This window comes from Streptomyces sp. NPDC041784 (assembly GCF_055591025.1).
The window spans coordinates 1-54,151 of record NZ_JBVJAB010000020.1; the positions used below are offsets into that span (position 1 = coordinate 1).

At 72.9% G+C, this 54,151-nt stretch carries 42 protein-coding genes; 17 read left to right on the top strand and 25 right to left on the bottom strand.

Annotated features, from left to right (window positions below):
- Positions 1-77 precede the first annotated feature (77 nt).
- Complete coding sequence (locus ACZ6D7_RS33395) at positions 78-2,600, bottom strand: sensor histidine kinase (RefSeq protein WP_469499082.1); 2,523 nt, start codon at positions 2,598-2,600, stop codon at positions 78-80.
- Between the two features lie 47 nt (positions 2,601-2,647).
- On the bottom strand, positions 2,648-3,442 hold the full coding sequence (locus ACZ6D7_RS33400; protein WP_469499085.1) for an MHYT domain-containing protein: 795 nt from the start codon (positions 3,440-3,442) through the stop codon (positions 2,648-2,650).
- Positions 3,443-3,594: 152 nt separating this feature from the next.
- Between ACZ6D7_RS33400 and ACZ6D7_RS33405 the strand changes: the two genes are divergently transcribed.
- Positions 3,595-4,194, top strand: coding sequence for a class I SAM-dependent methyltransferase (locus ACZ6D7_RS33405; protein ID WP_469499088.1), 600 nt, complete (start codon positions 3,595-3,597; stop codon positions 4,192-4,194).
- A 4-nt stretch (positions 4,195-4,198) separates the two neighbouring features.
- Here ACZ6D7_RS33405 and ACZ6D7_RS33410 read toward each other — a convergent pair whose 3' ends face one another.
- Positions 4,199-4,954 carry an alpha/beta fold hydrolase gene (locus ACZ6D7_RS33410; protein WP_469499091.1) on the bottom strand — a complete coding sequence of 252 codons (756 nt, stop codon included), beginning with the start codon at positions 4,952-4,954 and terminating at the stop codon, positions 4,199-4,201.
- A 166-nt stretch (positions 4,955-5,120) separates the two neighbouring features.
- Here ACZ6D7_RS33410 and ACZ6D7_RS33415 point away from each other — a divergent pair, with 166 nt between their 5' ends.
- Entirely contained in the window at positions 5,121-5,645 is a 525-nt protein-coding gene (locus tag ACZ6D7_RS33415; RefSeq protein WP_469499094.1) for a PadR family transcriptional regulator, read from the top strand.
- On the opposite strand, the gene ACZ6D7_RS33420 is transcribed toward ACZ6D7_RS33415, so the two are convergent.
- Positions 5,631-6,527, bottom strand: coding sequence for an oxygenase MpaB family protein (locus tag ACZ6D7_RS33420; RefSeq protein WP_469499098.1), 897 nt, complete (start codon positions 6,525-6,527; stop codon positions 5,631-5,633). The genes ACZ6D7_RS33415 and ACZ6D7_RS33420 overlap by 15 nt on opposite strands.
- A gap of 103 nt (positions 6,528-6,630) precedes the next feature.
- Here ACZ6D7_RS33420 and ACZ6D7_RS33425 point away from each other — a divergent pair, with 103 nt between their 5' ends.
- On the top strand, positions 6,631-6,942 hold the full coding sequence (locus ACZ6D7_RS33425) for a hypothetical protein (protein ID WP_469499101.1): 312 nt from the start codon (positions 6,631-6,633) through the stop codon (positions 6,940-6,942).
- A 138-nt stretch (positions 6,943-7,080) separates the two neighbouring features.
- Positions 7,081-7,938, top strand: coding sequence for a hypothetical protein (locus ACZ6D7_RS33430; RefSeq protein ID WP_469499104.1), 858 nt, complete (start codon positions 7,081-7,083; stop codon positions 7,936-7,938).
- 117 nt (positions 7,939-8,055) lie between these two features.
- Here the strand turns inward: ACZ6D7_RS33430 and ACZ6D7_RS33435 are convergent, their stop codons facing one another.
- Positions 8,056-8,238 carry a hypothetical protein gene (locus ACZ6D7_RS33435; protein ID WP_469499107.1) on the bottom strand — a complete coding sequence of 61 codons (183 nt, stop codon included), beginning with the start codon at positions 8,236-8,238 and terminating at the stop codon, positions 8,056-8,058.
- Positions 8,239-8,430: 192 nt separating this feature from the next.
- Between ACZ6D7_RS33435 and ACZ6D7_RS33440 the strand changes: the two genes are divergently transcribed.
- The 3 genes from ACZ6D7_RS33440 to ACZ6D7_RS33450 all read left to right on the top strand — a co-directional run bounded on the left by ACZ6D7_RS33440 (position 8,431) and on the right by ACZ6D7_RS33450 (position 14,470).
- The gene (locus ACZ6D7_RS33440) at positions 8,431-11,538 is read left to right on the top strand and encodes a DEAD/DEAH box helicase (protein ID WP_469499110.1); all 3,108 of its coding nucleotides are present in this window, start codon (positions 8,431-8,433) and stop codon (positions 11,536-11,538) included.
- Complete coding sequence (locus tag ACZ6D7_RS33445; RefSeq protein WP_469499112.1) at positions 11,535-12,857, top strand: SWIM zinc finger family protein; 1,323 nt, start codon at positions 11,535-11,537, stop codon at positions 12,855-12,857. The genes ACZ6D7_RS33440 and ACZ6D7_RS33445 overlap by 4 nt, the downstream gene beginning before the upstream one ends.
- Positions 12,858-13,126: 269 nt before the next feature.
- The gene (locus ACZ6D7_RS33450) at positions 13,127-14,470 is read left to right on the top strand and encodes an esterase-like activity of phytase family protein (RefSeq protein WP_469499115.1); all 1,344 of its coding nucleotides are present in this window, start codon (positions 13,127-13,129) and stop codon (positions 14,468-14,470) included.
- Positions 14,471-14,587: 117 nt separating this feature from the next.
- Here the strand turns inward: ACZ6D7_RS33450 and ACZ6D7_RS33455 are convergent, their stop codons facing one another.
- Both ACZ6D7_RS33455 and xylA read right to left on the bottom strand, forming a co-directional pair.
- Complete coding sequence (locus tag ACZ6D7_RS33455; protein WP_469499117.1) at positions 14,588-14,866, bottom strand: hypothetical protein; 279 nt, start codon at positions 14,864-14,866, stop codon at positions 14,588-14,590.
- 568 nt (positions 14,867-15,434) lie between these two features.
- A complete protein-coding gene (xylA, locus tag ACZ6D7_RS33460) occupies positions 15,435-16,601 on the bottom strand; it encodes a xylose isomerase (protein ID WP_469499119.1) in 1,167 nt (388 codons plus the stop codon).
- A gap of 128 nt (positions 16,602-16,729) precedes the next feature.
- Between xylA and xylB the strand changes: the two genes are divergently transcribed.
- Both xylB and ACZ6D7_RS33470 read left to right on the top strand, forming a co-directional pair.
- Positions 16,730-18,181, top strand: coding sequence for a xylulokinase (gene xylB, locus ACZ6D7_RS33465; RefSeq protein WP_469499122.1), 1,452 nt, complete (start codon positions 16,730-16,732; stop codon positions 18,179-18,181).
- A 22-nt stretch (positions 18,182-18,203) separates the two neighbouring features.
- The gene (locus ACZ6D7_RS33470; protein WP_469499124.1) at positions 18,204-19,412 is read left to right on the top strand and encodes an ROK family protein; all 1,209 of its coding nucleotides are present in this window, start codon (positions 18,204-18,206) and stop codon (positions 19,410-19,412) included.
- A gap of 110 nt (positions 19,413-19,522) precedes the next feature.
- Here ACZ6D7_RS33470 and ACZ6D7_RS33475 read toward each other — a convergent pair whose 3' ends face one another.
- Positions 19,523-20,443 (bottom strand): zinc-binding dehydrogenase, encoded by a 921-nt coding sequence (locus ACZ6D7_RS33475; RefSeq protein WP_469499126.1) that lies wholly within the window; start codon positions 20,441-20,443, stop codon positions 19,523-19,525.
- A 77-nt stretch (positions 20,444-20,520) separates the two neighbouring features.
- On the opposite strand from ACZ6D7_RS33475, the gene ACZ6D7_RS33480 reads away from it, so the two are divergent.
- The 5 genes from ACZ6D7_RS33480 to ACZ6D7_RS33500 all read left to right on the top strand — a co-directional run bounded on the left by ACZ6D7_RS33480 (position 20,521) and on the right by ACZ6D7_RS33500 (position 27,703).
- The gene (locus ACZ6D7_RS33480) at positions 20,521-20,919 is read left to right on the top strand and encodes a winged helix-turn-helix transcriptional regulator (RefSeq protein WP_469499129.1); all 399 of its coding nucleotides are present in this window, start codon (positions 20,521-20,523) and stop codon (positions 20,917-20,919) included.
- 154 nt (positions 20,920-21,073) lie between these two features.
- Positions 21,074-21,673, top strand: a complete 600-nt coding sequence (locus tag ACZ6D7_RS33485; RefSeq protein ID WP_469499132.1) for an N-acetylmuramoyl-L-alanine amidase — start codon at positions 21,074-21,076, stop codon at positions 21,671-21,673.
- A gap of 106 nt (positions 21,674-21,779) precedes the next feature.
- Complete coding sequence (locus tag ACZ6D7_RS33490) at positions 21,780-23,030, top strand: GAF domain-containing protein (RefSeq protein ID WP_469499135.1); 1,251 nt, start codon at positions 21,780-21,782, stop codon at positions 23,028-23,030.
- A gap of 141 nt (positions 23,031-23,171) precedes the next feature.
- Positions 23,172-24,695, top strand: a complete 1,524-nt coding sequence (exaC, locus tag ACZ6D7_RS33495; protein ID WP_469499138.1) for an acetaldehyde dehydrogenase ExaC — start codon at positions 23,172-23,174, stop codon at positions 24,693-24,695.
- 350 nt (positions 24,696-25,045) lie between these two features.
- A complete protein-coding gene (locus tag ACZ6D7_RS33500; protein WP_469499142.1) occupies positions 25,046-27,703 on the top strand; it encodes a winged helix-turn-helix domain-containing protein in 2,658 nt (885 codons plus the stop codon).
- A 158-nt stretch (positions 27,704-27,861) separates the two neighbouring features.
- Here the strand turns inward: ACZ6D7_RS33500 and ACZ6D7_RS33505 are convergent, their stop codons facing one another.
- The 13 genes from ACZ6D7_RS33505 to ACZ6D7_RS33565 all read right to left on the bottom strand — a co-directional run bounded on the left by ACZ6D7_RS33505 (position 27,862) and on the right by ACZ6D7_RS33565 (position 41,405).
- Complete coding sequence (locus ACZ6D7_RS33505) at positions 27,862-29,148, bottom strand: NADase-type glycan-binding domain-containing protein (protein WP_469499145.1); 1,287 nt, start codon at positions 29,146-29,148, stop codon at positions 27,862-27,864.
- Positions 29,145-29,705 carry a phage tail protein gene (locus ACZ6D7_RS33510; protein ID WP_469499148.1) on the bottom strand — a complete coding sequence of 187 codons (561 nt, stop codon included), beginning with the start codon at positions 29,703-29,705 and terminating at the stop codon, positions 29,145-29,147. Before ACZ6D7_RS33510 ends, ACZ6D7_RS33505 begins: the two co-directional genes overlap by 4 nt.
- Positions 29,706-31,652, bottom strand: a complete 1,947-nt coding sequence (locus ACZ6D7_RS33515) for a putative baseplate assembly protein (protein ID WP_469499151.1) — start codon at positions 31,650-31,652, stop codon at positions 29,706-29,708.
- Positions 31,649-32,062, bottom strand: a complete 414-nt coding sequence (locus tag ACZ6D7_RS33520; RefSeq protein ID WP_079658064.1) for a GPW/gp25 family protein — start codon at positions 32,060-32,062, stop codon at positions 31,649-31,651. Before ACZ6D7_RS33520 ends, ACZ6D7_RS33515 begins: the two co-directional genes overlap by 4 nt.
- A 7-nt stretch (positions 32,063-32,069) precedes the next feature.
- Positions 32,070-32,351, bottom strand: coding sequence for a PAAR domain-containing protein (locus ACZ6D7_RS33525; protein ID WP_469499156.1), 282 nt, complete (start codon positions 32,349-32,351; stop codon positions 32,070-32,072).
- A gap of 64 nt (positions 32,352-32,415) precedes the next feature.
- Positions 32,416-34,287 carry a VgrG-related protein gene (locus ACZ6D7_RS33530; RefSeq protein ID WP_469499159.1) on the bottom strand — a complete coding sequence of 624 codons (1,872 nt, stop codon included), beginning with the start codon at positions 34,285-34,287 and terminating at the stop codon, positions 32,416-32,418.
- Positions 34,287-35,111, bottom strand: coding sequence for a CIS tube protein (locus ACZ6D7_RS33535; protein ID WP_469499165.1), 825 nt, complete (start codon positions 35,109-35,111; stop codon positions 34,287-34,289). Before ACZ6D7_RS33535 ends, ACZ6D7_RS33530 begins: the two co-directional genes overlap by 1 nt.
- Positions 35,108-35,545: a phage tail protein gene (locus tag ACZ6D7_RS33540; protein WP_469499167.1), complete on the bottom strand. Its 438-nt coding sequence runs from the start codon at positions 35,543-35,545 to the stop codon at positions 35,108-35,110. The genes ACZ6D7_RS33535 and ACZ6D7_RS33540 overlap by 4 nt, the downstream gene beginning before the upstream one ends.
- A gap of 36 nt (positions 35,546-35,581) precedes the next feature.
- Positions 35,582-38,641 carry a hypothetical protein gene (locus tag ACZ6D7_RS33545; protein ID WP_469499170.1) on the bottom strand — a complete coding sequence of 1,020 codons (3,060 nt, stop codon included), beginning with the start codon at positions 38,639-38,641 and terminating at the stop codon, positions 35,582-35,584.
- 12 nt (positions 38,642-38,653) lie between these two features.
- Positions 38,654-38,797, bottom strand: coding sequence for a DUF6760 family protein (locus tag ACZ6D7_RS33550; protein ID WP_264933507.1), 144 nt, complete (start codon positions 38,795-38,797; stop codon positions 38,654-38,656).
- Positions 38,794-39,279: a hypothetical protein gene (locus ACZ6D7_RS33555; RefSeq protein ID WP_469499175.1), complete on the bottom strand. Its 486-nt coding sequence runs from the start codon at positions 39,277-39,279 to the stop codon at positions 38,794-38,796. The genes ACZ6D7_RS33550 and ACZ6D7_RS33555 overlap by 4 nt, the downstream gene beginning before the upstream one ends.
- Positions 39,279-39,722 (bottom strand): phage tail protein, encoded by a 444-nt coding sequence (locus ACZ6D7_RS33560; RefSeq protein ID WP_469499177.1) that lies wholly within the window; start codon positions 39,720-39,722, stop codon positions 39,279-39,281. Before ACZ6D7_RS33560 ends, ACZ6D7_RS33555 begins: the two co-directional genes overlap by 1 nt.
- 108 nt (positions 39,723-39,830) lie before the next feature.
- Positions 39,831-41,405, bottom strand: a complete 1,575-nt coding sequence (locus ACZ6D7_RS33565; RefSeq protein ID WP_469499181.1) for a phage tail sheath family protein — start codon at positions 41,403-41,405, stop codon at positions 39,831-39,833.
- 180 nt (positions 41,406-41,585) lie between these two features.
- On the opposite strand from ACZ6D7_RS33565, the gene ACZ6D7_RS33570 reads away from it, so the two are divergent.
- Both ACZ6D7_RS33570 and ACZ6D7_RS33575 read left to right on the top strand, forming a co-directional pair.
- The gene (locus ACZ6D7_RS33570; protein ID WP_469499185.1) at positions 41,586-45,149 is read left to right on the top strand and encodes a phage tail protein; all 3,564 of its coding nucleotides are present in this window, start codon (positions 41,586-41,588) and stop codon (positions 45,147-45,149) included.
- 14 nt (positions 45,150-45,163) lie between these two features.
- The gene (locus ACZ6D7_RS33575; protein WP_469499191.1) at positions 45,164-45,565 is read left to right on the top strand and encodes a hypothetical protein; all 402 of its coding nucleotides are present in this window, start codon (positions 45,164-45,166) and stop codon (positions 45,563-45,565) included.
- A 16-nt stretch (positions 45,566-45,581) separates the two neighbouring features.
- Here ACZ6D7_RS33575 and ACZ6D7_RS33580 read toward each other — a convergent pair whose 3' ends face one another.
- From ACZ6D7_RS33580 to ACZ6D7_RS33595, 4 genes are all read right to left on the bottom strand, one after another.
- The gene (locus ACZ6D7_RS33580) at positions 45,582-47,642 is read right to left on the bottom strand and encodes an ATP-binding protein (RefSeq protein ID WP_469499405.1); all 2,061 of its coding nucleotides are present in this window, start codon (positions 47,640-47,642) and stop codon (positions 45,582-45,584) included.
- Positions 47,643-47,793: 151 nt separating this feature from the next.
- Positions 47,794-48,474: a Pvc16 family protein gene (locus ACZ6D7_RS33585; RefSeq protein WP_469499194.1), complete on the bottom strand. Its 681-nt coding sequence runs from the start codon at positions 48,472-48,474 to the stop codon at positions 47,794-47,796.
- Positions 48,475-48,493: 19 nt separating this feature from the next.
- The gene (locus ACZ6D7_RS33590) at positions 48,494-51,457 is read right to left on the bottom strand and encodes an HYR domain-containing protein (protein ID WP_469499196.1); all 2,964 of its coding nucleotides are present in this window, start codon (positions 51,455-51,457) and stop codon (positions 48,494-48,496) included.
- A 354-nt stretch (positions 51,458-51,811) separates the two neighbouring features.
- Positions 51,812-52,435 carry a response regulator transcription factor gene (locus tag ACZ6D7_RS33595; protein WP_469499198.1) on the bottom strand — a complete coding sequence of 208 codons (624 nt, stop codon included), beginning with the start codon at positions 52,433-52,435 and terminating at the stop codon, positions 51,812-51,814.
- A gap of 160 nt (positions 52,436-52,595) precedes the next feature.
- On the opposite strand from ACZ6D7_RS33595, the gene ACZ6D7_RS33600 reads away from it, so the two are divergent.
- Positions 52,596-53,987: a COG1470 family protein gene (locus ACZ6D7_RS33600; protein WP_469499201.1), complete on the top strand. Its 1,392-nt coding sequence runs from the start codon at positions 52,596-52,598 to the stop codon at positions 53,985-53,987.
- Positions 53,988-54,151 lie beyond the last annotated feature (164 nt).

A 54,151-nucleotide genomic window follows, 5' to 3' on the forward strand; every position in this document is an offset into this window, starting at 1 on the left:
GACGTTCTGTGGGCAATGCTGCGTGACAAAAGGCTCTTCACCTCCGCCCCACCCGTCACGCAGGCGGCTTGACACGGTCATTGAGATTCTCCTTCGCTGCTGTCTCTGCCCGGTGCGGGATCCGTTGTGCCGCCGCGGCCGGGTCGCCTGCCGCCGCCGCGTGTCCAGCCGTCGCGGAAAGCGGCCATGCGGTCCCGTACGAGTTCGGGGGTGCGCTGTTCGTCGTCGCGCGGGGCGGACGCCCGGGCCGGTTCCTCGGGGAGCCGGCTGCGCAGTTGGGGAGCGAGGCTCGCCTGCCGTACCCGGCGCGGGAGGTCGTCCGATCCGTCGGAGTCGTCCGGGGGGCGGTGCAGGCGCAAGGTCGTGACTCCGGGAGGTGGTGGGGTGTCGGCGGCCGTCCGCTCGGCGGCGGCCCGGACGGGGGGTACGAGCGCGGGGCGGTCGGCGGAGGCGGGGACGGCCTCCTGGCGCCGGTCGGGGGCGGCCACGCGCGCGTAGGCGCGTTCGGTGGCCTGCGCCGGTTCGGCCGGCTCCCGGGCGGAACGTTCCGGCTGACCGCTGTGGAGAAGGGCCGTCGGCAGCAGGACGACCGCCGTGGTGCCGCCGTAGGGAGAGGTCCGCAGGTGCACCTTGACGCCGTGCCGGGCGGCGAGCCTGCTGACCACGAACAGGCCGAGCCGGTCGCTGTCGAACAGGTCGAGGGCCTCGGACTGGGCGATGCGCCGGTTGGCCTCGGCGAGGGTGTCCTTGCCCATGCCCAGGCCGCGGTCCTCGACCTCGACGGCGTATCCGTTGCCCACGGGTTCGCCGGTGATGCGCACGCGCGTGTGCGGGGGCGAGAACTGGGCGGCGTTCTCGACGAGTTCGGCGAGCAGGTGGGTGAGGTCGGCGATGGCGGCGCCGACGACGGACGCCTCGGGAAGCTGTCGTACCTCCACGCGCGCGTAGTCCTCGACCTCGGAGACCGCGGCGCGGACCACGTTGGTCAGGGACACCGGCATGCGCCAGGCCCGGCCGGGGGCGGCTCCGGAGAGGATGATCAGGCTCTCCGCGTGGCGCCGCATCCGGGTGGTGAGGTGGTCGAGCCGGAAGAGGTCGCTCAGTTCGTTCGGGTCGTCGGAGCGGCGTTCCATGCTGTCGAGGAGCGTCAGCTGGCGGTGGACGAGGATCTGGCTGCGCCGGGCAAGGTTGACGAACACCCCGGAGATGCCGCTGGCGAGTTCCGCGCGCTCCACGGCGGCCCGCAGGGCGGCGCGGTGCACGGTGGTGAGGGCTTCGGCGACCTGGCCGGTCTCGTCCTCGGCGGGCGGCCCCGGCGGGGCCTCGGCGCGGATGTCGATCTCGTCCCCGGCACGCAGCTTCCGCATGGCCTCCGGGAGTTTGCGGCGCGCGATCTCCAGGGCGCCGTTGCGCAGGCTGACCAGCTCGACGACGAGTGCGCGGCCGATGCGCACCGAAATGACGAGCGAGGCGACCACGGCGGCGAGGCCGAAGAGGACCGCGGCGCCCGCCGGGGTGAGCAGACCGCGGGTGAACGGGTCGACGCGGTCGGCGACTCCGCGGGCGGCGTCGGCCTCGATGGTCCGCATGCCGTCCTGCACGCGCGCGTGGGCGGGGTCCCAGGTCGCCGCCGGGGCCGCGTCGACCGCCCGTGCCCCGGAGCCGCGGGCGAGCACCTTGTCCTCGGCGGCGGCCAGGGCGGTGTAGGCGCTGCCCTCGGCGAGGCGTTGCCAGGCGGTGCGTTCAGGGCCGCGCAGGTCCGCGACCGCCGACTCCGTCACGGCGCGGCGCGTCTCGACGGCGCCGGTGAACAGCCGCAGGCGCTCCCCGTTGAGACGGCCGGCCAGGCGCGCGCCGTCGAGGACGACGTCCTCCTGGGCGAGCGCCTCTCCCGCGCGGGAGAACTCGAGGAGCACGCGCGCGTCGGACCCGAGTTCGGCGTCCTGGATGCCGGAGAGCGCGCCGCCGACCGAGAAGGCCGCCATGATCGTCCGCGTGTACCGGCCGTAGGTCTCCTGCCAGCCGGCGCCACCGTCGAGGACCGCGGTCCGCAGGGAGCGCAGGCCCTCGGCCCCGGAGACGAACGCCTCGAGCCGCTGGGCGACTCCGACGGGCAGTTCCTGGCCGTCGGCGACGGTGCCGTGGTCGCCGAGCCGGAGCGCGGCCACGGCGGTGTCCGTGCGCTCGGCGAGGGCCTTCAGGTCACCGTCCTGGCCGGCGGCCGGGTCGGTGGCGTACCGCACGGCGGCCGCCCGTTCGGTCTGCAGGGCGGCCACCGCGGCCGCGACCGGGGTGCGGACCTCTGAGTCCACGCGTTGCAGCTGACGCAGCCGGGAGACGTCCTGGGCGGTGCTGACGGTGGCGTACGCCCACAGGGCCAGCAGGGAGACGACCGGCACCATCAGCAGACAGACGATCTTGGCGCGCACGGTGCGCGGGCGGATCCGCCGGCGTCCCGCGCGCGCGGGTGCCTCGTCGGCGGATCCGTCCGTACGCTCGTACGGTTCCTCGTCGGCGGGTGGTCCGGCGTGGGCGCGACGCCCGCGCACAGGGGGCGGCGGCTCGGCGCCGGCCGTGGGGGTCCTCCGGGGTGTACGCATGGCCTCCTCGCTCGGAAGGGGTTCGGGGGCGGGCCCGTCCGGACCGGTCACGCGGTCCGGGCCTGCGGGCGGCCGGTGGGGCCCTCCGCCGGCTGCTGGGCCGTGGCGGACGCCTCGCGCTCCCCCGTCGTGGGCGACAGGGCGACGAAGGCCGAGGTCAGGAAGAGATAGGACCCGAGGCCGACGGCGAGGGGGAAGATGAACTGCATCGCCGTGGCCCCGGGCAGTGCCGCGCCGGAGGGCGTGACCCGCACGCCCACCGCGAGCATTCCGGTGTAGTGCATGCTGCTGACCGCGGCTCCCATGACGAGGGAGGCGACGGTGACCGCGACCGGGGACTTGATGTTGAGCGCCGCCCACAGGGCGGCGGTCGCGGCGACCACCGCGATCAGGACGGACAGCGCGACGAGCGTGGGGTCGTAGGTCACGTCACCGTGCAGCCGGACCGCGGCCATGCCCAGGTAGTGCATGCTCGCCACGCCCAGGCCGGTGGTGAGCCCGCCGACGAGCAGGGCGCGGGTGCGGTCGCGGCCGTAGCCGACGGCGAAGACGCCGGCGCAGACGACGGCCATGGCGACGAGCAGGCTGAGCACGGTCAGCGGTACGTCGTAGCGGATGTCGGTGCCGCCGACGGCGAAGCCGAGCATGGCCACGAAGTGCATGGTCCAGATGCCGGTCCCGATCGCCGAGGCCGCGGTGATCAGCCAGTTGCGGCGGGAGCGCCCGGTGGCGCCCAGGGCGCGCACGGTGCAGCGCAGCCCGAGGGCGGCGCCTATGCAGGCCATCGCGTACGACAGCACGGGGGTCAGCCAGCCGAAGGCGGCGTGGTCCAGGTGTCCCATGGCCAAGGGACGCTAGTGGGGGCACAGAAGCACAAAGGGGGCGCATTTCGAAAGGTGATGGAATCTGACACAGAAGTGCACCGGTCCGATCGCCTCACGCTCGAACATGTGCGCAGCGACGTCATCCGTGTCGGTGAGGGATCATGCGGAACATGAGCGACCATCACACACACGTCCAGGACTTCTTCACCGCCCGGGCGGCGGACTGGGACAGCCGCTTCCCCGACGACGGTCCGGCCTACGCGGCCGCGGTCGCCGACCTCGGCCTGCGCGCGGGAGACCGGGTGCTGGACGCGGGCTGCGGCACCGGGCGGGCCCTGACGCCGCTGCGTGCCGCCGTGGGGCCCTCGGGAGTGGTCCTGGGGGTGGATCTGACCCCGGCCATGCTGGAGGCCGCCGTACGGGCGGGACGGGCCCGGGACGGGCGGCTGTTGCTCGCCGACGTGGCCGCGCTCCCGCTGCGCTCCGGGTCGCTCGACGCCGTGTTCGGCGCGGGGCTCGTCTCGCATCTGGCCGATCCGGCCGAGAATCTGCGGGAGCTGGCGCGGGTGGTGCGCCCCGGCGGCACGCTGGCGCTGTTCCACCCGATCGGCAGGGCGGCGCTCGCGGCCCGCCACGGCCGGCAGATCACTCCGGAGGACCTGCGCGCGGAGCCGAACCTCCGGCCGCTGCTGGCCGGTTCCGGCTGGCGCATGACGTCGTACGTCGACGAGGACACGCGCTTCCTGGCCCTCGCCGTACGCGAGAGCTGAGGTTTCACACCGCTCCGGCGACCGCCCTCACGAACGCGTCGGGGTTGTCGAACATGACGTTGTGACCGGCGTCCGGCACCGTCACCACCCGCACACCCGCCGCCTCCAGGGCGTCCGCGCCCTCGAGTTCACCGCTGTGGGCGCCCTGGAGATAGACGCGCTCGACGGGCAACCCGGTCAGGATCTCGCGCATGACCGGGTCGGATCCGCGCCGGAGCCCGACCGCGCTGCGGTGCAGGGCGCGCGGGTCGGCGAGCCGCATGGTCGCGGCCCACAGCGGGCCGACCCGGTCGAGCACGCGCGCGTACTCACCGTCGAGGAACTCCTCCTCCGTGAAGGAGGCGATGCCACTGCTGCCGGCGGCGGGCGGCGGGAACGCGTCCAGGTTGGCCTCGGTGAGGACGAGCCGGGACACCAGGTCGGGCCGGCGGTGGGCGAGGACGACGGCCACCGAGCCGCCCATGCTGTGGCCGACCAGTTCGGCGCCGCTCACCCCCGCGGCGTCCAGCGCGACCGCCAGGGCGTCGGCGTGCTCCTCCAGCGTGTAGCCGAAGCCCTCGGGCCGGTCGCTGATGCCGTGCCCGGGAAGGTCGACGAACAGGCTGCGCCGACCGGCGAGTTCGGGACGGGCCGCCACATGCGCGTGGTAGACCGCCGAGGCCGCCCCCAGCCCGTGCACGTACACGCGCGCGGGTTCCGCACCCGGCGTCTCCGTCCAGCGAACGCGGCTTCCCCCGGCGTCGAACTCGGCCTGCTGCATCGTTTCCTCCTCCGGACGCCCGTGCGCTCCGGGCACCGCACACCGCGCACATCGCGCACATCGCTCACCGAGAATACCTCGGTACCGATGTATGACGTCAACGGGGTATGGGCAATCCGGTGTACGACCGCGACGGTGTATGTCCGCGCTGAGGCAGAATGCGGGCATGCTGGAGCTCGCCATCCTCGGCTTCCTGTACGACGCCCCGCTGCACGGCTACGAGCTGCGTAAACGCATCACGGCTCTGACCGGGCACGTACGCCCGGTGGCCGAGAGCACCCTGTATCCGGCGATCAAGCGCCTGGAGAAGGCGGGCTTCCTGGTGCGCGCCACCGAGCCCGGTGCCGTGGCGGCGCCCCGGCACGTCCTGACGCTCACCGACGACGGCCGCAGCGAACTGCGCCGACGGCTCGCCGACCCCGCCGAACGCGACATCACCGACGAGAACCGCTGGTTCGTGGTGCTCGCCTTCCTCCGGCACCTGGACGATCCAGCCGCCCAGGCAGCCGTGCTCCGCCGCCGCCTGGCCTTCCTCCAGGAGCCGACGAGCTTCTTCTACGACGGTGACCGGCCCCTGCGCGCCGAGGAGCCGGACGACCCGTTCCGGCGCGGTGTGCTGACCATCGCGCGGGCCACGTCCCGGGCTGAACTCGGCTGGCTGCGCGACACGCTGGACTCACTGGGTGGCTGACCCGTCCCCGAGCCGGGCGGGGCAGCCCCTCGCGCCGGGCACCGGGCGAGTGCCCAGCTCCTCCAGGCGGTAGCCGTTCGGGTAGCCCCTGATCTCCCGGTTCTGCCGCGCGTAGTGCGGTGCCCGGCGCGGCGGCAGCAGCCGTACCGCGCGACCACGCGCGCGTACCGCCCCGCGGACCAGCGCGCGGGTGACGGGGCCCGGAGGGGTGTAGCGGAAGGCCTCCAGGAGCGGTTCGTCGAGCAGGGCGAGCGTGGCGTTGCGCAGGACGGGGGCGAGCGGGCGGGGGTACCAGGAGGCCATCAGGTCGAGCGTGGCGTCGGAGACCCGGCGCGCCTCTTCGTCCCAGCCGAAGTGGGCCGCCTCGTACGCGTCGAGGCAGGCCTCGAACTCCTCGTAGGACTCGGGGATGCCCTCGATCCCCATGCGCTCCCCCAGCGTGCGGTAGTGCACCGTGGAGGCGATGATCTCGTGCCGCGACATCCTGCGCCATCCGTAGGCGTCGGTCCACCGCTTGGGCATCACGACGAAGGTGCAGAGCACGTACCGCATGTCGTCGTTGCCGATGTCGTAGCTTCCGTGCATCTGGTTGATCCGGCGGACGGCCGTGCGGCCCCGGTCGCTGTCGAAGCCGTGCTCGACGACGGCGTCGAGGAGCAGCGAGGTGTCGTCGTAGCGCTTCTGGGCGCGGTCCGTGAGCTCCGCCGTCTCCGCGAGCAGCCGGCCGATGCCCGGGACCGCGTAGGTGCGGTAGAGGGCCAGTTCGAGGGCTCGGGTGAAGTCCCAGGGGAACTCGTACGCGGCGGTGAGCCGGTAGATCTCGTACGCGTCCTCGTGCGGGTCCATGCGCAGGATCTGTTCCAGCCGCTCGAAGCGCTTCACGGCTTCGCCCCCTTCTGCCGCCTCGACCGCATCTCTACGTTGAGTAGCAGCAGATGTGCGTTCGGTTCAACTCGGAAAACCACACAGGTGGAAGGTGGCCGGCATGTTCGACACGGTCCGCAAGGCATGGGCAGGACTTCTCGGCTCCCCGCGCGCGCAGGCCCGTCCGGACGGACAGGCACGTGGTGGCGGAAAACGTGCACACAACCTTTTCGAGGCGGCCGCCGCGTATGTCTCGGCCTGCGTCGAGGACGACCAGGACGCGATGGAGGAGGCGGCGGGCTGGGTGTCGCCGGAGGCGCTGTCCTTCGGGGTCAACGAACTGGCCTGCCGCGCCGTCATCGCGCTCGCGCGGGAACGTGACGAGTCGCCGCAGACCGTGGCCCGCGGGCTCCTCGGGCTGCCCGCCGCGTGACGACCACGACGTGAAGGGAGGTCGATTCGCCCCGTCCGGTCGGAAAACAGCAGCTCCGAGTATGTCGGGGAGTCGTGACAAGCGGCTTCCCGCCGCACTAGGGTGCGCGCCGTTGGACGAACCGATGGGGAGGCTGGGATGGCAGGGACGGACGAGGACGCCGTCGCCGCCGCGGACGATGCGCTCTACGTGCTCACGGCGGTGCTGCTGACGCCGGCGAAGTTCCCGAGTGTGCTGGGCGACGACTACCCGGAGGCCTGTGCGGCGCTGGGTCTCGCACCGCTCGCCGACGGCTATGGCCTGGTGCTGGGCCAGGACGGCGAGGGCGCCCGCTGGACGGTCGTCATCGACGACGTGTCGCTGGTGGCCGTCGCCATCGCGTCATGGGACTGCGGCATGGAGTACGACTTGTCGCCCGACGAGCGGACGGTCGTGGCCGCTCTGCCCGGCTGGCCCCTGGCGGTCGCCGTCGCGGCACCCGGGGTGCCCGCGCCGCACGACCCGGCGCCGGATGTCGTGGACATCCCCGCGCTGGCACCGCCGGACACGACCACCTGGGGTCCGGCCCAGCGGCGGCTGGGGGCGGACGAGATCGCGCTCCAGTGGGCGGTGTGGCGCGAGCAGATCGACGACGCCGAGTTCGCGCCGCCGCAGGAGAAGGCCGAGGGCGGCGGCGACGCGGACGGGAACGAGGGGGCCGGTGGGTCCGAGAAGGGCGCGCCGAAGGGCCACACCGGCGTGCGGCGCGTCCTCGCCGAGGTGCGCGCCTACGTGGACGCCCCGCCTCCGCTGGGTCGCGTACGGTCCTCCTTCGCACCCGGTGACGCGCGCACCCTGCGTGCCGACGGTCCGGGCTGGTCGCTGGTGGCCCGGACCGACGACATCGCGTTCGTCCTGCTCGACGAGGAACCCGGCGAGGTGCTGCCGGTCGGGCGGGGGCCCGAGCTGCCCGGCCTCCTGGAGGCACTCGACAAGATGGCCGTACGGCCTCTCTGAGCTGGTTCGGGAGCCCTCGCGGAGACTCGTGGGGGCTCCCGCGCGGGCGCCGCGTCGCCCGGGCCGCCGTCCGCCCCCTGCCTCAGGGGGCGGACGCCTCGCCGCGCCGCCGGCTCCTCAGCGGCCCAGCTCCTTGCGGCCGGCACGGCGCAGCCGGCGCCGCTGCGAGGGATCCAGCGCCAGATAGGCCGCCGCCGGGACTCCCAGCACGATCAACAGAGCCGCCCACCAGGGCAGCCAGATCAGCAGGAGGAGCCCGGCCGCCACCCCTCCTGCGGCGATCTTCGCGTTCTTCGACATGTACGTCGCCTCCTTCACGGCCACTGCCGCTCTCTGTCATGAAAACGGGTCCGCGCCACGCACGGTTCCGGACGCGACCCTGAGACGTCCCTGAGGTACACCCCCGAAGCACCCCTGAGAACACTTCGGTCCGCCGTGCTGTACCCTCGACCACTCGCCCGGTAGTCAAATTTGAGGAGTAGGCTCATCTCTGTGGAGAGAGTTCCCGTGGAAGCACCGTCCGAGATCTCCGACCGAGCCCGCTGCCGTGCCGTGTTCGTGCCCGGCGACCCGGCCCGCACCGGCCGCGTCGCCTTCTGGCGGCCCGACGGTGACATTCCTCCCGTCGTGCCTCCCGCCGTCGGGCCTGCCTCGGGGACGGGATCGGTCGAGGACCTGACCGTCGCCCTGCCCGCCGGCACCGGGGTGACGCTCGCGCGCGTGTCGGCGCTGCTGCTGCCGGTGAAGCAGGCCCTGCCCGTCCTCGCACACGCGCGTGTCGCCCGGGACGGACACCGGACCGCCGCGTTCTGGGGCGCGGCGGCCCTGCTGGCGTTGCGGTGCGTGGCGCGCGGCCTGCTGCTGCCCGGTCTGTCGCCGCACGACCACGACGCCTGGCGGGTGGGCCCGCTGGGCCCGGAGGATCTCGAGCGGGTACGCCGGTTGGCCGCCGCGATGCCGCCCGAGGCACGCGCCGTCCCGGTGGACGACCGGCCGCCGCTGCGGCTGCCCGACCCCGAGCGCCTGCTGCGCGCCTTCCTGGACGCTGTCGCGGACGCGCTGCCCCGCTCCCCCGCCGCGCCCTACGCGGCGGGCGGGACGGCCTACGCGGCGGCGGAGCCGCAGCACGTGCCGGACCTGCGCGCCTGGGCGGGCGACGTGGCCGCGGGTCATGACGCGGGCGTGCGGGTCTCGCTGCGGATCGAGGTGTCCGGGATCGAGAGCGACGGGTCCGGGATCGCCGTGATCGAGACTGCCGGGTCCGGGGCCCGCGGGTCCGGGATCGGCGAAGCCGAGACCACCGGGTCCGGGACCGGCGAGACCGAGACCGGCGGAACCGAGACCACCGGGTCCGAGACCGTCGTGTCCGAAACCGGCCAACCCGATCCCGGCGGGACCGGGGCGTCCTGGTCGTCCGGCGGAGCGGCGGCCCCGGTGTTCCGGGCCGTGCCTCAGGTGCACAGCGTGAGCGATCCCGGGCTGGTGGCGGACGCCGCCGAGGTCTGGTCGGACTCCGGTGTCACGCGTGGGGCGTTCGGCCCACGCGCGCGCATGGACGCCCTGCTGGCGCTGCGCCGCGCGGCCCGTGCCTGGCCGGCGCTGACGCCCCTGCTGTCGGCCACCGTGCCGGACGCCGTCGTGCTCCTCGACGAGGAGGTCGCCGAGCTGCTCGGGGAGGGTTCGCGGGCGCTGGCGGGCGCCGGCGTCGAGGTGCACTGGCCGAGGGAGCTGGCCCGCACCCTGACCGCCCGCGCGGTGGTGGGCCCGCCGGACGACGGGACGCGACCGGACGGCGGCCCCGGCACGGACCGGCCCGGCGCGGACCGCTCCGCCTCGGACACGCCGTCGTTCCTGTCGGCGGACGCGCTGCTGTCGTTCACGTGGTCGTTCGCGCTGGGCGACCAGCGGCTCACGCGGGAGGAGCTGGACCGGCTCGCCGAGGCCAACCGCCCCCTGGTGCGGCTGCGCGACCAGTGGGTGCTGATCGACCCGCGGGAACTGCGTCGGGCCCGTGCCCAGCAGGATCGCAAGGTGACGCCCGTCGAGGCGCTGGGCGCGGCTCTGACGGGCTCGACCGAGGTCGACGGCCGCCGGGTCGAGGTGCGGCCCACGGGGTGGCTGGCGGCCCTGCGGGAGCGCCTGACGGCCCCCGAGACACAGGAGCCGCCGACGCAGCCCGCCGGGCTCGACGCCACACTGCGCGACTACCAGCTGCGCGGCCTGGACTGGCTGGCCCGGAACACCTCCCTGGGGCTGGGCTGCTGCCTGGCCGACGACATGGGCCTCGGCAAGACCATCACGCTGATCAGTCTGCATCTGCACCGCCAGACGGACCCCTCGGCCGCCGGGCCGACCCTCGTGGTCTGCCCGACCTCGCTGATGGGCAACTGGCAGCGGGAGATCGAGCGGTTCGCGCCCGGTACGCCGGTACGCCGTTTCCACGGGCCGCGACGCGATCTGGACGCCCTGGCCGCCGGGGAGTTCGTGCTCACGACGTACGGCACCCTGCGGCTGGACGCGGGCCGGCTGGGCGAGGTGCCGTGGGGCCTGGTCGTGGCGGACGAGGCACAGCACGTGAAGAACCCGTACTCGGCGACCGCGCGGGCGTTGCGCACCGTCGGCGCACGCGCGCGTGTGGCGCTCACGGGAACGCCCGTGGAGAACAACCTGTCGGAGCTGTGGGCGATCCTGGACTGGACGACTCCGGGGCTGCTCGGCCGGCTGGGCACCTTCCGTGCGCGGTACGCGCGTGTCGTCGAGAGCGGCGGGGACCCGGCCGCCGCGGAGCGGCTGGGCCGGCTCATCGGGCCGTTCCTGCTGCGCCGCCGCAAGTCGGATCCGGGGATCGCCCCGGAGCTGCCGCCCAAGACCGAGACCGATCGCCCGGTGTTCCTCACCCGGGAGCAGACGGGCCTGTACGAGGCCGTGGTGCGCGAGACCCTCGCGGCGATCGCCGAGGCCGACGACATGGCGCGGCGCGGGCTGATCGTGAAGCTTCTGACCGGCCTCAAGCAGATCTGCAACCATCCGGCGCAGTACCTCAAGGAGGACCGGCCGAGGACCGCCGATCGCTCCGGGAAGCTGGAGCTGCTGGACGAGCTGCTCGGCACGATCCTCTCCGAGGGGGCGAGCGTGCTCGTCTTCACGCAGTACGTGCGCATGGCGCGGCTGCTGGAGCGCCACCTGGCGGCACGCGGCGTGCCGACGCAACTCCTGCACGGCGGAACGCCGGTCGCCGAGCGCGAGGCGATGGTGGGGCGTTTCCAGGACGGCGCGGTCCCCGTGTTCCTGTTGTCCCTGAAGGCGGCCGGTACCGGGCTCAACCTCACGCGCGCGGAGCACGTGGTGCACTACGACCGCTGGTGGAACCCGGCCGTCGAGGCGCAGGCCACCGACCGGGCGTACCGCATCGGCCAGACCCGGCCCGTGCAGGTGCACAGGCTGATCGCCGAGGGCACGATCGAGGACCGTATCGCCGACATGCTGCGCCGCAAGCGGGACCTCGCCGACGCCGTGCTCGGCTCCGGCGAGGCCGCTCTCACGGAACTGACGGACGCCGAACTGGCCGAACTGGTCGAGCTGCGAGGGGGCGCACGATGAGCGGACACGACGACAACCTGGAGCGCACGTTCGCCGCCTTGCCGCCCGCGCACGGGCGGGGGTTCGCTCAGACCTGGTGGGGCCGGGCGTGGCTGGCGGCGCTGGAGGACGGCGCGCTGGACGGGGAACAGGTGCGGACGGGGCGCAGGTTCGCACGCGCGGGTGCCGTGGGCGCGGTGTCGGTCCGCCCAGGGCGCATCACGGCCGTCGTCCAGGACCGCGACGGCACGCCGTACCGGGCCGACGTCCTGCTCGACGTGCTCTCGGACACGGAATGGAACCGTTTCCTGGACCTGACGGTGGAGCGGTCCGGACACATCGCGGCGCTGCTCGACCGGGAGATGCCGCCGCATCTGGTCGAGGACGCGGAGGCGGCCGGTGTCGGCCTTCTGCCGGGGCTGGGAGAGCTGGAGGCCGAGTGCGGCTGCGGCGCCTGGGACCACTGCGGCCACACGGCTGCGCTCTGCTACCAAGTGGCCCGGCTGCTCGACCAGGACCCGTTCGTGCTCCTGCTGCTCAGAGGGCGGGCCGAACAGGCCCTGCTGGACGACCTCCAGGCCCGTGGCACGGCCGCGCCCGCCGACGCGGAGCCGTCGCGGCCGGAGGGGGAGGACGCGATGGAGGCGTACGCGGCAGGGGACGTCCTGCCGCCGCTGCCCGCGCTGCCCGAACTTCCGGAGGGACCGGGCGTGCCGCCCTCGTTGGACACGGACGCCCCGCCTCCGCCCGGTGTGGATCCGGCGGCGCTGGAGGTCCTGGCGGCGCGCACGGCCGCCGCCGCGCACCTGCTGCTGGCGGAGTTGCTGCACGACGGGGTGGAACGGCGGGAGCCGGCCGAGGAGTTGACGGTCGCCCAGGACGCGGTGCGGCTCGCCGCGGGCGCTCCCGGGGCCCCGGAGACGGACGGGGCGGCGGCCGGCCGGCTCGCGGCCGGATCGGGGCGCGGCCGGGAGCAACTGGCATCGGCGGTACGGGCTTGGCGGTACGGGGGCGCCGCCGCCCTGTCGGTGCTCGAGGAGGAGTGGACCGTCGAGGGTGAGGCACTCGCACGCGCGCGTGCCGCTGTGGACGCGGCCTGGGAGGACGACGAACGGCCGGTGCTGCGGGCGCGCGGGAACCGGTGGACGGCGGTCGGGTCACCCTGCCAGGTGCGTCTGGGGCGCGACGGCCGCTGGTGGCCGTACCGCAAGGAGGGCAGCCGCTGGATGCCGGCCGGTGAGGCGGCCCAGGACCCGGCCACGGCACTCGCGACGATCCGTCAGGAAGACCGCCAGGAAGCCCTCCAGGACCTCCAGGACCGCGAGGGCCGGAACCTCTAGGGACCTCGAGGACCTCCAGGACCTCCAGGAAGAACCCGGGAGGACCGCCCTCAGGACGGCCTGTAGGACCGCCCGTAGGACACCAGGACGTCTCCTCGGGCGACGGAGCAGGTCGAGGAGACAGGGGAAGCGCTTACCCAGGCCCGGCACGAGCCGGGGCGTCGGTCCGACGGACGGCCGACGCCCCACGTTCACCGGGGCGTCGCGCAACGTTCGAGGGGCGACCCAACTCTGGCCGCTGTCAATGAACTTGCCCCTCAGGAGGCCAGATGTCCCCGCACGCCACCGGCCGGCGCCGCGTCCACCGTTCCGTCGCGGCCGGCGTCCCGCTCGCCGTGCTGGCCGCCCTCGTCACCACCGGACCGGCCGCCGCGGACACTCCGTCCGGGCAGGCGCAGGTCATCCGGACGGCGACGCTCGGCGACATCCCGCTCGGGGCGTTCAGCAACGCGCTGCTGCCCGGCACGGTGGACAACGACCGGGGTGTGGACCTCGGTGGCATCGGCAGCGACATCTACCCGGCGGGCCGCAAGGGCGAGTTCTGGACGGTCACCGACCGCGGGCCCAACGGCCAGATCAAGGTGGACGGCACCAAGCGCCGTACGTTCCCCGTGCCCGGGTTCGATCCGGCGATCGTGCGGATCCGGGTCTGCGGCGACACGGTCCGGGTGCTGGAGTCGATCCCCGTCACCACCAGGTCCGGGAAGCCCGTCACCGGGCTGTCGAACCAGCAGGGACGCGACGAGGCACCGTACTCCTACGACGCGAGGACGCCGCTCGCCTTCAACCCGAACGGGCTGGACACCGAGGGCATCGTGCGGGCGGCGGACGGGAGCTTCTGGCTCATCGACGAGTACGGGCCCTCGCTGGTGCACGTGTCCGCGCGCGGGAAGGTGCTCACGCGGTACGTGCCCGAGGGGCTGAACCTCACCGGCACGGACTACCCGGTGGTCGAGGCGCTGCCCTCGGTCCTGCTGCACCGGAAGATCAACCGCGGCTTCGAGGGCCTGGCCCTGCTGCCCGGCGGTGACCTCGTGCTGGCCGTGCAGAGCCCGCTGTCCCTGCCGGACGCGGACGCCGGGGAGGCCTCGCGCACCGCGCGGCTGCTGCGCTTCTCGCCCAGGAAGAAGGCCGTCACCGCCGAGTACGCGTACCGCTTCGACCCGGTGAACGTGGTCGACCCGAGCGAGGACGACACCTCCGAGCTGAAGATCTCCTCGGTGGTCGCGTTGGGCGGGGACCGGCTGCTGGTCGAGGAGCGCACGGACAAGGCCGCCCGGCTCCAGGTGGTCCGGATCGGGCGGTCCGCGAACATCCTGGGCAGCCGCTGGGACGACGAGACGACGTCGCCGTCCCTGGAGCAGTTGGACGACCCCTCGGCCGCCGGCGTCCCGGTGCTGGCCAAGCGGCTGGTGGTCGACCTGGGCGAGGTCGCCGGGGTGCCCGGGAAGATCGAGGGCGTCGCGCGCGTGGACCACGACACGCTCGCCCTGATCAACGACAACGACTTCGGGATGACGGACGGCGCAGGGGCGTTCGACGCGCAGGGCCGGCTGGTCGACAGCGGCATCGAGACGACGGTGACGTACGTACGACTGCCGCGGGGCATCTGACGGCGGCACGGGGCGACGGGACCGGGCCACGGTCCCGTCGACGCCACGCGCGTGATCGGCCTCACGCGCGGGTGACCGGCTCCGGCGGATGACATGACGCGCTACGCACGCGTGGCGCTACGGCAGCAGTTCGTCCAGGGACGGCAGCAGGGACTCCAGATCGCTGGGGATCTCGGTCGGCAGCGTGGTCGGGAACTGCGAGGGCAGATCGCTCGGGAACCCGCTCGGCAGTTCGCTCGGGAAGCCGCTGGGCAGCTCGACCGGAAGGCTGACGGACGGCGCGGGAGTCGTGCCGCTGCTCCCCGCACCCGGCTCGTCGTCCGGATCGTCGCCGCCCGACGAGGCCATCAGCACGACGGTGAGCACGACACCGGCGGCGACGAGCAGCGCGAGCACGACGAAGAAGGGGGTTCGACGCCGTCCGGACCCACCTCCCGACGGACCCGGGGGCGGCGTCGACGGCCCGTAACCGGAGTCGGGTGACCCGTAACCGGAGTCGGGTGACCCGTAACCGGGATCCGGCGGCCCGTAACCGGAGGCGGGTAGTCCGTAACCGGGATCCGGCGGCCCGTAACCGGAGGCGGGTGGTCCGTGACCGGGATCGGACGGTCCATAGCCGTAGGGCGGTGTTCCGTGGCCGTCCGGGGGCGGCGTGTCACCCGGCGGTCCGGGCGGCTGGGGCGGTACGGGTGGCATGGCCATACCGTCCAGCGTCGCGGCGGAGCCGCCCGGAGCGCGACCCCCGTACGGAAGTTGATACGGGGTCATGTCATGGAGGGCATGATTCCGGCGTATTGCGCCGCAGGCCTGCCCGGTGACGGCGGAAGTCGTCCGCGCCATCGGAGACGGAAGTCGTCCGCCCCGGCGGAGGCGGAAGTCGTTCCGCCCCCGCCGGACGGGCGGCGGCACGCGCGTGTGCCCGCCCCTGACAGCGGGCACACGCGCGTACGCCGGGTCCGCCGCGTCAGCCCCGGGCGCCGAGCAGGTGGTCCATGGCGAGCTGGTCGAGCTGTTCGAAGGCCATGCCACGGGCGGCGGCCGCCTCGACGTCGAAGTCCTCGAAGGCGGTGCGGTCGGCGAGCAGGCTCTCCAGGCCGTCGGCGGCGGTGGCCTGGGCCAGCTGGTCCAGACGGGCGGCGCGCAGAGCCTCCTGGACCTCCGGGTCGCCCCGGAAGGCGGCCGCGCGCTCCTTGAGGATCAGGTAGTTGCGCATGCAGCCCGCGGCCGACGCCCAGACGCCGTCGAAGTCCTCGGTGCGCGGCGGCTTGAAGTCGAAGTGCTTCGGGCCCGCGTAGCCGGCGCTCTCCAGCAGGTCGACCAGCCAGAACGCGGAGCGCAGGTCACCGGCGCCGAAGCGCAGGTCCTGGTCGTACTTGATGCCGGACTGGCCGTTGAGGTCGATGTGGAAGAGCTTGCCCGCCCACAGGGCCTGCGCGATGCCGTGCGGGAAGTTCAGCCCGGCCATCTGCTCGTGGCCGACCTCGGGGTTGACGCCGTACAGCTCCGGGCGCTCCAGGCGCTCGATGAACGCCAGGGCGTGGCCGACGGTGGGCAGCAGGATGTCGCCGCGCGGCTCGTTCGGCTTGGGCTCGATGGCGAAGCGCAGGTCGTAGCCCTGGGCGGTGACGTACTCACCCAGCAGGTCGAAGGCCTCCTTCATCCGGTCGAGGGCCACGCGTACGTCCTTGGCGGCACCGGACTCCGCGCCCTCACGGCCGCCCCAGGCGACGTAGGTCTTGGCGCCCAGCTCGACGGCCAGGTCGATGTTGCGGATCGTCTTGCGCAGGGCGTAGCGGCGCACGTCGCGGTCGTTCGCGGTGAACGCGCCGTCCTTGAAGACGGGGTGCGTGAAGAGGTTGGTGGTGGCCATCGGCACGGTCATACCGGTGGTGTCCAGGGCCTGGCGGAAGCGCTTGATGTGCTCCTCGCGCTCGCTGTCCGAGGACCCGAACGGGATCAGGTCGTCGTCGTGGAAGGTCACACCGTAGGCACCCAGCTCGGCCAGGCGCTGCACGGTCTCGACCGGATCGAGCGCACGCCGCGTGGCGTCGCCGAACGGGTCCCTTCCCTGCCAGCCGACGGTCCAGAGGCCGAAGGTGAACCTGTCGTCGGGGGTGGGCTGGTAGCTCATGCCGCGGCTCCTTGCTTGAAGACTGTGGTGCTGACTATTTCGTCATGGCCGTTTACAAATTAGTATGCGGAAGCATCTCTGGGAAGACAGATCCCGCAGAGCCGCGGAAAAACTTGAGGGAGAGCCCGATGTCAGCAGCCGAGGGTCCGCTCGTCGTCGGCGTGGACTCGTCCACCCAGTCCACCAAGGCGCTGGTCGTCGACGCGGCCACCGGCGAGGTCGTCGCCAGCGGCCAGGCCCCGCACACGGTGTCCTCCGGGGCCGGGGCCGGCCGGGAGAGCGACCCGCGGCAGTGGTGGGACGCCCTGTGCGAGGCGCTGCGCCAGTGCGGTGACGTGGCGCACGAGGCCGCCGCGGTGTCGATCGGCGGGCAGCAGCACGGGCTCGTGACGCTGGACGAGCGCGGCGCACCGGTGCGCCCGGCGCTGCTGTGGAACGACGTGCGCTCGGCCCCGCAGGCGCGCCGGCTGACCGAGGAGCTGGGCGGGGCGAAGTTCTGGGCGGAGCGCACGGGGTCCGTGCCGGCCGCCTCCTTCACGGTGACGAAGTGGGCCTGGCTCGCCGAGCACGAGCCGGAGGCCCTGCGCGCCACGAAGGCGGTGCGCCTCCCCCACGACTACCTGACCGAGCGCCTCACGGGCGAGGGCACCACCGACCGCGGCGACGCCTCCGGAACCGGTTGGTGGGCGTCCGGGACCGAGGCGTACGACGAGGAGATCCTCGCCCACGTGGGGCTCGACCCGGCGCTGCTGCCCCGCGTGGTGCGGCCCGGCGAGGTGGCGGGGACCGTGCGCGACAGCCACGGCCTGCCGTTCGCGAAGGGCACCCTGGTCGCCCCGGGCACCGGGGACAACGCCGCGGCGGCACTGGGCCTCGGGCTGCGCCCGGGCACTCCGGTGCTGAGCCTCGGCACCTCGGGCACGGTGTACGCGGTGGCCAGGACACGTCCGGCCGACCCGACCGGCACGGTGGCCGGATTCGCGGACGCGCACGGCGACTGGCTGCCCCTGGCCTGCACCCTGAACTGCACACTCGCCGTGGACAAGGTCGCCGCGCTGCTGGGCCTGGACCGCGAGGCGGTGGAGCCCACCGCGGAGCTGACGCTGCTGCCGTACCTGGACGGCGAGCGCACACCGAACCTGCCGAACGCCTCGGGACTGCTGCACGGCCTGCGCCACGACACCACGGCCGGCCAGCTCCTCCAGGCCGCCTACGACGGTGCCGTGCACTCGCTGCTCGGCGCGCTCGACCTCGTGCTCGACGCGGACGCGGACCGCTCGGCGCCCCTGCTGCTGATCGGCGGCGGCGCCCGGGGCACGGCCTGGCAGCAGACCGTGCGACGGCTGTCCGGACGGCCGGTGCAGATCCCCGAGGCCAGGGAACTGGTCGCGCTGGGCGCCGCGGCACAGGCTGCCGGGCTGCTGACCGGCGAGGACCCGGCCGCCGTGGCCCGGCGCTGGAACACCACGCGGGGCCCGGTGCTGGATGCCGTGGAGCGGGACGAGGCGACGCTGGCCAGGATCGCCGGGGTACTCTCCGACGCGGCCCCGCTGCTGGAGCGGGGCACACACACCCGCTGAGCATCGACGAATCGACACAGGCATGACCGCACCGCTGCACGAGGCCCGCGCCACCGGCCCGGGGCGCGCGCTGCCCGACACCCAGCAGGGCATGCGCCGCCGCAACCTGGCCCGGGTGATGCACGCCGTGAGCGCCGAGGGATCGCTGTCACGCGCGGCGGTCGCCTCGCGCATCGGCCTGACCCGTGCGGCGGTGTCGACCCTCGTCGACGAGCTGATACGCACCGGTCTGCTCGAGGAGCTGGGCCCGGAGCGGCCCGGCCGGGTGGGCCGGCCCGGGTCGGCGCTGGCGGTCAGCGGACGGGGCCCCGCGGGTGTGGGCGCCGAGGTCGGCGTCGACCACCTCGCGGTCTGTGTCGTCGACCTGCGCGGTGAGGTGCGGGCGCGGATCGAGCGCCAGGGCACGAACCGGGGCCGCTCGCCCGAGCCGGTGATCGAGGAACTGACCGGCCTGGTGCGCCAGGTCGTGACCGAGGCCGAGCGCGAGGGGCTGTGGCCCGCGGGGCTCGCCGTGGCCGTGCCCGGCCTGGTCGCCCGCGACGCGCGGACCGTCGTGCGTGCCCCCAACCTGGACTGGCACGACATCGACCTGGGCGCGCTGCTGCCCGGGGAGTTCCCCCTGACGGTGGACAACGAGGCCAACTTCGGGGGACTGGCCGAACTCTGGCTCGGCCGGGACACCCCCCACGACTTCCTGCACGTGTCGGCCGAGATCGGTATCGGCGCCGCGCTGGTCGTGAACGGCAGCCTGCTGCGCGGCACCCGGGGCTTCGCGGGCGAACTGGGCCATGTGCCGGTCCACCCCGACGGGCCGGAGTGCGTGTGCGGGGGGCGTGGCTGTCTGGAGCAGTACGCCGGCGAGGAGGCGGTCCTGCGCGCGGCCGGGCTGGAGCCCGGCGGGGACCGTGTCGGGCTGCTGGCCGGCCGCGCGGCGGACGGCGATCCGGACGTACGGCGGGCCCTGCGCGAGGCGGGAACGGCATTCGGGATCGCCCTGACCGGGGCGCTCAATCTGCTGGACCCGGAGGGAGTCGTGCTCGGCGGCGCCCTGGCCGGGCTGGCGCCCTGGCTGCTGCCGTCGCTGGAGAGCGAGCTGGCGCGGCGTACGGCGGGTCCGCCCTGCCCGGTGTCCGTGTCGCGGCTGGGCCCCGAGGGGCCGCTGCTCGGGGCGGCGCACTCCGTGGTGCGGGCGGTGCTGGACGATCCGGCGGCGGTGGCCGGGCGGGGCTGAGGCCTGCCGCCGCGGTGCCTTCTTCAGGCGGTGTCTTCGTCAGTAGAGTCCTGTGGGTCCTGTGGGTCCTGTGGGTCCTGTGGGTCCTGGAGAAAGCCCCCCGGGGGTATTCACCGCGGTGAGACTTCCAGGACCGCCTTTCCGAAGACCCGACGTCCGCGCAGTGCCGCGGCGGCCTCGTCGAACCGTTCCCAGGAGCCCTGCCAGCCGATCTCGACGGCGAGAGCTCCCTCGGCGGCCAGCTCGGCGAGCACGGCCAGGTCCGCGCCGACGTCGCCCTCGATGACGAACGAGGTCAGCGACTTGGCCGGGCCGACCGTCGCGTACGGCGGAAAGACAGCCGGTTCCCCGGACGTCCAGCCGACGCTCTGCACACTGCCGCCCGCGGCGAGCAGGTTCCATGCCTCGACCAGTTGGGGGCCGCCGACGCTGTCGACGACCACGTCGACCGGTCGCTCGAGTCCGTCCAGACCGATCAGCACCTCGTCGGCGCCCAGCTCGGCCAGGCCCTGCCGGCGGGCCGCCGAGCCCACGGACGCGATCACATGGGCGCCGGCCCGCGCCGCCAGCTGGACGGCGAACCGGCCGACCCCACCGGAGGCGCCGGTGATCAGCACCCGCTTGTCCGGCCCGATCCCGGCGGCCCGCAACGAGCGCAGCGCGGCCACACCTGCCACGGGCAGCGTGACCGCCCGCGCGGGGTCCAAGGACTTCGGCACCTCGGCAAGCGCGCCCGCGTCGATCGCGACACGCTCGGCGAACGCCCCCGCGGTCAGGGCCACCACCCGGGTGCCCACCGCCGGACCGGTGCCGTCGACGGCGGCCCGCACCACCACTCCGGTGGCGTCCGAACCGAGTACCGCACCCTCGGGGACCCGACCGGAGCGGGCGTCGTTGAGGTCGCCGTAGTTCAACGAGGCGTGGGACACGTCCACCAGGGCCTGAGCCGGCCCGGCCACGGGGTCGGCGACCTCGGCGAGGCGGACGGCGGCGGGTGCGGACGGATCGACGACGAGTGCCCGAACAGGCATGTCTTCCCCCTTGGTTCACGACTTGGTACAGCAGTCATCATCGGTAACGTGGCTGCTCGCCGGAAGGAGGCACATTCATGTCACACAGTCACACCCGCGTTGCCGAAGCGGTGAGGGACGAAGCCTGCCCGGTCACCGAGGTACTGGACCGCGTCGCGGGCAAGTGGAGCATCGGGATCCTGATCGCCGCCGCCCACGGCCCCGTTCGCTTCACCGAACTCGAACGTGCCGTCAACGGGATCAGCCGGCGCATGCTCACCCTCAACCTGCGCAGGCTGGAGCGGGACGGGCTGCTGGTGCGCACCGTGTATCCCACCGTGCCGCCCAAGGTCGAGTACAGCCTGACGCCCATGGCTCGGGAACTCCACGCCTCACTGACCGGCCTGGTCGACTGGGCCGAACGGCACCGCTCCGCCGTCGCCGAGGCCCGCGCCGCCTATGACGCCACGGCGGAGCGCCGCCCCGACCCCGTCTGACCCGGGCCCGGATCGGACGACCCCGCACACGCGCGTGGCCAGTTGAAGCTGAAGCACCACTCACCACTTGAAGCACCCCTCACCACTTGAAGCACCGCTCACCACTTGAAACACCACTCCCCCGCCACGCACCACCCCCGAAAGGCGGCACCTCGTGGAACGAGCACGACCCCTCCTCGACCGGCGGCGGCTTCTGAAGGGCGCGGGCCTCGCGGCCGTCCCCTACGCGCTGCTTCCCGACGCGCGGGCCGGGGCGCGGTCCCAGCCCGTCGACTACCGGCGGGCCAAGTGGCAGCCCGCGTCCGGCGCCAACTACACGGTGTCGGAACGACCCACGGCCCACCCGGTCGAATTGGTCGTCGTCCACGTCACGCAGACGACCTTCGACAAGACCCTGACGATCTTCCAGAACCCGAGAAGGAAGGTGTCCGCGCACTATGTGGTGCGGTCGGCCGACGGTCAGGTGGCGCAGTGCGTGCGCGAGTCCGACATCGCCTGGCACGCGGGGAACTGGGACTACAACACCCGCAGTGTCGGCATCGAGCACGAGGGCTGGGTGGACCGGCCCGCCTACTTCACCGGCGCCCTGTACGAGCGGTCGGCCCGGCTGACGGCCTCGGTCTGCGAGCGGTACGGCATCCCCAAGGACCGCGCGCACATCATCGGCCACCACGAGGTGCCGGGCACCGATCACACCGATCCCGGTCCGAACTGGGACTGGGTCCGCTATCTGAAGCTCGTCAACTCCGCCTGACCCGAAGCGGATGTCCGTCTTTCCGACGACCTCCGTCCAAACGGTTGTCGGCCCGTACACCCGGAGTGACGATGTCCCCAGCCGTATCTCCTTCCGGGAGGACGAATTGACCGATCCCTGGGTGGCCCTGGAACCGGGGGCCGACCCTGCCGAACGGCTGCGGGTCCTGCGCCGGGCGCACGAGACGTTCACCCTCGCGGGCACCGTGCCCCGGCCGGTGCGGGCCGTGGTCGCGGACTCATGGCGGCGGTCGGCGCGGGCCGGTGTCGGTCCGGACGGCACCGCGAGCGTGGAGCTGACGGACGGCGATCTCGGCGCCTACCGCTCCGAGCATCCCCTGGCCCGGGTGATGCCGCTGTTCCGGGAGCTGATGGGCACGTTCGCCGCCGACGGCGAGCATCTCCTCGCGGTGTGCGACGCGCACGGCAGGCTCCTGTGGGTCGAGGGCCACCCGGCGAGCCGGCGGCGGGCGGGGCGGATGAACTTCGTGCCGGGCGCGCGATGGGCGGAGAACGCGGTCGGGACGAACGCCCCGGGCACGGCGGTCGCAGTCGACCGGCCGGTGCAGGTGTTCGCGGCCGAGCACTTCATCCGGCGGGTGCAGCCGTGGACGTGCGCGGCGGCCCCCGTGCACGATCCGCGGACCGGACGCGTGCTGGGGGCGGTGGACATCACGGGCGGCGACGGGCTGGCGCATCCGCACAGTCTGGGCTTCGTGCAGGCGGTGGCGCGGGCCGCCGAGTCCCAGCTGGCGCTGCTCGGCTCCGGCCGGCCGGCCGTGGGGAGGGCCGAGCTGACCGCGCTGGGCCGGGACGAGGCACTGCTGCTGGCCGACGGCCGCAAGGTCCGGCTCAGCCGCAGACACAGCGAGATCCTGCTCCTGCTGGCCCGCCACCCGGAGGGGCTGACCGGCGACGAACTGCTGTGCGCGCTGTACGAGGACGAGTCGGTGACGCCGGTGACACTGCGCGCCGAACTGGCCCGGCTGCGCGGGGTCCTCGGCCCCGGTCTGCTCCTCTCGCGCCCCTACCGGGTGGCGCTGCCGGTGGAGTCCGACGTCGACGTCGTGGAGCGGCGGCTGCGCGCCGGCGCGGTGACGGCGGCCATGGCGGCGTACGCCGGTCCGCTGCTGCCGGCCTCCCAGGCCCCGGCCGTCGTACGGCTCGGACGGCATCTGTCCGACGGGCTGCGGGCCGCGCTGGTCGCCCACGGCGACCCCGATCTGCTGGCGGACTGGGCGCACGCGCCCTGGGGCGAGGACGACCTCGGCGTCTGGCGGGCGCTCGCCGCGATCCGGCCCACGGCGGCGGTACGGTCCCGGCTGGCCGCGCTGGAGGCGGAACTGGCCGCGCCCTGACGGACCGACGGGACGCGACGCTCCGCCGGAACCGTGGCGTGGCACGGGACGCCGTGCAACGTCCTCGCAACGTCCTCTTCCCTAGCCTCCGGCGCAGAGCTGTCCAACGGCGGGCAGCCCTGCTGAGGGAGGCTGACCAGGATGACCCGTTACGCGGCGCCCGGAACCGAGGGCGCGATCGTCTCCTACCAGGCGCGCTACGACCACTTCATCGGCGGCGAGTACGTGCCGCCGGTCCGTGGCCAGTACTTCGAGAACCCGTCTCCCGTGAACGGGCAGCCGTTCGCCGAGGTGGCGCGCGGCACGGCGGAGGACGTGGAGCGGGCGCTCGACGCGGCGCACGCGGCCGCGCCGGGCTGGGGCCGTACCTCGGCGACGGAACGCTCGGACATCCTGCTGAAGATCGCCGACCGCATGGAGGCGTATCTGGAGCCCCTCGCGGTCGCGGAGAGCTGGGAGAACGGCAAGCCGGTCCGCGAGACGCTGGCGGCGGACATCCCGCTGGCCATCGACCACTTCCGCTACTTCGCGGGCGCGGTCCGGGCGCAGGAGGGCGCGCTCAGCGAGGTCGACGACGACACGGTGGCGTACCACTTCCACGAGCCGCTCGGTGTCGTGGCGCAGATCATCCCGTGGAACTTCCCGATCCTGATGGCCGCGTGGAAGCTGGCCCCGGCGCTCGCGGCCGGCAACGCGGTGGTCATCAAGCCCGCCGAGCAGACCCCGGTCTCGCTGCACTACTGGATGAGCCTGGTCGCCGACCTGCTGCCGCCGGGCGTGCTGAACATCGTCAACGGGTTCGGCGAGGAGGCGGGCAAGCCGCTCGCGTCCAGTCCGCGGGTGGCGAAGGTCGCCTTCACGGGCGAGACGTCCACCGGCCGGCTGATCATGCGGTACGCCGCCGAGAACCTGAAGCCCGTCACGCTGGAACTCGGCGGCAAGTCGCCGAACATCTTCTTCGACGACGTGTGGGACAAGGACGACGATCTGCGCGACAAGGCCCTCGAAGGGTTCACGATGTTCGCGCTGAACCAGGGCGAGGTGTGCACCTGCCCGTCGCGCGGTCTGATCCAGCGCGGCAACTACGGCGACTTCCTTCGGGCGGCCGTGGCCCGCACCGAGCTGATCAAGCCCGGCCACCCGCTCGACACCGACACGATGATCGGCGCGCAGGCCTCCGGCGAGCAGCTCTCGAAGATCCTCTCCTACATCGACATCGGCCGGCAGGAGGGGGCCAAGGTCCTCACCGGCGGTGAACGCGCCGAGTACGACGGCGAGTTGAAGGGCGGGTACTACGTCCAGCCGACCATCTTCGAGGGCGACAACAGCATGCGCGTCTTCCAGGAGGAGATCTTCGGCCCGGTCGTCTCCGTGGCCTCCTTCGACGACTTCGACGACGCCGTCAAGACCGCCAACGACACGCTGTACGGCCTCGGCGCCGGCGTCTGGACCCGGGACATCAACACGGCGTACCGCGCGGGGCGGGCGATCCAGGCGGGCCGCGTCTGGACGAACTGCTACCACGCGTACCCGGCGCACGCGGCCTTCGGCGGCTACAAGCAGTCGGGGATCGGGCGAGAGACGCACAAGATGATGCTGGAGCACTACCAGCAGACGAAGAACCTCCTCGTGTCGTACTCGCCGAAGAAGCTGGGCTTCTTCTAGAGGCACGGAAAGAAGAGCGCCCGACCAGGCAAAGTGCCTGGTCGGGCGCTCTTCGCGTTGTCCCTCGCGTCGCACGGCTGTCCCGAAACAACACTCTCTTTGCCATCGGCCGTTTCCGAGCGCGCCCGGCGAGGGAAAAGCACGAAAATGACACTTCACGACCACGTAACCTCCACGCCCCATAACCTGCCTGGCTTCTCAGTACCAAAAAACAGCACAAAAGAAGAAACAGCTGAAATGGGACACCCCCGCCGAAGCGTCCGGGAACCACGGAGATGAGGCATATGACGAGTCTTTTACCGGCTCAGGCTCAGCAGTGGACCGCATTCCGGATACCGGCCTCCGAGGCCATGTCCCGAGGCCGTCTGACCGAACAGTTCACCCACTGCTCGTGGGGCTTGGTGGTGGCCCCGCCCGGCTTCGGCAAGACCGCGCTGCTGGCTCAGGCGGCGAGGGCGCATGCGGGCCCGGTGACGTGGTATCAGGCCCGGCCCGGCGCCGACCAGCGGGAGTTGCTGTCCGCGCTCGGGTACCCGGCGGACGCGCTGGCGGGCTCCGCCGGGCCGCCCGGCGCGGCCCAGCCGGTGCCGCGGCGCCACGATGCCGGGGGCGGCGGAGCCGTCGGGCGACTGGTCGTCATTGATGACATGCACCTGCTCTCAACGGCCGCGCGGTCGCTTGTGGTCCGGCTCGGCCAGCTGGCACCGCCACACCCGCGGGTGCTGATCGGAACACGCCCCACCGCCGGGTTGTCGGTGGCCGCGCTGGAGGCGTCGGGCGCGACGGTGATGAACGCCGACGCGCTGCGTTTCCGCTCCTGGGAGGTCGAGCACCTGTTCCCGCATCTGTACGACACGGCGCTGCGCCCCGGGATCGCGCTGCCCCTGGTCCGGGCCACCGGCGGCAGGGCAGCGACGCTGAGGCTGTTCGCCAGAGCCGTGGCGGCCCGTCCCGACACGGGCCAGGAGCGGATCCTGGCCGACGGGATGTTCGGCCGCGAGTACCTGGAGCGGGAGGTGCTCCTCCCGCTCCCCGACCGTCTCAGACGGTTCCTGACGGACACCAGCCTGCTGAGCCGGCTCACCGCCGACGCCTGCCACGCGCTGACCGGCCGGGCCGACAGCGCCGAGACGCTGTGGTCCCTGGCGCACGAGCACGGGGTCCTGCGCGCCGCCCCGGACGGACGGACGTACGTCGCGGAGCCCCTGCTCCGCGAGTGTCTACGCGCGCGGCTCACCGGCACGCTGACCGACGTCGAACTGGCGCGGCTGCGCGGCCGGGCCGCCGCCTGCGCCGCCGCAGGCGATCATCAGGACCCGCCGCCTTCGGCGGTGCGCCGCCCCCTCGGGTCCGCCGACTGGCCCGACGCGCTGCGCGCCGTCGTCGCCGGCACCCCGGACATGAGCCTCGGCCGCTTGGTCGGACGCGGCACCGAGGGCGGTTCCGGCGGCTCCGCCGCCCTCCTCGTCCAGGGCATCGCCGCCGCCCTGACCGGCGACAGGACGGCCGGCACCACCCTGCGCCGGGCCCTGGCGGAGGCGACGGACGACGCCCCGGTCGCGCTGTCCGGGCAGCTGGTCCGGGTGGCGTTGGCCGTACTGGCCGGGGGCCCGGCCGGGCCCGTCCCCTACCCGGAACTCCAGCGGATCGCCTACGACGCCGAACGGCTGGACCTGCCGTGGCTGAGCCGGGCCGCGCGGTGTCTGCTGGGCCTGGGGCCGCACCCGGAGGACGCCGGGCAGCCGGTCGTCGTGCTGGACGAGTGCACCCGGCTCGGCGACCCCGAAGGCGCGGCGCTCGCCGCGTCGGCCGTGTGCCTGCGCTCGGTGCGGTCGGGGCGCCCCGGCATCGGCGAGCTGGAGGAGGTCGTGCGGCGGTTCCGGGCGCTGGGCTGGGGCACGCCGGAGGCGTGGGGCCGGGCCGCCCTCGCGGTCGTGGAGGTCGCGCACGACCTGCCGGACGCGGGGCAGCGTGCCGCCCAGGCGGAGGCGTTCGCCCGGTCGGCGGGTGTACCGGGCGCACGGGCGCTGGCCATGGGCGCGATGGCTCTGGCGGCGCCCGACGCGGTGAGCCGGGCCGAGTTACAGGAGGCCGCCTGGTCGACGGCCGGGTCCGCGGGGCTGCCGGTGGCCGGGCTGCGCTCCTGGCTCACCGCGCTCGCGGCGCCCGCCGGCCCAGCCGGGGACGGCGCGGCGGCAGCAGGCAGGACCAAGGCCGGCGGGCACCACACCACCGTGCCCGCACGCGCCCTCGGCGCACGGCCGGCGCCGGCCCTGACGGTGCGCTGTCTCGGTGGCTTCGAGTTCACCCTGGCCGGGCGCGAGCACGACTGGGCGAAGCTGCGTCCCAGGGCACAGGCCGTGCTGCGGCTCCTCGCGGTACGCGCCGGCCAGGCGGTCCACCGTGACCATCTGCTGCTCGCGTTCTGGGACGGCGTGACGACACCGTCCACACTGCACAACCTCCAAGTAACAGTCTCCAGTCTGCGTTCCTTCCTCGAACCGGAACGTCCCAGGGGCGGTTCGCGACTCATCGCGCGGCAGGGCGATTCGTACCGGCTCGTGCTGGCGCCCGGTGACGTGAGCGACGTCGCGGCGTTCGAGCGTGCCGTGCGCGACGGCCGGCGCACCCGGGCGCAGAAGCGGCCGGAGGAGGCGGCGGACGCGTTCCGCATCGCTCTGGACCATTACGCGGGTGAGCTGCTTCCCGAGGACGGGCTGGCCGAGTGGGTGGCCGCCGACCGGGAACGGCTGCGCCGGGAAGCGGCCAACTCGGCCGTGGCTCTGGCCGAGATACGTCTCGCCCAGGGCCGGCCCGTGGAGGCGGTGGAGGCGGCCGAACGCTGCCTCGAGGTCGACGGGCACCGCGACGCCGCATGGCGGGTCCTGATCCGGGCGTGCGACGCCGCGGGGCTCGCGGCCGACGGCGCGCGGGCCCGGCGTGGCTACTCGGCGATGCTGGCCTCCCTGGGGATCCCGCCGTCCGGCGGGCTCTCCCACCCGATGTAGCGGCGGGCGCCGGGGCGCGCGGCCGCCGGGCCGCCTGCTCCGGAGCACGTCGCGGGACGGACTCCACCACCGGGGAGGGACACCCTGGCGCCGGGCGTCCCGGGCGGACGTCATGACGCATGTCATGGCGGACGGCGTAACGGACGTCGTAACGGACGTCATCGCAGACCGAAGAACTCGATCTCCACGACGGCCGTGTGCCGGCCCTTCCCCTCGACTCCGTAACTGGACCGAACGATGAACCGCACCGAGCTGACGTTCTTCCCTTCGAGGTCCAGCGTCTGCGGCCCCGGCTTGTCCTCCAGCTTGAGCCGCTTCTTCTCGACCTCACCGCCCGGTCCGCCCAGCTCCACATCGAGGACGGACGGCCTGGCCTGTTTGAGGAACTCGTCCTTGTTGACCGAGACCCCGGTCTGGATGATGAGTGTCTTGAGCGTGACGGGCTGTTCGAAGCGCGCCTCCAGATCCTCGCCCGCACCCGCGCCGGCCGGCGCGGGTGCCCAGTAGGTGTTGTTCGCCCCGTCGAAGGCCAGGTTCGGCCCGTGGCCCTCGAGTCGGCTGGACGCCTCCGCCTCCTTCGGGTTGACGGGGGTGGGCTTGGCCGTCCGGTCCCGAAGGCTGTCGATGAGGCTGCCCAGATGGGGCCGGGCGAGGTAGCCACCGCCCAGCAGGACGACCAGCGTGATCGGGATCGCCAGGCTCGGCCGTCGCCAGGCGCGGACCGGAGGACGCTGCCCGGCCGCGAGCCGGCGCGGCGGACGGCGGCGCAACCGCCGCAACAGTCGCGCCCACCACGAGAGCCGCTCCTGCTCCGCCACGGCCGCGGTGAGCACGGCGCCGCAGCGCAGACACAGGGTGCGGGTACGGGGGTTGGCCTGCGCGCATGCCGGACAGACCAGGTCGTGGACCGGGCTCCGGGGGTGGGGCACGGTCGCGGGGGTGTCCTGTGCGCCCGGCGACGCGGGCAGGTCGTCCGGGTCCGCGGACCGCTCACCGGGCCGCCGTACGGTGCCGGAGTTCGCGGGTTCCGCCGGTGTCCGGGGCCGGACCGGTCCGGCCGGTGCGGCGGGGAGGGACGGGCCCGCCGGATGGGGGACGGCCTGCTCCGGCGTGACAGAGGACGGCTGTGTCGGAGCGGGTGCCGAGGTCTGCGGCCGGGGCGGGACGGGGTCGGTGCGGGTAGCCGCCGGCTCCGGCGCGGGACCGGGGGCCGCGGCTCCCTGGGCGGACGTCCCGGGCCCGGACGCGTCCGGTGTCACCGCACTCGGCACCGCCGGGCCGGAGACGGCCGCGCGGGGCTCCGATCCCGTGCCCCGGCCGGCGTTCGCGGAGCCGGCGCCGCTCTGCTCCCAGTCCAGGAAAGCGTTGCAGGACGCGCAGAACGCCGCGCCCGGCGCGTTGTGGTGGCCGCAGTCGGGGCAGGCCGGCCCGCCGGGGCCGCTCATGACGCGTCCGCGAGGGGCAGCAGTTCCGTGGCGTACCCGACGTGCGCCGGCACCTCACCGGCCACGAGCCGCCGCAGCCGCTCCGCGCCCGCCGCGTCCGGGTCGGCCACCCGCACCCGTACGGTGACCCGGGGCGGAACACCGGCCGGCCCGGGCAGGGGGCTGCGTGCCGTCTCGGACCACGACGTTCCGCCCGTCTCCTCGATCTCGGCCTCCGTGCCGAACTCCAGCCGTACGGCTTCGGCGAGTCCGCCTCCTGTTCCCCGTCTGCGGTGCCGTTCCACCGCCCCGAGGACCGCGGCCCGGCGCTGCCCGGCCGGCTGACCGTCGGCCGCCGGGCCCGTGGCCACCCACTCGCCCAGCCACGCCAGGAAGTCCTCCGGGGCGGTGCGCGGGTCGAGATGGGCGGGGAGGTTGTCGATGGTCAGCAGCACCGGCGCCAGTACGTCGTCCAGCGCCGCGAGGAACCGCTGGATGAAGTCCTCTCCCAGATACACGGCGGGGAGCTGGTAGATGAGTGGGTGAGGCGTCGGCAGTCCCTCGACTGTTCCGCGCATTCAGGCCTCCCGCATTCGGATTTGGTGCTCGTAGGAAAAGACGAGGGCGTGCGTGTCGAGCACGATCCTGGTGGCCGGTTCGGCGCGCTGCCCGGTCAGCGGGTCGGCCGGGAAGAGCCTGACGTCCTCGACGAGGTCGACGCCCGGCACCCGTTGGAGGACGGCGTACACCTCTCCGGCGTGGATCGGCCGCCCGAACGGCCATCCCTGCCCGCTCGGTCCTCCGGTGATCGGGTTGAAGTACCCGTACAGGGCGGCCAGCGCCGCGGTGCGGACCGGGTCGACGGCCGCGCCGCGGGCGGCCAGGACGGACGCCACGACGGTGACTCCCTGGTAGTAGGGCGGCTCGACCACCAGCCGGGTGCCGATGGTGCGGCGCTCGTCCAGGTAGTCGGCGAGGCTCCGCAGCGTCTCCCGGGGCGGCACCAGGTCGTCGAAGCGCAGCCGCCCCTGTTCGTCGCTCCGCACGGCCGGCACCAGAAGCAGCCGGACGCCGCCCTCCTCGCCCTCCCCCGCGGGCACGCAGGCGACCCGTGCCGCGTCCGGGGCCACCTCCCGCGCCAGCACCTCGTAGTCGCGCGGGACGACCGCCCGGTACAGGGTGCTCAGCGTCATGGGGCCGCGGACCTTGGCGCTCTCCACGCTCTCCCCGTCGACACCGCCGACGGCGGCCCGCCGGTTCTCGGCCCGCGCGACGAACGGCAGCGAGGTGCGCAGCACCCGCAGCGTCCCCTTGGCGACGTTGCCCTGGCTGCCGCCGCCGGACCGGTAGGCGCGGATCCGCACCGGGGCTCCCTTGGCCGGAACCGCGCCGTAGTAGCGGATCGCTCCGTCCGGCTCGCGGACGGCCGGGCCGAAGTCGATCCGGCCGGAGTTCGGGTCCAGGGTCAGATGCCGGTCGCCGGGGCCCGAGTGCGCGAAGTCGTCGACGCGGTGCCACCGCGACCAGTCCGAGCCGTCCGCCACCTCCACGACGAACGGCTCGTCGCCCGGGACGACCGGAGGCCGGGCGACATGGAAGGACTGGCCCGGCACACCCTCGGAGAGCCCCAGGACCTCGTCCGTCACCGTCTCGGCGTGCACGGCCTCGACGGTGGCGCCGATGGTGAAGGCCTCGGCCTCACGGATGGTCGGCGACTGGAGATAGGTGGGCTGGTCCGGCTCGGCGGGGAGCAGCCGGCAGCGGACCCAGCCCGCGGTCCGGCGCGCGATGGTGGACTCCGCGTGGTTGCCCGGCAGATGCAGCACCACCTGGCCGGGCCGGTTGAAACCGCCGGTCGTGTCCTCCTCGACGTCACAGCGCGCCCAGGCCGTGCCGTCCCATGCCTCCCAGCGCAGCGGCGGGCGCCGCGGGTCGACACCGACGCCGTCCACCCGGCAGTCCAGCCGCAGCACGACGACCCCGGCCGGGACGGGGTTGCTGAGGCCGACGTAGAGGGCGTCGCCGGGCGCGGGCTCGGTGTCGAAGCAGGGCACGTCACGGCCGAGGGCGAGTTGCTGCGTACGGTCGTCGGCTCCGCCTCCGGCGGGGCAGGTGGCCAGCCGGGTCAGCCCGCACGGCACGATCGGCAGATCGCGGACGGTGGTGAACACGACCGCTTCCTCGGTCTCGGTGCGCACGGTGGCGACCTCGGTGCCGGCCCTGACCCGGACGGTCTCGGGCTGCGGCGCGGAGAGCCAGAACGCGACGTCCGTGCGGGCGGCGGTGGGCGGGTGCAGCCGGACGCCGATCAGGTCGAGGAAGGCCAGGTAGTTCTTCTCCGGCACGCGGTTGACGCGATAGAGGAGCTGGTCGACCATCGTGGCGAACGCCTCGATCAGGGTCACGCCCGGATCGGAGACGTTGTGGTCGCTCCACTCGGGGCAGCGCTGCTGGACGAACCTCTTGGCGTCGTCGACGAGTCCCTGGAACTTCCGGTCGTCGAGATTGGGGCTGGGCAGCGTCACGGACCCGTTCCTTCCTCGTGCGCGGGGATCACATAGAACGGGAACACGAGGTTGCGGGGGTCGTTCGTGCCGCGCACGGTGTAGCTGATGTCGATGTACAGCACACCGTCCTCCACCGCGTCGAACCGGACGTCGATGCCCACGACCTCGATCCGCGGCTCCCAGCGGTCGAGGGCGAGCCGGATCTCGTAGGCGACCTGGCCCGCGGTGCTCGCGTCGGCGGGGGCGAACACGTAGTCGTGGATGGCGCAGCCGAACTCCGGCCGCATGGGGCGCTCCCCCGGGGAGGTGGCGAGCACGAGCCGGATCGATTCCTCGATCTCCCGCTCGCCGCGCACCAGGGCGATGCTCCCGGTGGCGTCGGTGCGCGGCGGGAACGCCCAGCCCGCGCCGACGAACTGCTGTCCCATCAGCCGGTCACCCGCCGATCAGGACGGTCGGGCAGCCCGCGACGATCGGCGCCCCGCAGGCGGCGGTGTCACCGATGCGGGCGGCGGGCCTGCCGTTGATCAGGACCGTGGGGCACCCCGGCGGAATGATCACCGACGGCGGGTGCACGGCGGGCGGCGGGAAGGCGCACATGTGGGTGGTACCGACGGTGGCGGCGGGCATGCCGCCGATGAGGACGGTGGGCGCGCCGGGCGGGCCGACCGTCCCCGGATGGCCGGTGGGATCGCCGACGCGGGCGGCGGGTGGCATGGCGGGGGCTCCTTCTTTCGTCGGCTTGCAGTTCTTCGTCTCGTCGGTCGATCGGGACCGATCGTCAGTTGATCCGGACCAAGCCCGCGTTGATCGTGCAGGTCGCCCCGCCCTTGATCTCCGTGCGCGCGGTGCCGTTGACCGCGACCTGGCTGCCCTTCACCTCCACTCCCCCGCTCGTCTTGAGCCCGACCTGGCCGCTGCCGCCGTCCACCTGGACGCCGGTCTGCGCGGTCACCTTCACCGACTTGCCGGTCAGTTCGAGGGTGCCGTTGCCCGCGTCCATCAGCGCGCCGTTGCCCGCCTTGACGGTGACCTTGTCCTTGGCGTCGATCTCCACCGTGCCGTCGCTGTGCACGATGATCTTGGTGCCCTTGCGGTCGAGGTCGATGGTGAGCTTGCCGTCGCCGGTGACCATCCGTACGCCCTGCGGACCGGAGGCGTTGTCGAGCAGTTCGAGCTGGTTGCCGCTGCGGGAGGAGAACGACCGCCGGTTGACGGCGCCGCTGGTCCCGTCGATCAGCTCGCCGCTCGCCGTGGACGGTTTGTCCTGCCCGTTGAAGAGGCAGCCGAGGACGTACGGGCGGTCGAGCCGGCCCTGCTCGAACCCGACCAGCACCTCGTCACCCACCTCCGGGACGAACGCGGAGGTTCCCTTGCCGTCCTTGCCGCCTCCGCCGGAGATCTGCGCGCATCGGGCCCAGTCGCTGACGTAGTCGTCGGACAGCCAGGGGAACTTGACCTTGACACGGCTGAGCTTGTCCGGGTCCTTGGTGTCGGAGACGAGACCGATGACGACTCCGTCCACCTCGGGGATCCTGCCCGCCCGGCCCGCGGCGCCGCCGGCCAGCGCCGACAGGGAGCGTTCCTGCTGGCCCGAGACGGTCACCCAGGTCTCGTAGCCGCGCTGGGCGTCGAAGACGTGCCGGGAGGCGGTGACGGTGTACCGGCCCTCGAACGGGGCGCCGACCCCGGACAGCGCGACAGCTCCGCCGGCCCGGACCTCGGGATTGCCCTGGATGACCGCCTCCATCTCGGCGAACGACCCGGCGATCCGCTGCGCCAGCGCCTTGGCGACCTGCTCGACGCGGGCCTGCGCGCCGTAGGTGTTGTCGGTGACGAGGAAGTCGGCCTTGCCGAAGGGGCGCGCCGCGTCCGCCGGGGCGATGCCCAGCTGGACGGTGTCCGCCCTGCCCGCCTCCGCCGTGCCGACCAGGGCCCGCTTGGTCTTGGTGTCCCAGCCGCGCACCTGGACCTGGGAGACCTGCTCGGCGGCGGTCACCCCGGCGCGGCAGCGCACCAGGTTCTTCCCGAGTTCCAGCACGAGCGGGTCACGGTCGGCGCGGGCCGAGGAGCCGGGCGCGCCGGACGCCGCGGTGGCCTTGGTGACATGCAGGGCGCCGTCGATGACGTAGACCTGTGCTCCGGCGTCCTCGGCCAGGTCGCGGACGAACTCCCAGTCGGAGACGTTCGCCTGGGCGACGTGTTCGAGGACCGGCCCCGAGACGTCGATCGTCCCCGTCGCGAGCCCGGCGCGCTGGGCGACGCGGCGGCAGATGTCCGCGACGGTCATGTTCTGGTAGGCGGCGACCCGACGGCCCCGGAAGAGCCGGTGCGCCTTGTCCATGCCGCGGACCACGGTGAACGTCCCGGTCTCGTCGAAGTCCAGCTCCAGGGCGGTCACCTCACCCTTGAGCAGCGGTTTCGGCGAGCCGCCCGCGCCGGACGAGGCCAGCAGCCGCGCCTCGGAGCCGATCTTGATGCCGGCCTTGTCGAGCAGCACCCGGCTGGGGTCGCGAAACCGCAGGACGAAGGTGTCGGGCAGGGTGCGGCTGTCGTCGACGTAGCCGTCCACCAGGGTGTTGGCGAGGTCGGCGGGGAGCCTGGTCCCGCCGATCTCCATGACCAGGATCTTGGCTACGGTGTCATGGGCCATCAGACGTCCTTCCGGCCGCCGGCCGCTCCGGACCCGTGGGCGACGGGCTCCGCCGCCCCGCCCGGCACCGTGTCCAGTTCGTCGGCCGAGGGCAGGAGCAGTTCCCGCCCCTCGGCCAGCCGCATGGGATCGTCGATGCCGTTGGCCTCGGCGATGGCCCGCCAGGCGGCCGCGTCGCCGTACTCGGCCCAGGCGAGACCCTGCAGGGTGTCGCCGGCGCGGAGCCGGTGGACACGGCGGGCCGTGAGCGCCCCCGAGGTGGGGTTCTGGCCGGCCGTCTCCCCGCTGATCTCCTCCATCGTCACCTGGCACACCGCGCGGATCGGCGTCCCGGACGTGGTGAACAGCGTGTACTTGACCTGGACCTGGCTGACGTAGCCGGGGAAGCCGGTGATGCCGCCCCAGTGGAAGACCACCCAGGGCGGCGACGACCGCTGCGCCTGCCGGGTCTCGTTGGTCGGTACGCAGCAGGCGAACAGGCTCTCCACGGCCTTGACGACACTGGTGTCCTGGGTGTCGCTCGCGTCGAAGAACATCTCGACGGTGAGCTTGCTGGGCTGCGGCCCCTGGTACTCCGGCGGGCCCGCGCTCTTGGCGCCCTTGGCGGGGGTGCGTTTCCAGGACGCCGACTTGCCCAGGCTGAGTTCCTTGGGATTGAACTGGAAGTCGATCCGGCCGCAGGGGCCGCCGGGGGTGAGGCTGCCGCCCGAGGGCGGGGTGCGCAGTTCGAGGTAGGCGTGCTCCAGCTTGGGCCGCGCGTTGCCGCCCCCGGCCGACGCCGACTTCGCGCCGCCCGCCGCGCTGAACGCCACCGGCCCGCTCATGCCCCGGGCTCCGTCGTGAATCCGTGGTGCGCGATCTCGATGGTCTCCGTGGCGACCTTGGGCGACTCGGGATTGAACGACGGCCCGGTCCAGCGCACCGGCACCACCTCCAGCAGGCCCCAGCGGGCGACCATGATGTCGTCGCCGGTACGCGCCTCGATGTGCGCGGTCTTGCGGGCGAACCCGGTGGTCATGCTGGCGAACCACTTGGCCACCTTCTGGGTGTCCTTCGTCAGCGGCCGGGAGAGCTTGACGTTGGGGTACTTCAGGCGCGTCGGCAACTGCCAGACATGGCCGTTGTTCCCGCCCTCCTCGCGGGCTTCGAGCACCACCTCGCAGCCGAGCCCCTCACAGGTGTTGAACGACCCCAGCTCGATCCCGTCGATCGTGACGACGAAGCAGACCGTGACCGCCGGGTCCTGGGTCGTGGACATCCGATGCCCTGCCTTTCTGTCGGTACCGGTGCTCTGTCAGTGCCGGGTGTTGATGAAGGTCCCGGCGCGTTCACGTTCGATGCGCAGTTCCGCCTTGAGCAGCCTGCTGAGGGGGGCGACCAGGGCTCGTACGAGTTCGTCGGTGACCTTGGGGACACCGGCCTTCCCGGGGGTGGCGGCCGAGGGCGGGGAGCCGTCGGCGGCCACCGAGGGCGCCGGTGGATCGGCCGGGTCGGGCTGCGCCGGGGGGTCGGTGGGCGGGTCGGTGGGCGGGTCGGCGCCCGGCGGGCCGTCCTCGGCGCGTTGCACGGCGGGCGCGGTGAACTCCACGGAGCCGTCCGGCATCCACCGGGCCACGCCGGCGGCGACCGCCGCGGCTCCCGCGTTGACGCCGGGCGGCGCGAGAGCCGACGGCGCCTGTCCCCGAGGGGGTGGGGACAAAGGCGCCGTCGGGGCTGGGGGGCGCACGGACTGCGCTTCGGCGCCGGGCACCGTCTCGAGCCGTTGCAACGGGACCGCGGGGCCGAGGGCGTCCGGACCTCGAAGCCCCCTCGTGGACGGCTGGTGGGCTCCATCGAGGAGGGCCGCAACGGCACTTGGGCCGCCGGGGGCATCCGGGGGTCCGGGAAGGTCGGAGACACCGGGAAGGGTGGAAAGGCCGGGAAGGGTGGAAAGGCCGGGGAGCCCGGAGACGCCTGGGTATTCCGGGGGCCCGGCGAGGCGGGAGACGCCGGGGAGCCCGGAGCCGCCGGGGCGGCCGCCATCGCCGTAGGAACGGGCGGGCGGGGCGCCGTCGGCGAGGGCCGCCGTACCGGCGTCCGCGGCCCGCTGTACGACGCCACCCGCGTGGCCGGAGGCGGTGTGCCCACCGCGAGAGCCGCCTTGGTCGCCAGGGCGGCCGGAGCCGCCGGGCACTGCGTCGGCGGACCAGGCATGGCCTGCGGAACCGTCGGCCCCCGGGACGAACGCTCCGCCCCTGACCGGTTCCCATCGGACCGGGACCGCGGCCGGAGGTTCGGAGGAGACCGGTGCCTCGGCGGACGGTTCCGGCACCGTGTAGAGAGGCAACGACCGCTGCGCCACCAGCGGGAAAACGGGGCCGCCGCCCTGCGACGCCGACCCGGCACCGGCCCCCGCCTCGGGCGCCGTACCGGAGAACGTGGCCTCGTCCACGGCGTCCAGCCGCCGCATCGGCATGGGCGTCGAAGCCGTCACCAGCTCACCAGGGCCGGGCGCCTCGAGTACCACCGTGTCACTCACGACGAGCGGTCCGGCCTCTCCGAGCAGCGGTGCTCGGTCGGGCTCCGCGAGCACGGGCGTCGCATCGGTCGACGGGGGTGGAGGTGGCTGGGGCGAGCCGCCGGGAGCGTCGAGTCGCTGCACCGCGACCGGGCCCGGCGGCGCGGCGTCACCCCCTCCGAAGGTGGCTCCGGAGAGGGGGTCCGGGCTTGGGCCCGGACCGGGGCCGGCACTGGGACCTGGACCGATTCCGGGGCCAGGACCGGTGCCCGGGACCGAGGCGGTCCCCCGCACGGGCACCGGACCGATTTCCCCGGCGTCGACGCCGACGCCGGTCGCCGTCTCGGGCGAGAGCCCTGTGCCGAGGTTCACCGGGTCCGTGGTCAGCGGTGGCGTGTCACCGAGCAGCGGAGCGGTGCCTTCGCCGCCGTGCGACGGCACTCCGGGCGCGGCCTGGCCCGCCACGAGGTCCGGCGCCGCCGGCGTGTCCGGAGTGGGCGGCGTCTCCGGAGTGGGCGGCGTCTCCGGAGTGGGCGGAACACGCAGGTCCTCCGGGGCCGCCGGTGTCTCCGGGACCTCCACGGTCCGGGAGACGTGCGCGACGGCGGAGGCGGAAGAGGACACGGCGGACTCGGCCGGCGGCGCCGCCCGGCCCGGGAGCGGCAGCGCGGTGGGCGGCAGCTCGGCGAGCGGCTCGCCGAGACCCCGATGACGCGGACGCGGCGGGGCCGTGACGTCACGCTGCACAACGGGCTGCACGGCAGATTGCGCGGCAGGGCGCGTGGCGGTCCCGACACCGTCCACGTCGCCGACGAGCGGAGCAGTGGGGGCCGCGTCCGGCCCCTGGCCGACAGCCGCACCGGCGCGCGGCGTGGGGAGCGGGAGCGAGAGCGGAAGCGGAAGCGGACCCGTGTCCGGTATCGCCGTCGGCCGGTCGGCGACCGACGCTTCGGTGCGCTGGACGACGCCGCCCTCGTCGTCCTGCCCCGAAGGCGTGTCGGGCGTGGCGAGCAGGCCGGCGACGGGCTCGTCCGGGGTGCCCGGAGCCAGGGGTCCGGGATCCGGATCCGGCACGGGCGCGGGGACGGCCGCGAGTTCCCACGCCGGTACGGCCGGTGGCTCCGCGACGACCAGGGGGCGGGCGGACGCGGGGCCCTCCGGGGCTGCCGGGACGGACCGCATCCGCATGACCGTCACCGGCGCGGGCGGTGCCGGATCCGGCTCCGGGCCGGCCGACGGAACGGTTGGCCGCTGGAGTTGCCCCTGGGGAAGGGGCGCCGGTGCGACCGTCCGCACGCCGGCGGGGATCCCCGGGGCCGGGGACACCGACCGGAAGACGATCGGGTCACCCGTGCCGTGCGGGTCGCCCGGCCGGTCCCCGGCTCCTGACGCGAGGGCCGACGTCACCCCGGACTCGTCCGCCCATGCCTGAACGGGAGGGCCGGACTCGTCCCCCCATGTCCGAGCGGGATCCCGCGCGGCCCGCGACACGCCGGAGGCGTGCGCCTGCGGCCGTACGCTCGTCCGCTGCACCGGCATCGTGGGTTCCGCCAGCCCGTGGCCGACGCCGGACGGCGCCTGCGCGCTGACGAGATGGCCGAGCGGTCCGGTGACGGTCGGGTCCTGCCAGGTACCCAGCCGCCCACCGAACCCGCGGGGGTCGGTGAGCAGCCCCATGGGCGCGCTCAGGGTCCGCTGCACGGGCGGCGTCGACCGCCACCCGGCCGTGAACCGGGCGGGCGTCGCCGCGTCCGGTCCGGGTGACGTCGTCCCGGCGTCGGCACGCGCCGGCGTCCCGGGCTCCGTGACGCCCCGCGAGCCTTCACCGTTCCTCGTCAGCCAGGACAGCAGTCCCATCTCGGTGTCCTCTCACCGCCCGTTGAGCCGGGCGATCTGCTCGACGTACCGCTGCCGTTCGGGGTGTTCCAGATCGAGCAGCTCCTCGAGCGGCCAGTGGAAGTGATAGGCCAGGTACGCGATCTCCTCGTAGAGGCGGTCGACCGCGTACGTCACGATTCCCCCAGGCGGCCCCCGGCGAGGTCCACGGCGAAGTGTTCCTGGCAGGAAGGGCAGGTGACCGCGGCGCGGGTGTGGCCCTCCGCGTTGATCCGACGGTAGAAGTCCTGGAGGAAGGCGAGGTCCGAGGCGAACAGGTCTTCCACGAGGCCGGCGTGCACGTCCTCGATGGTGCCGATCCGGGTGATCACCCGGGCGATCAGGACCACCGACAGGTACGCGGAGTTCTCCCGCACCCGGTCGTCCCGCAGCGGGATGAGTTCGTCCCGGGCGGTGGCCAGCCGCATCACACCGTGCCGGTGCACGGTGCCGGCTGCGTCCACGTACCCCCGGGGCAGTTCGAAGGGGAACTCGGTGCGGAGCCTCTCGGGCCCCGCACCGCTCGCGCTCTCGCCCGGTCCCCCGGTGTGGTCATGCTCCGGTGCGCCCGGGGAGGGCTGTGTCGCCTGCCGCGCCGGAGAGGGCGTCCCCCTGCGCATCACTCAACTTCCATGCTCTCGTACGTGATCGCGAGCTTCTCGGTGAGGACCGAGGTGTCGCCCGCCTTGAGGGTGCCGATCTCCAGCGACTTCGGCCAGGCGTTGATCAACTGGTAGCGCTTGATCGCGCTGCCCTCGTAGTCGTAGACGATGATCGCGCCGTTCTTGCGGGCGTCGCCCATCTTCCCGAACCGGGACGACTTGATCCACGCCTCGAAGCTGTTGTCCTCGGTCAGACCGCGGGTGACGGTGACCTCGCCGGCCTTGGGGCGGCCCGGCAGTTTCTTGACGGCGTACTTTCCGTCGGTGGTGTTCTGCTTGAGTTCGATGACGTCCTGTTCCATCTTCAAGCCGCTGACCTCGGTGATCTGCTTGATCACCACGCCGTCGAACTCCAGCCCGAAGGAGTGGCCGACAGAGCTGTCAAGTTCGGGGAGTGCCATCCCAGCCTCCAAAGCTCATCCTGTGTGGGGAGCGGCGGTCTTCCACCGCCCCGGGACCGATCCGCGGGCGGCCCGCTGCCGCCGGGCCCCGACCCGCCTGCCGTTGCGCTACTCGTCGACCGATCCCGTGCCGCCCGACAGCTGTGCCAGCCGGAACACCACGAACTCCGCGGGCTTGACCGGAGCGACCCCGACCTCGCAGATGACCTGGCCGGCGTCGATGCTCTCGGCGGGGTTGGTCTCCCGGTCGCACTTGACGTAGAAGGCCTCGTCCGGGGTCAGCCCGAACAACGCCCCCTTGCGCCACTCGTTGACCAGGAACGCCGAGATCGTGCGCCTGATGCGAGCCCACAGGGCGTCGTCGTTCGGTTCGAAGACGACCCACTGCGTGCCCGTCAGGATCGACTCCTCGAGGTAGTTGAAGAGCCGACGTACGTTCAGATAGCGCCAGGCCGGGTCCGAGGAGAGGGTGCGGGCGCCCCACACCCGGATCCCGCGGCCCGGGAAGGAGCGGACACAGTTGACTCCGATCGGGTTCAGCAGGTCGTGCTCACCCTTGGTGATCTGTGTCTGGAGGCCGACCGCGCCCCGCAGGACCTCGTTCGCCGGCGCCTTGTGCACACCGCGCGACTCGTCGTTGCGGGCCCAGACCCCCGCTATGTGCCCGCTCGGCGGGACGAAGCTGTTACGGCCGACCGACGGGTCGAAAACCTTGATCCACGGGTAGTAGAGCGTCGCGAACCTCGAATCGAAGCCGGCCGTGTCCATGCGCCAGTTCTTGATCTGCTGCGGCGACAGCCCGGGGGGAGCGTCCAGGATGGCGACCCGGTCGCCCATCAGCTCGCAGTGGGCGATCAGGGCCTGCTGTACCGAGATGACGGTCTCGTCGTCCACGATGCCGCGCTGGTGGGCGCTCATCAGGTCGGGCACGGCCACCATCGTGATCTCGTCGATGGCCTCCAGACCGCCGAAGCCCGTCCGCTCGTCCGCGTCACCGATGTAGCTGTCGGCCGACACCGCGACCGTGCCGGACCCGGCCGGAGCGGGGGCCGTGCCGGACGTGGCCGCGAGGACGACCGTACCGGTGTCGGGCTTGGCCGACGCGGCGGCCCGGCTGACCTCCTCCAGGGAGATGACCTGCGACTTCTCCTTGACCTTGGTGACGACGTTGTCCTTGCCGCGGCGGGTGGACACCGAGGGGTAGGTCTCCTTCTCCTCCCCGTCCACCTTGACCACGAGCTTGAACGCCTCGTTCGGCGGCGCCTCGCCGTCCGCCCCGCCGACCTCGACCGTGATCTCACCGGTGACGCCCGGCAGGGCCCGGACCCGGAATCCGCCGAGCAGCGCCTCGGCCGCGGACCCACCGCCCGCCGTCGCGCCGGCGGACCCGTTCGGCAGTTCTCCCGCGACGCCGTTCCCGCCGTCCCCGATCCGGACGACGTAGCAGTTGCCGCCCCCGTTGGCGAAGTACCCGTACACGGCGGACGCCAGATAGGAACCCTCGACGAAGTCGCCGAAGACACCCACGTACTGGCTCCAGTTGCTGACGAGCGTCGGCTCGTTCAGGGGTCCTTGCGGGGCGAAGCCGAGAAACGCGGCGACCGAGGTGCCCACTCCCTCGATCGGTCGTGCCCCGGCCTCCACTTCTTCGACGTAGATGCCCGGGGACAGATACGACGGCATATCCACTCCTCCTTGACCAGCGGCCGAAGCAGATTCTGACTCCGGCCGCGATCACGCTGGAACGTGTCGTCGTCCGCGGTGAGGTGCACAGCCCACTGCCCGATCAGGCATCCCGCCCTTCCCCCGGCCGTACCCACCCTTCTCGTGTACGAGTGGCCACGAACCCGAACACTTGCGGCCATGAAGTCGGCGCCGGACAAAAAGACCAGCGCGAGGACCAACGCGAAGACCAACGCGGCGCCGGCCCGCCCGGCAGCCCCTGCCCAGGCCACGCCCGCGGTCGAGGAATCCACCTCGCCCGCCACGGTGTCCGGGTCGGAGAGCGCCCCTCCGGCGGGCCTCACCCCGCAGCAGTTGCGTCTGCTGCAGGCGGGAGCGGGGAACGCGGCGGTGGCCCGGCTGGTCGTGCAGCGCCAGACCGCGGCCGAGCCTTCCACGGCCGCTCCGGCCGAGCCGGCCGAGCCGGTCAAGCCGCCGCCGTCCGCGTCGCCCGCCTTCCAGGACCTGAAGTCCGAGGTGCGGGCGAAGAAGACCGCGGCCTCCCGGCACGCTTCGGCCGACACGGAGTCGAAGGCCGCGCAGAGCGCCGCCGTCGCCCCGCCGGACGACAAGCAGGCCCAGGGCAAGGCCGCGCAGGCAGAGAAGATGAACGCCGCCGAACCCGGCGTCTTCGACAAGGCCGGGTTCATCGCCGCGGTCAACCAGGCCATCGCCGCGCAGGCTCCGAAGACCCTCGGTGAGGCCCACGACTTCGCCGGTTCCGGCAAGGCAGAGGCGATCAAGGGCCAGGTCAGTGGCCAGGTCAGCCAGGGCAAGGCCGCTTCCGCCAAGGAGATCGACTCCGCCACCAAGGCCGGCCCGGACCTGTCTCAGGCCAAGGACAAGCCGGTCACCCCGCTCACCCCCGACGCTCCCCCGCCCGTCCCCGGCACCCCGAACCCGGCGGGCGCGGTCCCGGCGAGGCAGCCGGACGCGGTGACGGACTTCCGTGGCGGCACGAACGACGTCGACAAAGCGCTGACCGACAACGAGGTCACCAAGGACCAGCTGAAGAAGGGCAACGAGGAGGCGTTCACCGACGCCTTGGGGGCGCAGGAGGAAGCCGAGAAGCACTCCGCCGCCGCACCGGGTGCCGCCCGCGGCGCCGAGGCCAAGCAGCTGGCCGCCGCCAAACAGGGCGCCGCCGCCTCCGGTGCCCGGGCGATGGGCGACCTGGCCGCGAGCCGGGCGGCCACCGGCAAGCAGGTCGACGGTGGCAAGGGCGCCGCCAAGTCCGCCGACGAACGCAGGCGGGCCGAGGTGACGGCCCGGCTGCAGAAGGTCTTCGACGCCACCAGGTCGGACGTCGAGAAGACCCTGTCCGGCCTCGACAAGCTCGTCGACGACAGGTTCACCGCCGGCGAGAAGGCCGCCCGGGACGCCTTCACCGCCGACCAGAAGCGCCGGATGGACGCCTACAAGGAGAAGCGCTACGGCGGCTTCTGGGGACCGGCGAAATGGCTGAAGGACAAGGTCGCGGGCCTGCCGGAGGAGGCCAACCAGCTCTTCCAGGAGTCCCGCAAGCTCTATGTCGCGCAGATGCAGCAGGTCATCTCGTCCATCGCCGACATCATCGGCACCGAACTCGGCAGGGCCAAGGACCGCATCGCCCAGGGCCGCACCGAACTCAAGGCCGAGGTCGACCGTCTGCCCGCGGACCTGAAGAAGTTCGGCCAACAGGCCGCCAAGGACTTCACGGAGAAGTTCGACGGCCTCGAAGAGGACGTCAACGCGAAGTCCGACCAGCTCGTCCAGGACCTCGCCCAGAAGTACACCCAGGCCCTGAACGCGGTCGACGACGAGATCAAGAAGCTCCAGGAGGAGAACAAGGGCCTGATCGCCAAGGCCAAGGACGCCGTCATGGGCGTCGTCCAGACCATCATCGAGCTGAAGAACATGCTGCTCGGTGTCCTGGCCAAGGCCGCCGGCGCGGTCATGAAGATCATCAAGGACCCGATCGGGTTCCTGACCAGCCTCGTCACCGCTGTCGGCGCGGGCCTGAATCTGTTCATCGGCAACATCGCCGAGCACTTGAAGAAGGGCCTGATCGGCTGGCTCCTGGGCACCGCGGCCGGCGCCGGCCTGAACCTGCCCGCCAAGTTCGACCTCAAGGGCGTCATCCAGGTCATCGCCGGACTCCTCGGCCTCACCTGGTCCGGCATCCGTGCCCGCATCACCCGCAAGGGCGTCCCCGACCAGGCGGTCACCGCCGCCGAACAGTCCGTCCCCGTCGCCCAGGCCCTCCAGAAGGAGGGCCCGGCAGGCGCCGTGGAACACATCAAGGCGTCGGTGGGCGACCTGAAGTCCACCATCCTGCAGAAACTGACCGCCTATCTGATCCCCACCGTCATCGTCGCCGGCATCACCTGGATCGTCTCCCTGCTCAACCCCGCCTCCGCCTTCATCCGCGCGGTCAAGGGCATCATCGACATCGTCACCTTCGTCGTGACCCAAGGCGCCCAGATCGTCCAGTTCGTCAACTCCGTCCTGGACGCGGTCATCGCCATCGCCGGGGGCGGCCAGGCCGGCGTACCCGCCCTGATCGAAGGCGCCCTGGTCACCTCCATCCCCGTCCTCATCGGCTTCCTCGCCGCGCTGCTGGGCGTCGGCAACCTCGCGGGCAAGGTGAAGCAGGTCTTCCACGCCGCCGCCAAGCCGGTCAACAAGGCGATCGACAAGATCGTCGAATTCATCGCGAAGGCGGCGAAGAAGCTGTGGTCCAAGCTGAGGGGCAAAGATGCCGGGCGAGGGACCAAGCAAGGGAAGAATGAAGACAAGAATCCCAAGAAGGATCCAGACGTCAGAACGAAGGTGATCGCCGATCTACGCTCGCAGCTTTCGGGCGAGAACGATCCGGAACATATCAGAACCACAGTCCAGCAGACGCACAACAAATACGAGAAATCCGGCCTCAAATCTCTCGAGGTGCGACCGGTCGCGAAGCAGCCGGGAAATTATCAGATCCTTGTCACGGCAAGCCCCACCCTGCCGGGGATGACTGCGCGCATCGCATTCAAGAACCGGTATCTGCAAATGCACTTCACCGCCGACGACATTGCGTTCCATGATATGGACACGCCAACTGCCGCCATCGGGTCGATGGAGTTTGAGACCATAGGGATACCGCTGGGCAAGCGCAAAAGCGGCAAGAGCACCATAGATCCGAAGGTAGACTCCTGGCACCACGCCGAGGCAAAGCTGATCCGGGACAGTCTCATTCTGATCGACAGATTGAGGAGAGGAACTTTCTCGAGCCCCGTACCGGATGAACTCAAGCAGCGGATGAAGAACCAGCAACCGGTGGGCGCGAGGTTCGAACTCAAAGTGACGCGCAGCCCGTGCGAATCCTGCGCCACGAAGATTACCTCTCTGCCCGACCTGGCCCGACAGGTCTCCCCCAATGTGCGCATCGGTTCGACGGTTCACGCGCTGGCTCCGTACAAGGGAAGAGAGAGCCAGGTGGCCGTGGACGGGCTGCACATCCTGCGCCTGGGCGGAGTCGAGGTGCAACCACTGCAACTCGCCGACATTGTTTTCAAGAAGCTGCACAGTCAAGGCCACTTCTCCGCCAACGCGTCACCGAGTATCCTGTTGCCGACCGCGGCCTTCCAGGATCTTCTCAGGCGAAGTCACGATCTCATGGCCACCCACGAGAAGGCACTCAAGGAACCGATTGTCCGAACCGGGAAGTGGCCACTCAACTAAGGCGGTGAAGAAGCGTGGACCTGGATCGGCTTCTCAACGATCCTGGCGACGGGGAATTCATGCGGCTGACCACCCGGGGCTGGGAGCCCACGGACCGTCAGAAGCTGACCGGAATCGCAGACCTCGAGTACACCAACGAGGGAATTCATATCCATCTGGAGAACGAGGGCATGAACGGCAATCTACTGCTTGAATTCACCGAAACTAGCAGTGGAAGCTCTTTTCGTATCACGGTCGAATACGAAGAGGAGAGCGCCGCACTCACGGACGTGATACTTGCGTGGCCGGGCGACATCGACAAGGAAAACTTTCGCGACTTCATCGACAGTCTGTCATCAAGCTTCCCCACGTACGCGGAGCCTCCCGGGGCGGGGGAGGACGACGAATGGGTCCTGGTGAATCCCAGAAACTCGTAGTGGCGGACTTCGTCTGTCACACGACGAGCAGCTCGGCGTACCGCCCGAACTCGCTGGCCAGGGTCAGTCGGCCCAGCTTCTGGTATTCGCGCTGGACGGCGTGGATCAGCTGCCGCATGGTCAGCGGCGATCCGGCCTCGGCGGTGAGGTAGGCGGCGGTGACCGCGACGGAGCGGATGTTGCCGCCGGCGAGTTCGAAGGAGTCGGAGCAGAAGGCGAGGTCGAGGTCGTGGGCGCCGGGCAGGAGCGGGGCCAGGCAGCGGTGCCACAGGGCGAGGCGCTGGGTGGAGTCGGGGACGGGGAAGTCGATGACGAGGTCGAGGCGGCGGGTGAAGGCGTCGTCGAGATTGGCGCGGAGGTTGGTGGCGAGGATCGCGAGGCCGTCGAAGGACTCCATGCGCTGGAGGAGATAGGCGCTCTCGACGTTGGCGTAGCGGTCGTGGGCGTCCTTGACCTCGGAGCGCTTGCCGAAGATCGCGTCGGCCTCGTCGAAGAGGAGGACACCGTTCACCCCGGCCGCTTCGGAGAAGATCCGCTCGAGGTTCTTCTCCGTCTCGCCGACGTATTTGTCGATCACGGTCGAAAGGTCGACGGTGTAGAGGTCCAGGCCGAGGTCGGCGGCGATGACCTCGGCGGACATGGTCTTGCCGGTACCGGAGTCGCCCGCGAACAGGGCGACGACGCCCCGGCCGCGGGCACCGCCGGGGCGCATCCCCCATTCGCCGAGGACGCGGTCGCGGTGGCGGGCGCGAGCGGTGAGTTCCCGGAGCTGGGACAGGGTGTCGGCGGACAGGACGAGGTCGTCCCAGCCGACGGCGGGTTCGATACGGCGGGCGAGGAGGTCGAGCCCGGCGGAGTTCTGGGCCCGGGCGCCTCGGCGTACGTGGTCGGGGCGCAGCTCGGCACCGTCCAGCAGCGCGTTCTGGGCGGCGCTTCGGGCTGCCAGGGCGATCTGTCCGGGGGTGAGGAGGAACGGGGCCAGAAGGTTCGCGACATCGAGGCCGGCAGGCACGCAGGATCCGTACGCGGCCTGCCACAGCGCGGCTCGCGCGGTCGGCTCGACCCGCGGGGCGCGCAGCAGCAGCGGGGGACGGGTGGACCAGGCGGCGTCCCACGGGGGGCGGCCCACGAGCACGACCGGGACCGGACAGTCCGTCAGCTGCCTTAGCAGCGCAGCCCGTTCGCGGTCGCGGTCCAGGGCGTCCACGGGGGCGCAGACCAGACCGGCGCCGGTCAGCCGTGCCTCGCGCACGGCGGTGCGCACGGCGTCCGCGGGGGCCGGGTCGCGGGCGAGGCGGGCCAGGTCCAGGGCGAGCGCGGGGCGCCCGGCCCGGGCGAGAGCGGTCGCGGCCAGGGCCGGGCCCGCGCCGCCCTGGTCCTCGCGCAGGTAGGCCAGGGGGACCTCGGCCGCGAGGGCCCGGGCGAGCGGGGCGGCGTCGCCCACGCCGGACACGGGCGGGGCCGGGGTCAGCAGGCCGGCGACCCGGGGGTCGGGGGTGTCGTCGCCGAGCAGGTGTGCGGTGACCCGGTCCGGTACGCGCAGGGCGCGCCCGAGGAACGGGCGGTCCGGGTCCTCGACGAGCAGCAGGCCACCGGAGAGCAGGGGCGCGCCGGCGCCGAGGCGGGCGCGGGCGGAGGCGTCCGCCGGGGACAGTCCGCACAGCGTCAGAGCCAGGCCGATGGAGGGCCGGTGCCGGGTGACGTCGTCGTTGAGATAGCCGTAGAACGATTCGAACCGGGCGTCCAGGTCCGGCAGGAGGGCGATGAGCAGGATCTCGACGTCGAGGTCGGTCAGGCCCAGGCCGGCCGTGAGGCGGCGCAGGCTGGTGGGCGGGTCGGCGGCGTCGGCCCGTGCCTCGGCCTCGGCGTGCCGGGCGGCGTCCGTGCGGTCGGGGGCGGCGGGCCGGGGCGGCGTGTGGAGGAGGCGGTCGACGGCGGCGTCGGTGAGGTAGAGACCCCGGAAGGCGTCGTCGGGGTTGGGGTCGGTCCGTCTGCGGGCGGCGACGGCGCGGCGTACGCGTTCCTCGACAAGGACCACCCGGTCCAGCAGGTGGCGAAGGCTGGGATTCTCGGCGATGGGAAGCTCCTCGCTCCGCTCGGTGTGTACGCCGGGTGGGGTGGCGCGGGTCGTGCGTGGCCGGCCGCGCGGTCGCCCGCCCCCGCACGGGGCGCGGTCCGCGCCGGACGCCCTGGTGGCCGGGGCCCCGGGGTCGTCCGGCGGCCCGTGCTCATTCGCGGACGCGCCGGTACCGCGCCGGCCGGGGGCGACGCGCCGCCGGCTCGTCCGCCGCGTCGGCTGCCCGCGCTCCGGCGGGGCTCTGGCCGGTGTGCCGGGTGTCCTCGAGACCGAGCCGCAGACCGCCCTCCTCGGTGACCGGCGGCGCCGCCGGAGTGGTCCCCGTGCCGACGAGGGGGACGCTGACCACGAGGTCGAGGGAGGGCTTCAGCTCACCGCCGAGCGCGCTCCACACGTCCGCGAACGACCGGTCCTCGGGCGGCGGCAGCGCGATCGTCATCGGCACCGACAGCGGAAGCGCGGCCATGGAGCCGGTCAGGTGCTCGGCGGGCATGGCGTCGCGGTCCATCAGGCACAGCAGGAGGGACGACAGCAGACGGTGCTCGTCCTCGGGACGCCGGGTCCAGGCGGTGATCAGGTAGGACAGCTTGAAGTACCGGGGCGGGCGGTGCCGGGCGACGACGGTGCCGCGCGCGTCGTACTCGTTGGACAGACCGCGGGAGCGGCGGCGCATGTCCTCCCGGATGTCGTAGAGGTACAGATTGACGGTGGGGGCGTTGACCTTCGCCGCCCACTCGCGGGTGGGTGCGTCGAACACGACGCTGACCTGAGTGCCGCCCAGGGCGTCGCTCCGGACGAAGGCGCGCAGTGCGTCGTCCACTTCGTGGATCACGGTTCCACCTCCGCGCGGCTCAACCGCGGCCGATGAAGTCGGGTGGCTGGAGGCTGCGGGGCACGACGAGGACCTTCGCGGTGACCGGGTCGTATCCGGGTCCTGTGGCGCGGAGCAGCCGTTGTCCGGTCCGGTCCTTGCGCAGGACGAGGACCTGGGTGCGGAACGTTCCGTCGGCGCCCACCCGTACCGGAACCGTCGCCGCGGTGATGCCCTGGCTCCATTTCAGTCGTACGACGGTTCCGGCCGGGAAGTCGCGGCCTTCGGCGAGGACGACGTCACCGAGCCGGGCGACGACGGGCCCGACGGTCAGCGCGGGCTTGAGGACGCGGAGCCGGAGCGTGTCGGTGTTGTTGGCGGTGCGCGGGTCGGTCGGCCTGCCGGCGACCCGGGCCGTCAGGGTGCCGCCGGTGGCCTTGTCGTACGACAGCCGGGTGGTGACCTGGATCCGGCCGCCGGCCGAAAGCGTGCAGGGGCGGGCGGTGGTGCAGCGGTCCTGGGGGCTCACCACGGTGGGGGATCCGGGTGTCGCGGTGGTCAGGACGATGTTCGTCGCGGGGTCCGGTCCGGCGTTGGTGAGGGTGAGCTTCGCCGTGACGGTGCCGCCGGTGAAGGCGGGCTGCGGATCGGCGGCGGCGGTCACGGCGAGGTCGGCGGAGGGCGGAACCGGCACGGGCGGGATCAGGACGACGGTCACCACGGCGGTGTCGCTGCCGGTGTTGCCCGCCTTGTCGGTCGCCGTGCAGGTGACGCTGGTCCTCCCGATCGGGAAGGTCGACCCGGAGGCCGGCGTGCAGGTGGCGGGGAGGCTGCCGTCGACGAGGTCCTGGGCGGTGGCGGTGTACGACACGGGTGCGCCGTCCCGGCTGAGGGTCCGCGCGGTCCGGTCGTCCACCTGGACGACGGGCTTGCCGTCGTCGACGACGGTGAAGACAGCGGTGTCGGTGCCGGTGTTGCCGGCGGCGTCGGTCGCGGTGCAGGTCACGGTGGTCGCGCCGACCGGGAAGGTGGAGCCGGACAGGGGCGTGCAGGTGACGGGCAGGGGGCCGCCGACGAGGTCCTGGGCCGTGGCGGTGTACTCGATCACGGCGCCGTCGGGACCGGTGGCCGGCTCGGTGCGGTCGTCCACGGTGACGACGGGCGGGGTCGTGTCGACCACCGTGATCACGGCGGTGTCCTCACCGGTGTTCTCGTGCGCGTCCGTCGACGTGCAGGTGACGGTGGTCCGCCCGACCGGGAAGGTGGAGCCGGGTGGCGGGGCGCAGACGACCTTCGTCGGTCCGTCCACGATGTCGACCGCGGTGGCGGTGTACTCCACGACCGCGCCGTCGGGACCGGTGGCCTCCACCGTCAGGTCGTCGACGGTGACGACGGGCGCGGTGGTGTCGACGACGGTGACGACGGCGGTGTCCTTGCCGGAGTTCTCGTGGGAGTCCGTCGCCGTGCAGGTCACCGTCGTCTCCCCGATCGGGAACACCGAGCCCGACGGCGGTTCGCAGGTGACCGGCAGGTTCCCGTCGACCGTGTCCTGCGCCGACGCGGGGTACTCCACGACCGCGCCGTCCGGACCGGTCGCCTCCGCGGTGCCGTCCTCGACGGTGACGACGGGGCCGGTCGAGTCGGTCACCGTGAACTCGGCCGTGTCGCGGCCGGTGTTGCCCGCCTTGTCGGTCGCCGTGCAGGTGACGGTGGCCCTCCCGATCGGGAACGTCGAGCCGGAGGGCGGCTCGCACACCACCGGGACGTCGCCGTCCACGATGTCCGTGGCCGTGGCCGGATACGTGATCACGGCGCCGTCGGGACCGGTCGCCTCGACGGTGCGGCCGTCGACGCTCACCACCGGCGCGGTGGTGTCGACGACGGTGAACACGGCGGTGTCGCGGCCGGTGTTGCCCGCCTTGTCGGTCGCGGTGCAGGTGACCGTCGTCCGCCCGAGGGGAAATCGCGTCCCGGAGGGCGGCTCGCACGACACCTTGACGTCGCCGTCGACGTTGTCGTGCGCGGCGGCCGTGTAGTCGACGACCGCGCCGTCCGGGCCGGTGGCTTCCACCGTACGGTCGTCGACGGTCACCGCCGGGGCGGTCACGTCGTTGACGGTGATGCGGATCTGCTCCCGGTAGGCGGGGTCGGCCGCCGGGCCGAGCAGGAACTGGACCGTGCACGACAGCGTGGAGCCCTGCGGTGCGTCCGGGGACACCGTGATCTGCTCGCTGAAGGAGGCGGTCCGGCCGCTGGTCACCTCGACGCTCGCCGGGGAGAGGGAGACGCCCAGCGAGGGGTCGCACTCGACGAGCCGGTGGCTGACGGTGACAGGAAGGTTCGTCAGGCCCTGGACGATGGCGTCCGACACCTGTGCCGGGTCGATGCCCTGGAGGTACGTACCGCCGGTGGCCCGGGTGACCTGCGTGGCTTGGCCGTCATCGTCGAGCCCGTCTCCGCCGACGCCGACGGCGAGGACCTTGACGCCCTGGTCCTGGAGCGTCCTGACGACGTCGGCGAACCTGTGCCCGTTGCTGGGGTCGTGGCTGGAGGCGTCACCGACCAGGACGACGATGGGGCTGGCGCCGTCCCGGAACGCGTTCCGGCCGCCGGCCCCGGTCGCCACCTCGTGGAGCGCGTTCCCCCAGTCCTCCGCCGTGTCGCCGCCGCCGGAAGCGGTCAGGGCGTTCACGCCGCGCTGGACGGCGTCGCGGTCGGCGGTGAACGCCTGGTGCAGCAGGAAGAGCCGGCTTCCACCACTCACGTCGCCGTAACTGGCCACGGCGAACCGGGAGTCGGGCTGCACGGCGAAGACCTGGTCGACGATCGTGGGCAGGTTGTTCCGCACGTTGGCGATGACGCCGCCCATGCTCCCCGTGTTGTCCACCAGCAGCACCACGTCCGGCTTGGGCGGCACCGCCGGGGTCTGCACCTGCTTGGCGACGGTGATCGAGGCGCCGGGATCCAGCGACTGCTCGACCAGCGACGGAATGACCGGGGACACCGGGGCCGTCGCCTTCGGGGAAGGCGACGAAGGATCCGGAGAAGAAGCCGGAGAAGAATCCGAAGACGGGGGCGAAGCGGTGGGCGAGGCGGAGGACGCAGCCGTCGTCCGGGCCCGCGGCGCCGTGTCTTCTCCGATGCCGGCCCCTACCGCGCCCAACGCGAGAACCGAGGCCATCAGCCCCGCCCGCAGCCGGAACAACCGCACGACATCCCCTCCCAGATCGGCGTCAGCCCCACCGTCCCCGGCGCCGCTCTTCGGCGGAGCGGCGCACGGGACACGCGTTCGGGAAGTGCGCTCTGCCCTTCCGGGCAGTCGGCCTCTCCCCCGCCGTGGCGGCGGGGGCCGGCCTCGTCAGATCAGCCCCTGCCGGAGCGCGTAGGCGACGACGTGCGAGCGGTTGCGCAGGTGCAGCCGGGTGACGAGGTCGTGCAGGATGTTCTTGATGGTGCGTTCGGAGTACGCGAGCTTGGTGGCGATGTCCCCGGTGTCGTACCCCTCGGCGACGAGCCGGACGACCTCGATCTCCCGGTCGGTGAGCCCGCTGAAGTTCAGGCCGCGCGGCGCCAGGACCTGGCTCTGCAACTGGCCGACCTGCTCCAGCAGGCGGCCCAGCAGGTCCGCGGGAACGCTTCCCTCTCCCCTGGCCACCGCGTTGATCACCTGTACCAGCCGCTCCGGTGTCGCCTCGGACCGGCGCAGGATGCCCGCCACGCCGCACTCGGCGGCACCGACCAGTTGCTGATCGTCGATGCGGGTGGCGACCAGCGCCACCCGGGCCGCCGTCGTCCGCCGGATGTGACGAAGGGTCCGCAGCGACTCCTCGTCTATGGTGTCCACGACGACCACCACCACCGCGGCGGCCGGTTCCTCCCCCTCCTCCTGCAGCCGGATCTCCGGCCGGGGCCGCAGTTGGGTGGCGACCCCCGCTCTGGAGATCGGGTCATCCGCCCGCAGGCACACAACTATCCGGTCCACACCGGTCTCCCCCCTGGTCGAGCGCATCGCGGCGCGTCGAGCAGTATGGGGTAGGCGACTCCACGCAAAGTCAACAAGGTGTCAATGGGCACCTCAGCTTCCCGAAAGTCTTCCTGAGAGGCCCGTGCCGGCCACCGCCACCGACCTTATTGTGCCGATCATGACAACTGCGGCGAGCCTGGACACGACCGCTGTGACCGCCGAGCCTGGTGGGCGGATCGAAGTCCCCCTTCAGGTACGCAACTCCGGCAGCACGGTGGAGGAGTATCGCTTCGAGGTCGTGGGCCCGGCAGCGGCCTGGTCGACCGTCGAGCCAACGAGCCTTTCGCTGTATCCGGACAGTACGGGCACCGCGGTTCTCGCGCTGAGCCCGCCCCGGAGCTCGGAGGTGCCGGCCGGGGACGTCCCGTTCGGGGTGCGGGTGGTGCCCACCAGCGCCCCCGGCACGGCGGTGGTCCCCGAGGGCGTCGTCACGGTCCTGCCGTTCGCCGAGATCACCGGGGAGCTGGTGCCCCGCGGGTTCGACGGCGCCTGGCGCGGCCGTACGGACGTGGCCGTCGACAACCGTGGCAACATCCCGATGACGGTGCAGCTGGTGGCCCAGGGCGACAGCTCCCGGCTCCGGCTGCGCTTCGCCCAGGAGACCGTCGAACTGCCCCCGGGCGCGGCCGAGTTGTCGCGGCTCACCGCGCGTCCGGCGCGACGGCTGTGGCGCGGCACTCCCGTCGTGCATCCCTTCCAGGTCGTGGCGACGCCCACGGGCGACGTGCCGCACGAGTCGGTCGCCCTGGACGGCACCTACCAGCAGGACGCGATACTGCCGCGCTGGCTGCCGCGCGCTCTGATGGCGGCGCTGGCCGCGGTGGTGGCCCTGGCCATCGTATGGTTCGCCCTGCTGCGCCCGGTGGTGCGGTCGGCGGCGCGCGAGGAGTCCAAGAAGCAGGTGGCCGCCGTGATGTCGCCCAGCCCCGGCGCGTCCGGCGCCGCGAGCGGCGGCGGCTCGTCCGGTGCGTCGGCGGGCACCGGAACGGGACAGGACGGGGCGGGTGGTGGCTCACCCAGCTCCGGCGCCGCGGCGGGATCGGCCGGAAGCACGGGCGGGGGCACGGGTGGAGCCGGCGGCGAGGGCGCGGCGGGAAGCGGTGGCGGGGGTGCGGGGGACCCGCGCAGCGCTCAGGCCGGGGTCAAGGACTCGGTGGGCGGCGACCCGACGTCCGGCACGGTGTACCGGGTCCCGGCCGGTCAGGCGTTCGACCTGACGGACCTCGTGGTGCAGAACCCGCAGGGCGACTCCGGCACCGTCGTCATCGCCGCCGGGAGCCGGACCCTGCTGAGGCTGGCGCTGCAGAACTTCCGTGACCAGGACTACCACTTCGTCACCCCGATCGTGGTGCCCGCCGGAGGGCGGATCACCATGACGGTGACCTGCAGTGAGGTGGGAAAGCCGGTGGGCGGTCCGACGCCGTCCCAGTGCGACGGGTCGGTGCTGGTCGGCGGGAACCTGCGGGCGGCGCCCAGCGCGAGCGCCTCGCCCTCCCCCGCCGCGGGCTGAACCGGCGTTCGGGCGAGCGGGCTTCGGGCGAGCGGGACCGAGGCCGCCCGGAACAGGACAGCGAGCCGGAAGCGGGGGGGGGGGGGGGGGGGGGGGGGGGGGGGGGGGGGGGGGGGGGGGGGGGGGGGGGTTGTTTTTCCTCTTCTTATTCTGTTCTTTATACC

What these genes read in the sequence shown, in the direction of transcription:
- ACZ6D7_RS33525 (WP_469499156.1), bottom strand. Translation starts at nt 32,351, where the DNA reads ATGCCACCCGCCGCCCGCGTCGGCGATCCCACCGGCCATCCGGGGACG.
- ACZ6D7_RS33570 (WP_469499185.1), top strand. Translation starts at nt 41,586, where the DNA reads ATGAAGTCGGCGCCGGACAAAAAGACCAGCGCGAGGACCAACGCGAAG.
- ACZ6D7_RS33425 (WP_469499101.1), top strand. Translation starts at nt 6,631, where the DNA reads ATGTTCGACACGGTCCGCAAGGCATGGGCAGGACTTCTCGGCTCCCCG.
- ACZ6D7_RS33535 (WP_469499165.1), bottom strand. Translation starts at nt 35,111, where the DNA reads ATGAGCGGGCCGGTGGCGTTCAGCGCGGCGGGCGGCGCGAAGTCGGCG.
- ACZ6D7_RS33430 (WP_469499104.1), top strand. Translation starts at nt 7,081, where the DNA reads ATGGCAGGGACGGACGAGGACGCCGTCGCCGCCGCGGACGATGCGCTC.
- ACZ6D7_RS33445 (WP_469499112.1), top strand. Translation starts at nt 11,535, where the DNA reads ATGAGCGGACACGACGACAACCTGGAGCGCACGTTCGCCGCCTTGCCG.
- ACZ6D7_RS33415 (WP_469499094.1), top strand. Translation starts at nt 5,121, where the DNA reads ATGCTGGAGCTCGCCATCCTCGGCTTCCTGTACGACGCCCCGCTGCAC.
- ACZ6D7_RS33410 (WP_469499091.1), bottom strand. Translation starts at nt 4,954, where the DNA reads ATGCAGCAGGCCGAGTTCGACGCCGGGGGAAGCCGCGTTCGCTGGACG.
- xylB (WP_469499122.1), top strand. Translation starts at nt 16,730, where the DNA reads ATGTCAGCAGCCGAGGGTCCGCTCGTCGTCGGCGTGGACTCGTCCACC.
- ACZ6D7_RS33475 (WP_469499126.1), bottom strand. Translation starts at nt 20,443, where the DNA reads ATGCCTGTTCGGGCACTCGTCGTCGATCCGTCCGCACCCGCCGCCGTC.
- ACZ6D7_RS33530 (WP_469499159.1), bottom strand. Translation starts at nt 34,287, where the DNA reads ATGGCCCATGACACCGTAGCCAAGATCCTGGTCATGGAGATCGGCGGG.
- ACZ6D7_RS33555 (WP_469499175.1), bottom strand. Translation starts at nt 39,279, where the DNA reads ATGCGCAGGGGGACGCCCTCTCCGGCGCGGCAGGCGACACAGCCCTCC.
- ACZ6D7_RS33565 (WP_469499181.1), bottom strand. Translation starts at nt 41,405, where the DNA reads ATGCCGTCGTATCTGTCCCCGGGCATCTACGTCGAAGAAGTGGAGGCC.
- ACZ6D7_RS33470 (WP_469499124.1), top strand. Translation starts at nt 18,204, where the DNA reads ATGACCGCACCGCTGCACGAGGCCCGCGCCACCGGCCCGGGGCGCGCG.
- ACZ6D7_RS33500 (WP_469499142.1), top strand. Translation starts at nt 25,046, where the DNA reads ATGTCCCGAGGCCGTCTGACCGAACAGTTCACCCACTGCTCGTGGGGC.
- ACZ6D7_RS33540 (WP_469499167.1), bottom strand. Translation starts at nt 35,545, where the DNA reads ATGTCCACGACCCAGGACCCGGCGGTCACGGTCTGCTTCGTCGTCACG.
- ACZ6D7_RS33545 (WP_469499170.1), bottom strand. Translation starts at nt 38,641, where the DNA reads ATGGGACTGCTGTCCTGGCTGACGAGGAACGGTGAAGGCTCGCGGGGC.
- ACZ6D7_RS33400 (WP_469499085.1), bottom strand. Translation starts at nt 3,442, where the DNA reads ATGGGACACCTGGACCACGCCGCCTTCGGCTGGCTGACCCCCGTGCTG.
- ACZ6D7_RS33560 (WP_469499177.1), bottom strand. Translation starts at nt 39,722, where the DNA reads ATGGCACTCCCCGAACTTGACAGCTCTGTCGGCCACTCCTTCGGGCTG.
- ACZ6D7_RS33395 (WP_469499082.1), bottom strand. Translation starts at nt 2,600, where the DNA reads ATGCGTACACCCCGGAGGACCCCCACGGCCGGCGCCGAGCCGCCGCCC.
- ACZ6D7_RS33520 (WP_079658064.1), bottom strand. Translation starts at nt 32,062, where the DNA reads ATGGGACAGCAGTTCGTCGGCGCGGGCTGGGCGTTCCCGCCGCGCACC.
- ACZ6D7_RS33600 (WP_469499201.1), top strand. Translation starts at nt 52,596, where the DNA reads ATGACAACTGCGGCGAGCCTGGACACGACCGCTGTGACCGCCGAGCCT.
- exaC (WP_469499138.1), top strand. Translation starts at nt 23,172, where the DNA reads ATGACCCGTTACGCGGCGCCCGGAACCGAGGGCGCGATCGTCTCCTAC.
- ACZ6D7_RS33435 (WP_469499107.1), bottom strand. Translation starts at nt 8,238, where the DNA reads ATGTCGAAGAACGCGAAGATCGCCGCAGGAGGGGTGGCGGCCGGGCTC.
- ACZ6D7_RS33405 (WP_469499088.1), top strand. Translation starts at nt 3,595, where the DNA reads ATGAGCGACCATCACACACACGTCCAGGACTTCTTCACCGCCCGGGCG.
- ACZ6D7_RS33480 (WP_469499129.1), top strand. Translation starts at nt 20,521, where the DNA reads ATGTCACACAGTCACACCCGCGTTGCCGAAGCGGTGAGGGACGAAGCC.
- ACZ6D7_RS33510 (WP_469499148.1), bottom strand. Translation starts at nt 29,705, where the DNA reads ATGCGCGGAACAGTCGAGGGACTGCCGACGCCTCACCCACTCATCTAC.
- xylA (WP_469499119.1), bottom strand. Translation starts at nt 16,601, where the DNA reads ATGAGCTACCAGCCCACCCCCGACGACAGGTTCACCTTCGGCCTCTGG.
- ACZ6D7_RS33505 (WP_469499145.1), bottom strand. Translation starts at nt 29,148, where the DNA reads ATGAGCGGCCCCGGCGGGCCGGCCTGCCCCGACTGCGGCCACCACAAC.
- ACZ6D7_RS33450 (WP_469499115.1), top strand. Translation starts at nt 13,127, where the DNA reads ATGTCCCCGCACGCCACCGGCCGGCGCCGCGTCCACCGTTCCGTCGCG.